Source organism: Pseudomonas sp. RGM2987 (assembly GCF_022952855.1).
Taxonomy (GTDB): Bacteria; Pseudomonadota; Gammaproteobacteria; order Pseudomonadales; family Pseudomonadaceae; genus Aquipseudomonas.
Map to the genome: position 1 here is coordinate 1 of NZ_JALJDX010000210.1, position 57,671 is coordinate 57,671.

General features: G+C 58.6%; 49 protein-coding genes, 1 tRNA gene and 3 pseudogenes. 32 read left to right on the plus strand and 21 right to left on the minus strand.

What is annotated here, in order from left to right:
• Positions 1-86 precede the first annotated feature (86 nt).
• Positions 87-362 (minus strand): peptidylprolyl isomerase, encoded by a 276-nt coding sequence (locus tag RGM2987_RS18885; protein WP_003182808.1) that lies wholly within the window; start codon positions 360-362, stop codon positions 87-89.
• Positions 363-407: 45 nt separating this feature from the next.
• On the minus strand, positions 408-2,945 hold the full coding sequence (locus RGM2987_RS18890; RefSeq protein ID WP_245144182.1) for a PAS domain-containing protein: 2,538 nt from the start codon (positions 2,943-2,945) through the stop codon (positions 408-410).
• Positions 2,946-3,068: 123 nt separating this feature from the next.
• On the opposite strand from RGM2987_RS18890, the gene RGM2987_RS18895 reads away from it, so the two are divergent.
• Positions 3,069-4,184, plus strand: coding sequence for a PilT/PilU family type 4a pilus ATPase (locus RGM2987_RS18895; RefSeq protein ID WP_245144183.1), 1,116 nt, complete (start codon positions 3,069-3,071; stop codon positions 4,182-4,184).
• A gap of 161 nt (positions 4,185-4,345) precedes the next feature.
• Here RGM2987_RS18895 and RGM2987_RS18900 read toward each other — a convergent pair whose 3' ends face one another.
• From RGM2987_RS18900 to RGM2987_RS18945, 10 genes are all read right to left on the minus strand, one after another.
• Entirely contained in the window at positions 4,346-6,301 is a 1,956-nt protein-coding gene (locus tag RGM2987_RS18900) for an acetoacetate--CoA ligase (RefSeq protein ID WP_245144184.1), read from the minus strand.
• A 245-nt stretch (positions 6,302-6,546) separates the two neighbouring features.
• Positions 6,547-7,323 carry a 3-hydroxybutyrate dehydrogenase gene (hbdH, locus tag RGM2987_RS18905; protein WP_245144185.1) on the minus strand — a complete coding sequence of 259 codons (777 nt, stop codon included), beginning with the start codon at positions 7,321-7,323 and terminating at the stop codon, positions 6,547-6,549.
• A 7-nt stretch (positions 7,324-7,330) separates the two neighbouring features.
• Positions 7,331-8,722, minus strand: coding sequence for a GntP family permease (locus tag RGM2987_RS18910; protein ID WP_245144187.1), 1,392 nt, complete (start codon positions 8,720-8,722; stop codon positions 7,331-7,333).
• A gap of 318 nt (positions 8,723-9,040) precedes the next feature.
• The gene (locus tag RGM2987_RS18915) at positions 9,041-10,456 is read right to left on the minus strand and encodes a sigma 54-interacting transcriptional regulator (RefSeq protein ID WP_245144189.1); all 1,416 of its coding nucleotides are present in this window, start codon (positions 10,454-10,456) and stop codon (positions 9,041-9,043) included.
• A 145-nt stretch (positions 10,457-10,601) separates the two neighbouring features.
• The gene (locus tag RGM2987_RS18920; protein ID WP_245144303.1) at positions 10,602-12,182 is read right to left on the minus strand and encodes an ABC transporter ATP-binding protein; all 1,581 of its coding nucleotides are present in this window, start codon (positions 12,180-12,182) and stop codon (positions 10,602-10,604) included.
• A gap of 7 nt (positions 12,183-12,189) precedes the next feature.
• Complete coding sequence (locus RGM2987_RS18925) at positions 12,190-13,212, minus strand: ABC transporter permease (protein ID WP_245144191.1); 1,023 nt, start codon at positions 13,210-13,212, stop codon at positions 12,190-12,192.
• Complete coding sequence (locus tag RGM2987_RS18930) at positions 13,212-14,270, minus strand: microcin C ABC transporter permease YejB (protein WP_245144195.1); 1,059 nt, start codon at positions 14,268-14,270, stop codon at positions 13,212-13,214. The genes RGM2987_RS18925 and RGM2987_RS18930 overlap by 1 nt, the downstream gene beginning before the upstream one ends.
• Positions 14,270-16,138, minus strand: coding sequence for an extracellular solute-binding protein (locus RGM2987_RS18935; RefSeq protein ID WP_245144197.1), 1,869 nt, complete (start codon positions 16,136-16,138; stop codon positions 14,270-14,272). Before RGM2987_RS18935 ends, RGM2987_RS18930 begins: the two co-directional genes overlap by 1 nt.
• A 246-nt stretch (positions 16,139-16,384) precedes the next feature.
• Positions 16,385-16,666 carry a peptidylprolyl isomerase gene (locus tag RGM2987_RS18940; protein WP_245144199.1) on the minus strand — a complete coding sequence of 94 codons (282 nt, stop codon included), beginning with the start codon at positions 16,664-16,666 and terminating at the stop codon, positions 16,385-16,387.
• A gap of 95 nt (positions 16,667-16,761) precedes the next feature.
• Positions 16,762-17,637, minus strand: coding sequence for a triacylglycerol lipase (locus tag RGM2987_RS18945; RefSeq protein WP_245144202.1), 876 nt, complete (start codon positions 17,635-17,637; stop codon positions 16,762-16,764).
• A 299-nt stretch (positions 17,638-17,936) separates the two neighbouring features.
• Here RGM2987_RS18945 and RGM2987_RS18950 point away from each other — a divergent pair, with 299 nt between their 5' ends.
• Complete coding sequence (locus tag RGM2987_RS18950) at positions 17,937-19,007, plus strand: hypothetical protein (RefSeq protein ID WP_245144206.1); 1,071 nt, start codon at positions 17,937-17,939, stop codon at positions 19,005-19,007.
• Positions 19,008-19,248: 241 nt separating this feature from the next.
• Here RGM2987_RS18950 and RGM2987_RS18955 read toward each other — a convergent pair whose 3' ends face one another.
• Positions 19,249-20,319: a 3-deoxy-7-phosphoheptulonate synthase gene (locus tag RGM2987_RS18955; protein ID WP_245144208.1), complete on the minus strand. Its 1,071-nt coding sequence runs from the start codon at positions 20,317-20,319 to the stop codon at positions 19,249-19,251.
• A gap of 671 nt (positions 20,320-20,990) precedes the next feature.
• On the opposite strand from RGM2987_RS18955, the gene RGM2987_RS18960 reads away from it, so the two are divergent.
• The 18 genes and pseudogenes from RGM2987_RS18960 (at position 20,991) to RGM2987_RS19045 (ending at position 39,393) form a co-directional block, all read left to right on the plus strand.
• Complete coding sequence (locus tag RGM2987_RS18960) at positions 20,991-21,425, plus strand: GNAT family N-acetyltransferase (protein ID WP_245144210.1); 435 nt, start codon at positions 20,991-20,993, stop codon at positions 21,423-21,425.
• A gap of 122 nt (positions 21,426-21,547) precedes the next feature.
• On the plus strand, positions 21,548-22,189 hold the full coding sequence (gene uvrY, locus RGM2987_RS18965) for a UvrY/SirA/GacA family response regulator transcription factor (RefSeq protein WP_003182764.1): 642 nt from the start codon (positions 21,548-21,550) through the stop codon (positions 22,187-22,189).
• Between the two features lie 2 nt (positions 22,190-22,191).
• Positions 22,192-24,015 (plus strand): excinuclease ABC subunit UvrC, encoded by a 1,824-nt coding sequence (uvrC, locus tag RGM2987_RS18970; RefSeq protein ID WP_245144212.1) that lies wholly within the window; start codon positions 22,192-22,194, stop codon positions 24,013-24,015.
• 32 nt (positions 24,016-24,047) lie between these two features.
• Complete coding sequence (pgsA, locus tag RGM2987_RS18975) at positions 24,048-24,608, plus strand: CDP-diacylglycerol--glycerol-3-phosphate 3-phosphatidyltransferase (protein WP_245144213.1); 561 nt, start codon at positions 24,048-24,050, stop codon at positions 24,606-24,608.
• A 62-nt stretch (positions 24,609-24,670) separates the two neighbouring features.
• Positions 24,671-24,746: transfer RNA gene (locus RGM2987_RS18980), tRNA-Gly, on the plus strand.
• A 235-nt stretch (positions 24,747-24,981) separates the two neighbouring features.
• Positions 24,982-26,292, plus strand: a pseudogene (locus tag RGM2987_RS18985) (integrase arm-type DNA-binding domain-containing protein); the annotation flags it as partial.
• A 567-nt stretch (positions 26,293-26,859) separates the two neighbouring features.
• Positions 26,860-27,552, plus strand: coding sequence for a Crp/Fnr family transcriptional regulator (locus tag RGM2987_RS18990; protein WP_245144214.1), 693 nt, complete (start codon positions 26,860-26,862; stop codon positions 27,550-27,552).
• 125 nt (positions 27,553-27,677) lie between these two features.
• The gene (locus tag RGM2987_RS18995) at positions 27,678-29,243 is read left to right on the plus strand and encodes a long-chain-fatty-acid--CoA ligase (RefSeq protein WP_245144215.1); all 1,566 of its coding nucleotides are present in this window, start codon (positions 27,678-27,680) and stop codon (positions 29,241-29,243) included.
• 106 nt (positions 29,244-29,349) lie between these two features.
• Positions 29,350-30,138, plus strand: a complete 789-nt coding sequence (locus tag RGM2987_RS19000; RefSeq protein WP_245144216.1) for an enoyl-CoA hydratase/isomerase family protein — start codon at positions 29,350-29,352, stop codon at positions 30,136-30,138.
• Positions 30,139-30,148: 10 nt separating this feature from the next.
• Positions 30,149-31,909 carry an acyl-CoA dehydrogenase family protein gene (locus RGM2987_RS19005; protein ID WP_245144217.1) on the plus strand — a complete coding sequence of 587 codons (1,761 nt, stop codon included), beginning with the start codon at positions 30,149-30,151 and terminating at the stop codon, positions 31,907-31,909.
• 16 nt (positions 31,910-31,925) lie between these two features.
• A complete protein-coding gene (locus RGM2987_RS19010) occupies positions 31,926-32,705 on the plus strand; it encodes an SDR family NAD(P)-dependent oxidoreductase (RefSeq protein ID WP_245144218.1) in 780 nt (259 codons plus the stop codon).
• A gap of 11 nt (positions 32,706-32,716) precedes the next feature.
• A complete protein-coding gene (locus tag RGM2987_RS19015) occupies positions 32,717-33,178 on the plus strand; it encodes a MaoC family dehydratase (protein ID WP_245144219.1) in 462 nt (153 codons plus the stop codon).
• A gap of 16 nt (positions 33,179-33,194) precedes the next feature.
• Positions 33,195-34,121 carry an SDR family NAD(P)-dependent oxidoreductase gene (locus RGM2987_RS19020; protein ID WP_245144220.1) on the plus strand — a complete coding sequence of 309 codons (927 nt, stop codon included), beginning with the start codon at positions 33,195-33,197 and terminating at the stop codon, positions 34,119-34,121.
• 17 nt (positions 34,122-34,138) lie between these two features.
• Complete coding sequence (locus tag RGM2987_RS19025) at positions 34,139-35,323, plus strand: acetyl-CoA C-acyltransferase (protein WP_245144221.1); 1,185 nt, start codon at positions 34,139-34,141, stop codon at positions 35,321-35,323.
• A gap of 201 nt (positions 35,324-35,524) precedes the next feature.
• A complete protein-coding gene (locus RGM2987_RS19030; protein ID WP_245144304.1) occupies positions 35,525-36,844 on the plus strand; it encodes a DUF1329 domain-containing protein in 1,320 nt (439 codons plus the stop codon).
• A gap of 43 nt (positions 36,845-36,887) precedes the next feature.
• Positions 36,888-37,691: a crotonase/enoyl-CoA hydratase family protein gene (locus RGM2987_RS19035; protein ID WP_245144223.1), complete on the plus strand. Its 804-nt coding sequence runs from the start codon at positions 36,888-36,890 to the stop codon at positions 37,689-37,691.
• A gap of 17 nt (positions 37,692-37,708) precedes the next feature.
• A complete protein-coding gene (locus RGM2987_RS19040; protein WP_245144226.1) occupies positions 37,709-38,278 on the plus strand; it encodes a TetR/AcrR family transcriptional regulator in 570 nt (189 codons plus the stop codon).
• Positions 38,279-38,352: 74 nt separating this feature from the next.
• Complete coding sequence (locus tag RGM2987_RS19045; protein WP_245144229.1) at positions 38,353-39,393, plus strand: MBL fold metallo-hydrolase; 1,041 nt, start codon at positions 38,353-38,355, stop codon at positions 39,391-39,393.
• Positions 39,394-40,198: 805 nt separating this feature from the next.
• Here the strand turns inward: RGM2987_RS19045 and RGM2987_RS19050 are convergent.
• A complete protein-coding gene (locus RGM2987_RS19050; RefSeq protein ID WP_245144231.1) occupies positions 40,199-41,008 on the minus strand; it encodes an isocitrate lyase/phosphoenolpyruvate mutase family protein in 810 nt (269 codons plus the stop codon).
• Positions 41,009-41,257: 249 nt separating this feature from the next.
• Here RGM2987_RS19050 and RGM2987_RS19055 point away from each other — a divergent pair.
• Positions 41,258-41,517, plus strand: a pseudogene (locus RGM2987_RS19055) (OprD family outer membrane porin); the annotation flags it as partial.
• Positions 41,518-41,587: 70 nt separating this feature from the next.
• On the opposite strand, the gene RGM2987_RS19060 reads toward RGM2987_RS19055, so the two are convergent.
• Positions 41,588-42,301 carry an autoinducer binding domain-containing protein gene (locus RGM2987_RS19060; protein ID WP_245144233.1) on the minus strand — a complete coding sequence of 238 codons (714 nt, stop codon included), beginning with the start codon at positions 42,299-42,301 and terminating at the stop codon, positions 41,588-41,590.
• A gap of 385 nt (positions 42,302-42,686) precedes the next feature.
• Between RGM2987_RS19060 and RGM2987_RS19065 the strand changes: the two genes are divergently transcribed.
• From RGM2987_RS19065 to RGM2987_RS19115, 11 genes are read left to right on the plus strand one after another with little or no spacing between them, the layout of a single operon-like run.
• Positions 42,687-43,271 carry an acyl-homoserine-lactone synthase gene (locus RGM2987_RS19065; RefSeq protein WP_245144235.1) on the plus strand — a complete coding sequence of 195 codons (585 nt, stop codon included), beginning with the start codon at positions 42,687-42,689 and terminating at the stop codon, positions 43,269-43,271.
• Between the two features lie 49 nt (positions 43,272-43,320).
• Positions 43,321-44,349, plus strand: coding sequence for a GNAT family N-acetyltransferase (locus RGM2987_RS19070; protein ID WP_245144238.1), 1,029 nt, complete (start codon positions 43,321-43,323; stop codon positions 44,347-44,349).
• Positions 44,350-44,356: 7 nt separating this feature from the next.
• Complete coding sequence (locus RGM2987_RS19075; protein WP_245144240.1) at positions 44,357-45,511, plus strand: pyridoxal phosphate-dependent aminotransferase family protein; 1,155 nt, start codon at positions 44,357-44,359, stop codon at positions 45,509-45,511.
• Between the two features lie 16 nt (positions 45,512-45,527).
• Complete coding sequence (locus tag RGM2987_RS19080; protein ID WP_245144241.1) at positions 45,528-46,265, plus strand: hypothetical protein; 738 nt, start codon at positions 45,528-45,530, stop codon at positions 46,263-46,265.
• On the plus strand, positions 46,262-46,843 hold the full coding sequence (locus RGM2987_RS19085) for a histidine phosphatase family protein (protein WP_245144242.1): 582 nt from the start codon (positions 46,262-46,264) through the stop codon (positions 46,841-46,843). The genes RGM2987_RS19080 and RGM2987_RS19085 overlap by 4 nt, the downstream gene beginning before the upstream one ends.
• 7 nt (positions 46,844-46,850) lie before the next feature.
• A complete protein-coding gene (locus tag RGM2987_RS19090) occupies positions 46,851-47,756 on the plus strand; it encodes an NAD-dependent epimerase/dehydratase family protein (RefSeq protein ID WP_245144243.1) in 906 nt (301 codons plus the stop codon).
• Entirely contained in the window at positions 47,737-48,351 is a 615-nt protein-coding gene (locus RGM2987_RS19095) for an isoprenylcysteine carboxylmethyltransferase family protein (RefSeq protein WP_245144244.1), read from the plus strand. The genes RGM2987_RS19090 and RGM2987_RS19095 overlap by 20 nt, the downstream gene beginning before the upstream one ends.
• Positions 48,352-48,373: 22 nt before the next feature.
• Positions 48,374-48,625 (plus strand): acyl carrier protein, encoded by a 252-nt coding sequence (locus tag RGM2987_RS19100; RefSeq protein ID WP_245144245.1) that lies wholly within the window; start codon positions 48,374-48,376, stop codon positions 48,623-48,625.
• Positions 48,622-49,833 carry a beta-ketoacyl-[acyl-carrier-protein] synthase family protein gene (locus tag RGM2987_RS19105; RefSeq protein ID WP_245144246.1) on the plus strand — a complete coding sequence of 404 codons (1,212 nt, stop codon included), beginning with the start codon at positions 48,622-48,624 and terminating at the stop codon, positions 49,831-49,833. The genes RGM2987_RS19100 and RGM2987_RS19105 overlap by 4 nt, the downstream gene beginning before the upstream one ends.
• Positions 49,830-50,861, plus strand: coding sequence for a beta-ketoacyl synthase N-terminal-like domain-containing protein (locus RGM2987_RS19110; protein WP_245144247.1), 1,032 nt, complete (start codon positions 49,830-49,832; stop codon positions 50,859-50,861). Before RGM2987_RS19105 ends, RGM2987_RS19110 begins: the two co-directional genes overlap by 4 nt.
• A gap of 27 nt (positions 50,862-50,888) precedes the next feature.
• Positions 50,889-51,563 carry a lysophospholipid acyltransferase family protein gene (locus tag RGM2987_RS19115; protein ID WP_245144250.1) on the plus strand — a complete coding sequence of 225 codons (675 nt, stop codon included), beginning with the start codon at positions 50,889-50,891 and terminating at the stop codon, positions 51,561-51,563.
• 159 nt (positions 51,564-51,722) lie between these two features.
• Here the strand turns inward: RGM2987_RS19115 and RGM2987_RS19120 are convergent.
• From RGM2987_RS19120 to RGM2987_RS19145, 6 genes and pseudogenes are all read right to left on the minus strand, one after another.
• Positions 51,723-52,778, minus strand: a pseudogene (locus tag RGM2987_RS19120) (acetyl-CoA carboxylase biotin carboxylase subunit); the annotation flags it as partial.
• An 85-nt stretch (positions 52,779-52,863) separates the two neighbouring features.
• Entirely contained in the window at positions 52,864-54,210 is a 1,347-nt protein-coding gene (locus tag RGM2987_RS19125; RefSeq protein WP_245144251.1) for an MFS transporter, read from the minus strand.
• Between the two features lie 240 nt (positions 54,211-54,450).
• Positions 54,451-55,221: a 5-oxoprolinase subunit PxpA gene (locus RGM2987_RS19130; RefSeq protein ID WP_245144252.1), complete on the minus strand. Its 771-nt coding sequence runs from the start codon at positions 55,219-55,221 to the stop codon at positions 54,451-54,453.
• Positions 55,214-56,155: a biotin-dependent carboxyltransferase family protein gene (locus RGM2987_RS19135; protein ID WP_245144253.1), complete on the minus strand. Its 942-nt coding sequence runs from the start codon at positions 56,153-56,155 to the stop codon at positions 55,214-55,216. The genes RGM2987_RS19130 and RGM2987_RS19135 overlap by 8 nt, the downstream gene beginning before the upstream one ends.
• The gene (locus tag RGM2987_RS19140) at positions 56,152-56,793 is read right to left on the minus strand and encodes an allophanate hydrolase subunit 1 (RefSeq protein WP_245144254.1); all 642 of its coding nucleotides are present in this window, start codon (positions 56,791-56,793) and stop codon (positions 56,152-56,154) included. The genes RGM2987_RS19135 and RGM2987_RS19140 overlap by 4 nt, the downstream gene beginning before the upstream one ends.
• Positions 56,794-57,085: 292 nt before the next feature.
• A complete protein-coding gene (locus RGM2987_RS19145; RefSeq protein WP_245144255.1) occupies positions 57,086-57,511 on the minus strand; it encodes a VOC family protein in 426 nt (141 codons plus the stop codon).
• Positions 57,512-57,671 lie beyond the last annotated feature (160 nt).

The window sequence follows — 57,671 nt, forward strand, 5'->3', positions numbered from 1 at the left end:
CGAAAGCGGTGGGTCAGGGGCATTGATGTTGGCTGACCCACCGCTTTCGCGAGCAAGCCCGCTCCCACAGGGGCGGTGTTCCACCGCTAATCGCGGTAAAACACCTGCACCAGGTGATACCCGAACTTGCTCTTGATCGGCCCATGCACCACCCGTAGCGGTTTCTTGAAGATCACCGCATCGATCACCCCGACCATCTGTCCCGGGCGTACTTCGCCCAGGTCGCCGCCGCGCTTGCCGGAGGGGCAGGTGGAGTACTTTTTCGCCAGCACGTCGAAGGCTTCGCCCTTGGCGATGCGCTGCTTGAGCTGTTCGGCTTCTTCGGCGGTTTTCACCAGGATATGGCGGGCTTGGGCTTTCATCGCAGCGGTGACCTGAACGTAACGGGGCGGCGATTATGCCTCAAGTCAGGAAGCATGGTTGATCATCGTCCGGATCTTGGTCGCCAACAGGTCCAGGGTGAAGGGCTTGGCGACCATGTCCATGCCCTGTTCGAGAAAACCCTGGCGCTCGGCGGCTTTCTGCGCATACCCGGTCATGAACAGCACCTTCAGATCGGGCCGGTGCTGGCGGGCGATCTCGGCCAGTTGTCGGCCATTCATGCCGGGCAAGCCGACATCGGTCACCAACAGATCAATGCGGCGGTCGGTCTCCAGCAATTCGAGGGCCTGCTTCGCGTCCTGGGCTTCCAGGGCCGTGTAGCCCAGCGCTTCCAGCAGGTCGAGTACCAGCATGCGCACCGCAGGTTCGTCTTCCACCAGCAACACGGTTTCCCCGGCGATGGCCGCCGGCACTTCGGCTGGCTCCGCCGTCACGGGCTGTTCGGCGGGCGTGACGTGAAGCCGCGGTAGGTACAACTGCACCCGCGTGCCCTGGCCTGGCACGCTGTCCAGGCTCAGGTGCCCGCCGGACTGCTGGGCAAACCCATAGATCATCGACAAGCCCAGGCCGGTGCCCTGGCCGATGGGCTTGGTGGTAAAGAACGGATCGAAGGCCTTCGCCAGCACGGCGGGGGTCATGCCGCTGCCGTTGTCGCTGACGGCGATCATCACGTAGTCGCCGGCCTTGACCGGTTCCAGGGTGGTGATGTCGCTGCCGTCGAGGTAGACATTGGCCGTCTCGATGGTCAGTTCGCCGCCGTCGGGCATGGCGTCCCGGGCGTTGATCACCAGGTTGAGCAGGGCGTTTTCCAACTGGCTGGCATCGGTGCTGACCGGCCACAGTTCGTCGGCCAGTTGCAAGCGCAGCAGGATGTGATCGCCGGTGGTGCGGCTCAGCAGGTCTTCGAGTGACTGCACCAGTTCATTGGCATCCAGCGGCTTGCGGTCCAGGGATTGGCGCCGGGAAAAAGCCAGCAGGCGATGGGTCAGGGCCGCGGCGCGGTTGGCCGAGGACACCGCTGCTTCGGTAAAGCGACCGATCTCGGCGGCGCGGCCATTGGCGATGTAGCGCTGGATCAGGTCGAGGCTGCCCAGGATGCCGGTGAGCATGTTGTTGAAGTCGTGGGCGATGCCGCCGGTGAGCTGGCCCACCGCTTCCATTTTCTGCGCATGGCGCAGGGCTTCTTCGGCGCGCTCGCGCTCGAACATCTCGCTCTGCAAACGCTGGTTGGCCTCAGCCAGTTGCTGGGTGCGGGCGATGACCCGTTCTTCCAGCGTTTCGTTGAGATTGCGCAGGGCTTCCTCGGTTTTTTTGCGCTCGGTTTCATCGATCACAAAGATATAGAAACCATTCACCGCGCCGTCTGCGCCGTGGCGCGGCAGGTAGTTGGTCAGTGCATGGCGCGGGCGGCCGTCGCGGTGCGCCGTTTGCACAGCGAAACTGCAAGGCTTGCCCGCCAGCGCAGCGGCGATCTGTTCGGCCCGCTCGGCGTAGGCTTGCTCCCCAAGCACTTCGCGGATGGTCTTGCCATAGAGTTCCTGCGGGGTCAGGCCGTACCAGTCCAGGTAGGCGCTGTTGTTCAGCCGGAACCGCTCCTCGCGGTCGACGTAGCTGATGAGGATCGGCATGGCGTTGATGATCAGTTGCAGCTCGGTCTGGCTCTGGCGCAGCGCCTGTTCGGTGCGCTTGCGTTCGCTCAGGTCCAGGGCGGCGCCGAGGAAGCGCTTGGGCCGCCCGTGGCGGTCCTTGTAGCAACGGCCGCGCACGTACACCCAGCGCAGTTCGCCGTCGGGCTGCAGCAGGCGGTATTCCTCGGCATATTCGGTGCCGTGGGTGATGCAATGCTTGATGCTGCGGGCGACGGCGGCCCGGTCCTCGGGATGCACGCCCTCCAGGTAGGCGCTGATAGGCAACTGGCGCGACAGGCTCGGATCGACGCCATGCAGCAGGGCGAAGTGTGCGTCGGCAACGAAACGGTCCTCGCTGATGTCCCAATCCCAGGTGCCCAGTGCGTCGGCGGCGGCCAGGGCCAGTTGCAGGCGTTCTTCGCTTTCCTGCTGGGCCTTGAGACTGGCCTCGGAGCGCCGTTCGAACTCCAGGGCCAGGCGACGTCGTTCGCTGGTTTCGATGGCCGTGACCAGGATGCCGGCGACGTTGGCATTCTCGTCGCGCACCGGACTGTAGGTCAGGTCCAGCCAGACATCGCAGAGGCGACCGGCAAAGGGTACGCGCCAGCGTTGATCGCGACAGGTATGGGTCTGGCCCTGCAACACGCGCCGGTAGATCGCTTCGGTCACGCCCTTGAGTTCGGGCCACGCGGTGTGGGTGGGTTGGCCGAAGGCATGGGGATGCTTGTCGCCGGCCAGTCGGGAAAAGGCGTCGTTGTAAAGGTGGACCAGCTGCGGACCCCACAGCAAGGTCATCGGCATCGGCGAATGGAGCACCATGTCCACTGCAGTGCGCAGGCTCTGGGGCCAGGTTTGGGGAGCGCCCAGCGGGCTCGAGGTCCAGTCCAGTCGGGCGAGTAGGCGTTGTGTGTCGCTGCCGGCGGGTGTTGCGTTCATCACGGAATCCCTGGATGTCGTGGCGTGTCGACTATCCTCTGAAGAAGGAAAGCGCGGGTTGGTCTGTAAAGTCGCATGTTCGGGTCAGCTTGTTTCATTGGTGTCTCGCGGAAGTTTCAATCCATGGAAATCGATCCATTGTTACGAATCCTGGCCAGCCAGGATGGCTCCGACCTCTACCTGTCCACCGGTGCGCCGCCGTGCGCGAAATTCGAGGGTGTGCTCAAGCCGCTGGGCACCCAGGCGTTCAAGGTCGGCGACATTGCCGGGCTCGCCGAGTCATTGATGGACGCCGAACAGCGCCTTGAGTTCGATCGGGAACTGGAAATGAACCTGGCGATCTCCCTGTCCGGCGTCGGGCGGTTCCGGGTCAATATCTTCAAGCAGCGCAACGACGTGTCCATGGTGATCCGCAACGTCAAGCTCGACATCCCGCGCTTCGAAGACCTGAAGCTGCCCCCGGTGTTGCTCGAAACCGTCATGCACAAACAGGGCTTGATCCTGTTCGTCGGCGCGACGGGTTCCGGCAAGTCTACCTCGCTGGCGGCGTTGATCGACTACCGCAATCGCAACAGCAGCGGCCACATCATCACCATCGAAGACCCGGTGGAGTATATCCACCGTCACAAGAAATCGATCATCAACCAGCGTGAGGTCGGTGTCGACACCCGCAGCTTCCATGCCGCCCTGAAGAACACCTTGCGCCAGGCTCCGGACGTGGTGCTGATCGGCGAAATCCGCGACCGTGAAACCATGGAGCATGCCCTGGCCTTTGCCGACACCGGGCACCTGGTGATCTCCACCCTGCATGCCCACAATGCCAACCAGGCCCTGGACCGGGTGATCAATTTCTTCCCGGAAGAGCGCCGGGGGCAACTGCTCCATGACCTGGGCAATAACCTCAAGGCGTTCGTTTCCCAGCGATTGGTACGCACCCAAACCGGCGGACGCCGGGCGGCGGTGGAGGTGTTGCTGGGTTCACCAACGGTGGGCGACCTGATCCGCCGCAACGAACTCGGCGAGCTCAAGGGCATCATGGAAAAGTCCGAAGAAATGGGCATGCAAAGCTTCGATCAGGCGCTGTTCAACCTGGTGGTCGAAGGCGCCATTGATGAGGAAGAGGCGCTGAAAAATGCCGATTCGGCGAACAACCTTCGCTTGCGCTTGAAGCTGCATGCCGAATCGGGACCAACGGCCCCGCCGGGTGGGGCGGCGGGGGATTGGGGGTTGGTGGAGTGATGGTCGGCAGTTGAACCTGTGGCGAGGGGATTTATCCCCGTTGGACCGCGCAGCGGTCCCCATTTGGGCATCGATACAAGATGCATCGGGTTGCCCCCTATGGGGCTGCTACGCACCCCAGCGGGGATAAATCCCCTCGCCACAAAAGCGCTCTACTGTCCTCAGGTGGCCAGCTCCGGTCGATCCCGGAACTGCTCCAATGCCTCGGGGTTCGCCAGCGCATCGGTGTTCTTCACCACCTCGCCATGCACCACATTGCGCACTGCCAGTTCCACCACCTTACCGCTGATGGTCCGCGGGATGTCGCTGACCGCCAGGATCTTGGCCGGTACGTGACGGGGCGTGGTGTTGGCGCGGATGACCTGGCGGATCTGCTGCTCCAACGTTTCATCCAGCGTCACGCCATCGCGCGGGCGCACGAACAGCACCACCCGTACATCGCCTTGCCACTGTTGGCCGATGGCGACGCTGTCCAGCACCTGTTCGACCTTTTCCACCTGACGATAGATTTCTGCCGTGCCGATGCGCACGCCACCGGGGTTGAGCACCGCGTCGGAGCGGCCGTGGATCATCAGGCCGCCGTGGGGCAGTTCCTCGGCGTAGTCGCCTTGGGCCCAGACGCCGGGGAACTGGCTGAAGTAGGAGGCGCGGAGTTTTTCCTGTCGGGGATCGTTCCACAAACCGATGGGCATCGCCGGGAAATGCCGGACGCACACCAGTTCGCCTTTCTCGCCGATTACCGCTTTGCCAGCCTCGTTCCAGACCTGCACCGCCATGCCCAGGCTCTTGCCTTGCATCTCGCCACGCCGCACCCCCGACAGCGGGTTGCCGTTGACGAAACACGACACGATGTCAGTGCCGCCGGACATCGAGGCCAGGCACACGTCGGGCTTGAAGTCGCGGTATATGTAATCGTAGCTGTGGGGCGCCAATGCCGACCCGGTGGACAGTAGTGTCCTGAGGCTGCCCAGATCGTGGCTTTGCCGAGGCTTTAGACCCTGGCTTTCCAGGGCCGCGAGGAATTTGGGGCTGGTGCCGAACACTGTGATGCGCAGCTCATCGATCAAGTCCAGCAGGCGCTCGGGGCCGGGGTGGAACGGCGAGCCGTCGTAAAGCACCACGGCGCTGCCGACGGCCAGGGCTGACACCAGCCAGTTCCACATCATCCAGCCGCAGGTGGTGTAGTAGAACAGTCGGTCCTCGCTGCCGAGATCGACGTGCAGGCCATGTTCCTTCACGTGTTGCAACAGCACGCCGCCGGTGCCGTGGACAATGCATTTCGGCACTCCGGTGGTGCCGCTGGAATAGAGGACGTACAGCGGATGATCGAACGGCACGCTGGTGAACTCCGGCGCGCCACCAGGTTGGTAAAAACCCTCCCACAACGCGACGCCGGCCGGGGTCTTGAAGTCGTCCACGCCGGCATCGGGCCGCGCATAAGGCAGCACGATCAACTGCTGCAACGACGGCAGGCGCTCGAGGATTTCATTGACCTTGGCCCGCTGGTCGATGACCTTGCCGGCGTAGCGGTAACCGGCGCAGGTGATCAGCACCTTGGGCTCGATCTGGCCAAAGCGGTCGATGACGCCCTGGGTGCCGAAATCCGGCGACGAACACGACCAGATCGCCCCAAGGCTGGTGGTGGCGAGCATGCCCACCAGGGTCTGCCAGGTGTTGGGCATGCAGGCGGCCACCCGGTCGCCCTGGATGACACCGGCGGCCCGCAGGCTTCGTTGCAGGCCGGCGACGTGGGCGGCGAGTTCGGCCCAGGTCAGTTGTTCCTGGCCGCCGTTTTCATCGATGGCCACCACCGCTACGGCGTCATCGCGACGGCGCAGCAGTTGCTCGGCGAAGTTCAGGGTAGCCCCGGGGAACCACTGGGCGTTGGGCATCTGTGGACCTTCCACCAACACCTCGGTGGGCGCCTGGCGAAAGCGGATCTCGAAGAACTCGACGATGGCCTGCCAGAAGGCTTCACGCTGGTCGATGCTCCAGGCGTGCAGGGCGGGGTAGTCGTTCAGTTGCAGTGAGTGCCGCGCGTTGACGAACCGGCGGAAGGCGTCCATGCGCGACTGGGCGATGCGTTCGGGGGTGGGTTGCCAGAGGAGATCGGACATGGGGTGCCTCTTGTTCTTTTATCAAGCTTATAAACATTGCAGCACAAGGCGACCTTTGTGGCGAGAACACCCTTATGGGGAGGGACGCTTCTGTGGCGAGGGAGCTTGCTCCCGCTGGGTGGCGTAGCCGCCCCAAAAAGCTTAGGGCCGCTTCGCGCCCCAGCGGGAGCAAGCTCCCTCGCCACAGAAGCTCCCTTGTTACAGAAGCTCCCTTGTTACAGAGGCACTCGCGCTACGGCATGACGTTACTGAGCCAACCACCCACCGTCGATATTCCACGCCGCGCCGCGCACCTGGCTGCCGGCTTCGCTGCACAGGAACAGCACCAACTCGCCCAATTGCGGCGGGGTGACGAACTCCAGCGACGGCTGCTTCTCGGCCAGCAAGTCATGCTGCGCCTGTTGCGGGTCGACGCCGCTGGCGATGCGGTCGTCGATCTGTTTCTGTACCAGCGGCGTGAGCACCCAGCCGGGGCAGATGGCGTTGCAGGTCACGTTGCTGGTGGCGGTTTCCAGGCCGACCACTTTGGTCAGGCCGATCACCCCATGCTTGGCCGCGACATACGCTGCCTTGCCCACCGAACCGACCTGGCCGTGCACCGAGGCGATGTTGATGATTCGTCCCCAGCCCTTGGCGCGCATGCCCGGCAAGCTCAGGCGGGTGGCATGGAACACCGAAGACAGGTTGATGGCGATGATCGAATCCCAGCGTTCCACCGGAAAGTCTTCCACGGGCGCCACGTGCTGGATGCCGGCGTTGTTGACCAGGATGTCGACGCCGCCGAATTCGCGCTCGGCGTAGGCGAGCATCTCGGCGATTTGCACCGGGTCGCTGACGTCGGCCGGATGATGGCCGACCTTGCCGCCAAACTGCTTCACTTCGGCAATCACTGCCGTGGCGTCGCCGAAGCCGTTGAGGATCAGGTTGGCGCCGGCCTTGGCCAGGCTCAGGGCGATGCCCAGGCCGATGCCGCTGGTGGAGCCGGTGACCAGGGCGGTCTTGCCCGAAAGAGTTGTCGTCATTGCAACCTCACACAATGCCAGTGGCGTAGAACACACCGATCACTACGAAAACCGCCAGGGTCTTGATCAGCGTGATGCAGAAGATGTCTTTATAGGCTTCGCGGTGGGTCAGCCCGGTCACGGCCAGCAGGGTGATCACCGCGCCGTTGTGGGGCAGGGTGTCCATGCCGCCGCTGGCCATCGCGGCTACCCGGTGCAGCACTTCCAGCGGGATGTTGGCGGCGTGGGCGGCGCTGATGAAGCTTTCGGACATCGCCGCCAGGGCGATGCTCATGCCGCCCGACGCGGAGCCGGTGATGCCCGCCAGCAGCGTGACGGTTACCGCTTCGTTGACCAGTGGGTTGGGAATGCTCTTGAGCCAGTCGGCCAGCACCAGGAAGCCGGGCAAGGAGGCAATGACCGCGCCGAAACCGTATTCCGAAGCGGTGTTCATTGCCGCGAGCAACGCACCGCCCACCGCACTTTTGCTGCCCTCGGCCAGTTTGCTGCGGATCGCCCGGAAGCCGAACACCAGCACCATGATGATGCCAACCAGCAACGCCGCCTGCACCGCCCAGATCGCGGTGAGCTTGGCGACGTCGCTGGTCACCGGCGCGGCCATGCCCGGCAGCGCCAGGCTGTGGCTCTTGCCGTACCACTGGGGAATCCATTGGGTGAACAACAGGTTCATGACGCCCACCGCCAGCAGTGGCGAAACGGCAATCCACGGGTTCGGCAACTGGAGGTCCTCGGCGGTTTCCGGTTCGTTGCGCAGTTCAGTGCCGTAGCCTTCGCCCAGGCGCTGGGCCTTGTTGCGTTGACGTTGCAGGAACAGCATGCCGATGCTGAACACAAAGAGCGTGCCGATCACCCCCAGCCATGGCGCGGCCCAGGCCGTGGTGTTGAAGAACGTGCTGGGGATGATGTTCTGGATCTGCGGCGTGCCGGGCAGGGCGTCCATGGTGAACGAGAACGCGCCGAGGGCGATGGTCGCCGGGATCAGCCGCTTGGGGATATTGCTCTGGCGGAACATCTCGGCGGCAAACGGGTACACCGCGAACACCACCACGAACAGCGACACGCCGCCGTAGGTCAGCACGGCGCAGACCAGCACGATCACCAGCATCGCCTGGCGGGTGCCGAGCAAACGGATCGCCGCCGCGACGATGGAGCGCGAGAATCCCGACAGCTCGATCAGCTTGCCGAACACCGCGCCGAGCAGGAAGACCGGGAAGTACAGTTTGATGAAGCCGACCATTTTCTCCATGAACACCCCGGTGAACGCAGGTGCAACGGCCGAAGGATCGGTCAGCAGGACGGCGCCGAGGGCGGCGATGGGGGCAAAGAGAATGACGCTATAGCCACGGTAGGCGGCGACCATCAGCAGCGCGAGGGCTGCCAAGGCAATGATCACACTCATGGTGTGTCTCCTGGGATTGTTATTGTTGTGGTGAAGCGGTGGGAGACTGGTTAGCCAGTTTTGTGCCAGGTGTGTAACTTGTTGAAATACAGGGATTTTCAAGCTTTTCTTGAATGACGATGAGATTGTTTGTCTCAGTAGTAAGACTTTTGGTGTCGGTGCTGGCCCTTTCGCGAGCAAGCCCGCTCCCACAAGGGAGAGGTGATGTTGACTTGGAGAGCTGAGGCGTAACGCGGTCCTGTGGGAGCGGGCTTGCTCGCGAAGAGTGCGAAGCACTCAAAAAAGAGAGTAATCCAAAAATAGAGATATAAAGTCTCTTTAATGAGACTCGGCAATCCCCAACGCCACCATCTTCTTATACAAAGTCGACCGCCCCAGCCCTAGCCGCTCAGCCGCTTCAACCACCTTGCCCCCACATTGCGCGAGGGTGGCTTCGATCAACTGCCGGTCGAATCGCGCCCGGGCCTGGGCGAAGGTTTCCTGCGGCAGTGGATCCAGCGTCGGGCTGGCCGCGCGGCTCACGGCTGTGAAGGTCCCGATGGCCGCGCGGATGTCGGCGGCGGTCAGCAGAGGGCTGTCGCTGAGCAGCGCCGCCCGTTCCAGCACGTTGCGCAGTTCGCGGATGTTGCCCGGCCAGGCATGTTGTCCCAGCAGGTTGAGCGCGTCGTCGTTCAGCTCATGCTGGCTGCGCAGTTCTTCGAGAATCGCTTCGCTCAAGGCGGGCAGGTCGTCCAGGCGCTCGCGCAGCGGCGGCACCTGGATCGGCAGTACGTTGAGGCGGTAATACAGGTCGGCGCGGAACTCGCCACGCTTGATCGCGGCTTCCAGGTCAGTGGAGGTGGCGGCGATCACCCGCACATCACTGTGTAGCACCTCGTTGGAGCCCACCGGTTCGTATTCCTTTTCCTGGAGCACCCGCAGCAGTTTGCTTTGCAGCGGCAACGGCATGTCGCCGATCTCATCCAGGAACAGCGTGCCGCCCTGGGCGATCTGCAACTTGCCGGGACGGCCCTTGCGATCGGCGCCAGTAAAGGCGCCGGGGGCGGTGCCGAAAAACTCGGCTTCCAGCAGCGATTCAGGAATGGCTGCGCTGTTGATGCTGACGAACGCCTTGTTCGCCCTTGGCGAGGCGCTGTGGATCGACTGGGCCAACAACTCCTTGCCCGTGCCGGTTTCCCCGAGCAACAGCACCGGCGAATCGGTGCTGGCGCTACGCCGGGCCCGGCGCTTGACCTCCAGGCTCGCGCTGCTGGTGCCAATGAAGTGCGCGAAGTTGTACTTGGTCTGGCGTGCCCGCAGCAGCGAACGGGTGGAGGCCAGTTCTTCCTGCATGCTCTGGTAGCGCTTGAGCATCGGCGACAGGCGGTGCAGTTCACCGAACAAGGCAAACCCGATGGCGCCGATCACCGCGCCGGCGCTGTCATGGATCGGCAGGCGCATCACCACCAGCGGTTCCTTGGGCATGTCCTGCATGTCCAGCAGGATCGGTTGTCCGGTACGCACCACTTCGCGCAACAGGCTGCCAGGAATCACGCTCTCGCAGGCCCGTCCAATCGCCTCCTGCGCCGAGCCAAGGCCGAAGCGTCGCGCATAGCGTTCGTTCATCCAGACGATGTTTGCGTCACGGTCGACAATCACCGTGCCTTCGCTGGACTGCTCGATGATCTCGAACAACGAACGGATCGCCAGCGTGCGTACGCGCTTGTAGTCCTTGAGGTTTTCGGTGGGGGTCATGGTCATTCCAGGAACTGTGGTTTCTATTCGGGCCTCTTCGCGAGCAAGCCCGCTCCCACACTGGATCTAAGCAGCACTGGAGACCCTCTGTGGGAGCGGGCTTGCTCGCGAAGGCCGCGACGCGGTCCAACTGCACAGCACCGCATTATGCCCACCCCGGATGCGCCGCTGCCAACAGCTCCTTGGTGTAGGGGTGCCGGGGCGAATCGAACACTTCATGGCTGGCGCCGCATTCGACCACCTTGCCGTCCTTGATCACGATCATGTCGTGGGCCAGGGCGCGCACCACCGCCAGGTCGTGGCTGATGAACAGGTAGGTCAGGCCGTGTTTTTCCTGAAGCTGGCGGAGCAGGGCGACCACCTGTTTCTGCACGGTGCGGTCCAGGGCCGAGGTCGGTTCGTCCAAGAGGATCAGTGCCGGCTTGAGCACCAGCGCCCGGGCGATGGCGATGCGTTGGCGCTGGCCGCCGGAGAATTCGTGGGGGTAGCGGTGACGGCTCTGGGGATCGAGGCCGACTTCCCTGAGGGCCTGGATCACCTGGGCTTCGCACTCCTGGGGGTTGGACTGGCTGTGAACCTCCAGGCCTTCGCTGATGATCTGCTGCACCGACATCCGGGGGCTGAGGCTGCCGAACGGGTCCTGGAACACCACCTGCATCTGCTTGCGCCACGGACGCAGTTGCTTGTGCGACAAATGATCCAGCGCCTGGCCCTGGAAACGAATGCTGCCTTCGGATTCGATCAGCCGCAGGATGGCCTGGCCGAGGGTCGATTTGCCGGAGCCGGATTCACCGACGATGCCCAGGGTCTTGCCGCGCTGGATGTTCAGGCTGATGCCGTCCACGGCGCGCAGGTATTCCTTGCGCCGGAACAGCCCGCCGCCCAGCGGGAAACTCACTCGTAGGTCCTGCACTTGCAGCACATCTTCGCGCTCGTCCCGGGGCAGGGCTTCGCCTTCCGGTTCGGCGTGCAGCAGCTCGCAGCTGTAGGGATGTTTCGGCGCGCTGAACAGGGTTTCGCAGGGCGCCTGCTCGACAATCTCGCCGGCCTTCATCACGCACACCCGTTGGGCGATGCTGCGCACCAGGTTGAGGTCGTGGCTGATCAGCAGCAAGGACATGCCGAGCCGTTGCTGCAACGATTTGAGCAGCAGCAGGATCTTGCGCTGCACCGTCACATCCAGCGCGGTGGTGGGTTCGTCGGCGATCAGCAGCTCCGGCTCGCAGGCCAGGGCCATGGCGATCATCACGCGTTGGCGCTGGCCGCCGGACAGTTGATGGGGATAAGCCTTGAGCCGCTCGGAGGGTTTCTGGATGCCGACCAGAGCGAGCAATTCCAGGATGCGTTGGCGTGCCGCCTTGCCGCCGAGGCCCCTGTGCAGCATCAGGGTTTCGCCGATCTGCTTTTCAATGCTGTGCAGCGGGTTCAGTGAAGTCATCGGCTCCTGGAAAATCATCGCGATCCGGTTGCCGCGCAGTTCGCGCAGCGCCTTGGCCTCGGCCCCCACCAGTTCCTGGCCGCGATAGCGGATGCTGCCGGTGGTGCGGGTGCCGGTTTCGGGCAGCAGTTGCAGGATCGAATGGGCCGTCACCGACTTGCCGGAACCCGACTCGCCCACCAGGGCCAGGCATTCGCCGGGACGAATGTCCAGGCACAGGTTGCGCACCACGGTGTGGTCGTTGAAAGCCACGCTCAGGTCGCGGATTTCCACCAGGTTTTCGTGCATCCCGGGATCAGGATCGTGGATCGAATGCATCGCGCAGTGCCTCCCCAATGAACACCAGCAGCGAAAGGATCAATGCCAGGGTGAAAAATGCCGTCAGCCCAAGCCACGGTGCTTGCAGGTTCTGTTTGCCCTGGCCGATCAACTCGCCCAGCGAAGCGCTGCCGGCCGGCATGCCGAAGCCGAGGAAGTCCAGGGCGGTGAGGGTGGAAATCGCCCCGGTGAGGATGAACGGCAGATAGCTCAGGGTCGCATTCATCGCGTTGGGCAGGATATGTCGCACGATCACCTTGCGGTCGGACAGGCCCAGGGCGCGAGCGGCTTTCACGTATTCGAGGTTGCGCCCGCGCAGGAACTCGGCGCGGACCACGTCCACCAAGGCCAGCCAGGAGAACAGCGCCATGATCCCCAGCAACCACCAGAAATTCGGTTCCACGAAGCCGGACAGGATGATCAGCAGGTAGAGTACCGGCAGCCCGGACCAGACCTCCAGCAAGCGTTGCCCCAGCAGATCCACCCAGCCGCCGTAGTAACCCTGCAACGCACCGGCGGCGATGCCGATCAGCGCGCTGATGGCGGTCAGGGCCAGGGCGAACAGGATCGACACCCTGGCGCCGAAGATTACCCGGGCCAGTACATCCCGGGCCTGGTCGTCGGTGCCCAGCCAGTTCACCGCTGAGGGCGGGCTCGGTGCCGGTTGATTGAGATCGTAGTTGGGCGTGTCGTCGCTGAACGGGATCGGCGGAAACAGCAGCCAGCCGCCGTCCTTGTGGATCAGGTTCTGCACGTAGTTGCTGCGGTAGTCAGCCTGGAATGGCAGTTGCCCGCCGAACGCCTGCTCGGTGTAGCGCTTGAACACCGGGAAATACAATGAGCCTTGATAGCTCACCAGCAGCGGCTTGTCGTTGGCGATCAGTTCGCCGCCCAGCGTCAGGATGAACAGGCCGACGAACAGCCACAGCGACCACCAGCCTCGGCGGTTCTTCTTGAAACGCTCCAAGCGCCGACGGCCCAAGGGTGAGAGTTGGAACATCAGGCATTCCTCGCGGCGAAGTCGATGCGCGGGTCCACCAGGGTGTAGCAGAGGTCGCCGATGAGTTTAATGAGCAGGCCGAACAGCGTGAAGATGAACAGCGAGCCGAACACCACCGGATAGTCCCGGGACACGGCGGCTTCGTAGCTCATGCGTCCCAGGCCATCAAGGGAGAAGATCACCTCGATCAGCAGCGAGCCGGCAAAGAATACGCTGATGAACGCCTGGGGAATGCCCGATACCACCAGCAACATCGCGTTGCGGAACACATGGCCATACAGCACCCGGCGTTCGCTCATGCCTTTGGCTCGCGCCGTGACCACGTACTGGCGGGTGATTTCGTTGAGGAACGAGTTCTTGGTCAGGATCGTCAGGGTGGCGAAACCGCCGACCACCAGCGCGGTGACCGGCAGCACCAGGTGCCAGAAATAATCGGCGATCTTGCCCAGGGTCGACAGCGACTCGAAGTCATCGGATACCAGCCCGCGCACCGGAAACCAGTTCAGCGACGTGCCGCCGGCGAACACCACGATCAGGAACATCGCGAACAGAAACGCCGGCATGGCATAGCCGATGATGATCGCCGTGCTGCTCCACACATCGAACGCCGAGCCGTGCCGTACCGCCTTGCGGATTCCCAGGGGGATCGACACCAGGTAGGTGATCAGCGTCGCCCAGAGCCCGAGGGAAATGGTCACCGGCATTTTTTCCAGGATCAGGTCGGTGACCGTGGCACCACGGAAAAAGCTCTTGCCGAAGTCCAGCCGCGCGTAGCTGCTGAGCATCAGCCACAGGCGTTCATGGGTCGGTTTATCGAAACCGTACTGTTTCTCGATGTCCTTGATCAGCTGCGGGTCGAGGCCGCGACTGGCGCGCGAGCTGCCGGTCATGGGGTTGCCCGAACTGCCGACGGTGGCGCCGCCGATGCCTTGCAGGTGGGCGATGGCTTGTTCTACCGGTCCGCCCGGTGCGGCCTGCACGATGGCAAAGTTCACCAGCAGAATGATGACCAGCGTCGGAATGATCAGCAGCAGGCGCCGCGCGATATACGCCCACATCAGTGCGGCCCTCCGGGTGAGCCGCGCTTGATGCGCTCGGCGGTCATCTGCTCGTTGGTCAGCGGCGTGGTGCTGATTTCCCACCAGCTTTCGATGGCTTCGTCATTGCTGGCCTGGACTTTCGGAATGCCGAAGCGATTCCACCAGACGGTCGAGCTGCCTGGTGGGTAGTAGTTGGGGATCCAGTAATAATTCCATTGCAGCACCCGGTCCAGCGCGTGGGCATGACGCAGCATGTCGCTTTTTGTGGTGGCCTTGACCAGTCCGTCGATCAGGGCGTCTACCGCAGGGTTCTTGAGGGCCATGTAGTTGTTGGAGCCTGGATCGTTGGCGGCCGCCGAGCCGTAGTAATTGTAGAGTTCCATGCCGGGCGAGGTGCTGACCGGGTAGCCGGTGATGATCATGTCGTAGTCGCGACTCATCAGGCGGTTGACGTATTGGGAGGCATCGATGCGTCGGATGCTCATGTCGATGCCGATCTGCTTCAAGGTCCGCTTGTATGGCAGCAACAGGCGGTCGATACCGTTCTGGCTGTTGAGGAAGGTGAAGCTCAGCGGCTCGCCCTCGGCATTCACCAGACGGTCGCCGTCAGGTTTCCAGCCAGCCTGTTCCAGCAGCGCCAGGGCTTGCAATTGTTTGTCGCGGATCACGCCGCTGCCATCGGTCTTCGGCGCCTCGAAGACCTGGGTGAAGACTTCATCGGGGATTTGCCCGCGCAACGGTTCGAGGATCGCCAGCTCACTCGCATCCGGCAGTTGTCGCGCCGCGAGGTCGGTGTTGGAGAAGAAGCTCTGCTGACGCACGTACAGGTTGCGCATCATCTGGCGATTGCTCCATTCGAAATCCCAGAGCATGGCCAGGGCCTGGCGGACCCGACGGTCCTGGAACTGTGGCCGTTGCAGGTTGAACACGAAGCCCTGGGCGATCTGCGGTGCTTCTGTAGCCAGGTGGGCTTTCTGCAAGCGGCCGTCGCGCAGGGCCGGGCTGTCATAACCGATGGAATAGCCGGTGGCAGAGAACTCGCGGTTGTAATCATAGGCGCCGCCACGTAGCACCTGCCGGGCGACGTCGGTGTCGCCGAAGTACTCGATGCTGAAATGGTCGAAATTGTAGAGCCCGCGGCTGACCGGCAGATCCTTGCCCCACCAGTCGGCATTGCGCTCGAAGGTGATGCTGCGCCCGGAATCGACCTTGCTGACCCGGTATGGGCCACTGCCCAGCGGGGCTTCATAGCCACCGCCGTTGGCGAAGTCGCGGGTCTTCCACCAATGCTCGGGGAAGACCGGCAGGGTCGCGATATCCAGGGGCAGGGTGCGGCTTTCATTGTTCTTGAAGTCGAAACGCACGACGCGCTCGGACTCGACCACGGCGCCCTGAACGGCGGCGAACTGGGTGCGATAGCGCAGGCTGCCCTGGGTGGTCAGCAATTCGAAACTGTAGCGCACATCCTCGGCGGTGATCGGCTTGCCATCGGCGAAGCGGGCCTTGGGGTTCAGGTAAAAGCGCAGGGACAGGCCATCGTCGGCGCGCTCCATCTTCTGCGCCACCAAGCCATAGACGGTATAAGGTTCATCCAGCGAGCGCTGGGCCAGGGGTGAGTAGAGCAGTCCATCGATCTGGCTGACGCCGATGCCTTTGTCGATGTACGGCAGGATGTGGTCGAAGTGGCCGATCTCGACGGCGGAGCGACGCATGGTACCGCCCTTGGGGGCCTGGGGATTGGCATAGGCGAAGTGACTGAAGCCTTCGGCGTACTTGGCCGGTTCGCCATAGACGGTCAGGGCATGTTGCGGTGCGGCATCCACGCTGGCGGCGCCCGTCAGCAGGACCGCGGCAGTGAAAAACGGTGAAAGAAACGCCAGTCGCATTGTCAGCCTTAACGCCGGGTGATCGATGAGCACGATTTGTACGCGAGCGGCGCGCTGATCGCCAGTCCTGTGCATGAAAGCTAATGTGGCGAGGGAGCTTGCTCCCGCTTGGCCGGGCTGGCGCTCCAATGCGAAGAAGCGACTGGAAAATCGGCCTGCTTCGCAGTCCAGCGGGAGCAAGCTCCCTCGCCACAGGGGATCAGGCCAGCCCTGAGTGAGCGGCGCGTCCCGTATCTATAAGCAGGATCAGTCCTGGCGGCTGGTCACTTCCAGCAGGTGGTAGCCGAACTGAGTCTTGACCGGGCCTTGGACGGTATTGATCGGCGCGCTGAACACCACGGTGTCGAACTCCTTGACCATCTGGCCCGGGCCGAACGAGCCCAGGTCACCGCCCTGGCGGCTGGACGGGCAGGAAGAGTTGACCTTGGCGATTTCGGCGAAGTCGGCGCCGCCTTCGATCTGGGCCTTGAGTTCGTTGCACTTGTCTTCGGTGGAAACCAGGATGTGGCGGGCAGTGGCTTTGGCCATGAGGGAAGTTCCTTCGGATGTTTTGAAAGGTGTTGAGCCTACCGGATTCGTTAACCGATTGTTGTCAAAATTGCGTCAAAACCTTGAGCCGGCGATCAAAGGCCGGCCTTGCGCAGACGCTCGGCGTGGCGCAGGTAAAGCATTATCGGGTCTGTGCCCCGGGCCGTTTTGCCGAATGGCCGGTGGAGGGTGTCCAGGTGGTCCATGGGGTAATCGGAGCGAATGACCTTGCCCAGGTGCGAGCTGAAGCGCCCGACCATGCCATCGTTCTGTCCGGCTTCGGTGATGAAGTATTGGGAAAAGGCGCGGCAGAAAACCTGTAAGGGGTTGGTTGCATCGAGTCCTACCGGCAGCGCCGGCAACGTGCCGCTCCAGGAGTAATAGCGCACGCCATTGACCCGCTCGGGGCCGTTTCCGCCCCAGTTCATTGGCAGGCCCTGGGGGTATTTGTCGTTGAAGGCGCCGACGCCTTCGGTGGTCAGTGCTGCCAGCGTGGCGACGGCGGTCGCTGGCAACTGCGCCTGACCGCCGAGCAAGGTGATGAAGTCGGCGAACAGCGTCGCGACCTTGCTCGCTACATGTCCCGGCAGCCGTCCCGGGGTCAGGGCCCTGTGCAGGAAGTCGGCCAGTTCAGAGCCGTGGTTGGGGCCGCTGACCGAGGTCACCGAGGCCACCTTGTCGGGGGCAGTCGCGGCGCTATAACGGGCGGCCAGCGCGCCTTGTCCGTGGCCGATCAGGTTGACCCTGCCCGCGCCGGTGCCGCTCAGGACTCGATCGATCTGCGCCAGTAACTGTTCGCCTCGGATTTCGTTGCAGTGGGTCGCCGACAAATGCGGGATGAAGACCCGGGCGCCGGCGCTACGCAAGGCCTGCTTGATGCCATGGAAAAGTTCGAAGCCGCCGATCCTGTCAAACCCGAACAACCCATGGACCAGCAGGATGGGAAATTGAGTGGTTGCATTCCGTTGCATGTTCGTACCTTTTTCGAAGAGGTTTACGTTGAGTTCGCGACCTCACTCTAATGCACACCTTGGTTCGGCGGTGTAGGAAGAAACCGCAGTGATCCGCCGAAAGCGGAATAAAAAAGGAAGGATTTTTCTGGCAGAGCAGCGAAGGAGGCCGGGGAATCTGGACGCTTCCGGTCGCATTGGACGCTTGCCGCTACAACTGTGGGCGCCGGATACCACACTCACCGTCGCGTTGTCTGACTGAAGGGCCAGGTGCGTCCGGGTTTTAATGAGTCTCGTTTTTCCAAGGACTGGAGCCAGACATGAGTACTGACAGAATTGCCCAACGAGCCCGACTCACATCAAGCACACGGTTGGCGGCGCCATCACTGGCGGCGGCTAGGGAGGGAGTGATCAACCCAGCGTGGCGCAAGGTCGTCATTACCATCGAGCCTTACCCAATGATGACTTGCGGCGATGAGGTGCTGCTTATGTGGCATGGCCTCAATTCGGATGCCGAGCCTTACCAGCATGAGATGCGTGGGTTTGTCAGCGAGCGGCAGATTGGACGTCCTGTGGTTTTCGTGGTGCGCGAGCCGCATATCGCCGAACTGGACAGCGGTTCGGTGGAAATATCCTATCGCGTGACGGGGCGCCAATTGCCGGCTTCCTTGGAGTCGGAAGCGTTGTTGCTGGACGTCGGCGACGTGCCCTTACAGCAACTGGCAGTGGTGGCTGACGATGCGGTGGGCGGCTGCCTCGATCCCGGTCGGGTGCCAGAGGGCACGCGGGTGACCGTCCGGCCTTATTCCAGAATGGCCGTGGGCGACCGGCTGATCCTGATTGCCAGCAAACAGGGCAAGGCTCTGTGGCGGGACGTATTGGACATAGAGGCTCATACGGTTGGCCGGGAGGTGTCGTTCTGGCTGGAGCATTCGCAAATCGCGCCCCATCTACGGCATGACTTGAGCCTGTCGTACATCGTCCGGCATGGACATTCCGTGCGTCGGGCTGAGTCTTTGCCGCTGCACATCGGCCCCCTGGTACGTCCCGCGCTGAAAGCGCCGCGCATCCTGGAAGTGGAGAATGGCGTGCTGGATATCGACGAGCACCCCAATGGGGTAACCATTGTCATCGAGGGCGCAGGCCTTGAGGCAGGCGAGTGGGTCTGGTTGCAATGCAATGGGAACAACATTCATATCGAGGAGCGTGAGGTTACCAAGGCCATGGCCGGCCAGCGGGTCACTTTCGTCGTGCCGGTGAGCTATTGGCAGGATCAGCGTGGTCGTTCGGTGCGGCTGTTTTATCAGATCGAACGCCTGGATGACGTCAGCCAGCATTCCGAATGGGTGACGGTGGAGGTTCGGTCCGCTGCCCGCTTGGACTCCGAGTAGTTTGGGCGGCCTCATCGCGAGCGGGCTCGCTCCCACAATGGATCTATGTCGTTTGCAGGATTGCAGGCACGCCGCTGAACCTGTGGGAGCCGAGCTTGCTCGCGATTTCGAGCCTGCACCGATCCAATGTGGCGAGGGAGCTTGCTCCCGCTGGGACGGTCCGACGCCTCGGGCGAAACAGCCCCTTTTTTGTGAGTGCTTCGCACTCAAGCGGGAGCAAGCTCCCTCGCCACGTTGTCCCTCAGCCAGCCGATTGTAATTGGCGATGGGCCTGGCGCAACAGTTCCTCGGTGGACGCCCAACCCAGGCATCCGTCGGTCACTGACACGCCATAGCGCATCGATGAGCCCAGCGGCTGGCAGCCTTCGAATAGGTGGCTTTCCAGCATCATGCCGATCAGCGAACGATTGCCTTGCAGCCGTTGCTGGAGCACGTCATTGAACACCTGGGGCTGACGCAGCGGGTCCTTGCCGCTGTTGGCGTGGCTGCAATCGACCATGATCCGCGTCGGTATCTTGAGGCGGGTCAGGTCGGCGTGGATCTGCGCCACGCTCTGGCTGTCGTAGTTCGGCCCGCGATGGCCACCGCGCAACACCAGATGAGTATCGGGGTTGCCCTGGGTCTGGATGATCGCCGGATGGCCCTGGCTATCGACCCCGAAATGCCGATGGGGATGAGCCGCCGAACGCATCGCATCGCAGGCAATGCCGACCCCGCCGTCCGTGCCGTTCTTGAAGCCCACCGGCATGCCCAGGCCGCTGGCCATTTCCCGATGGATCTGCGATTCGGTGGTGCGGGCACCGATGGCGACCCAACTGAGCAGGTCATCGAAGTAGCCGGCGGCCATCGGTTGCAGCAGCTCGGTGGCGACGGGCAGGCCCAGTTGCAGCATTTCGCGCATCAGTTCCCGGGACAGGGTCAGGCCGGCGGCCATGTCATCGCTGCCGTCCAGGCCTGGGTCGTAGGCCAGGCCTTTCCAACCCACGGTGGTGCGGGGTTTTTCCACGTAGGCGCGCATCACCAGCAGCATGCTGTCGCTCACTTCATGAGCCAGGCGAGCCAGGTTGGCGGCGTATTCCAGGGCGGACTTCGGGTCATGGATCGAGCAGGGGCCGACGATGACCAGCAGGCGGGAATCTTCGCCGTCGAGGATCGCCCGAATGGCCTGGCGGTGGGTATCGACCTGTTGGCTGAGGGCGATGCTGAGCGGCAACTGATGCTTGAGCTGCAATGAGCTGGGCAGACGCAGGGTCAGGGCTTCATTGGCCGGGTTGAGCGAGGACAGCGGCAAAGCGGAGACGGACGAATTCATGATCTGGCTTCCTGGACGGGCGGCGGGTGCTTTCCCGCGCCGGTCCTAGTGGGGTGTTCGACAATTGGCCGGATTGGCCCGCAATTGAGGCTTGCCACCGGTAGGTGACCGATCGGAGGCGGCAGGCTGTCCCGAGCGGTGGCTGGTAAATCGCCAGGCGGAAAAACTGTCGTAACGGTAATAAGTGGCGTAGTTCATGGCTCAATCCTCAAGTTGTCTGGTGTTGCAAATGTGTAGCCGGAAAAAACAAAACCCCCGGTCGGGAGGCCGACCGGGGGTTTGGAAAAACTCTGGAAGGCGACCCGTTTGAAGTGGGCGCCGGTTGGGTATCAGGCGCGCCAGTGGCTAAACCAATACCCAAAATAAAAGCTGACCGGAGTTTGAACACTGTTCGCCCGGGTAGCCGCAACCGAGCGCGGGGCGCTGGCGGTATGACGCGGTGATAGTGCGTTGAACATGGTCTGTCTCCGATGAATGGCCCCGAGCTTACTAGAGGGCGGGGCGCCGCTTCAATCAGAAAATTCTATCGTTGCCATGCAATTGTCCGCGATGGCTTGAGTCCGGCGGACTTTGTGACACACTTTTGCTTTGTGATGCCTTCAGAGAAGCTCGATGCACGCCCATACCTATGCTGCTGCCCAGTCTATTTATGCCCTTTTGAGGACGTGGTCATGAGCTTCGAATGGCGTGCCGCAACCGCCGAGGACATTGGCTTCGCTCGGCAACTGACTTGCCGCAACATGCTTGCCTATTACCTGCAGCATGATCTGCTCTGGCAGGACGAGGCGTTCGACCTGGCCTGGATCATCCGTCAGAACTGGATAATCTGCCGTGGCGACCAGTCGCTGGGTTTCGTCAGTCTCAGTCGCGATGCAAGGGCGTTGTATATCCGCGAATTACAGATCGACGAGGCGTTTCGTGGGCAGGGTGCCGGAACCTGGGCGATCGGACAGGTTTGGCAGATGGTGGCGCTGGAGCGTAGGCCGGCGTTGCGCCTGACGGTTTTCAGGAATAATCCGGCCAGGGTGCTCTACGAGCGCATGGGGCTGCGGGTTGTGGGCGAGGACGAGTGTTTCCTGAGGATGGAGCGAGACGCCAGTGCTTGACGCTTTGGACGCAGTGCCTATAAAGATTCGTTGTAACTTTTATATGCCCCTTTGCGCTAGGTCTGCCGGACGCTTTTTGCTAAGGTGTGGGGCAACCCAAATAAGACCAATGAGGTGTCTGCTTGATTAGGGTGTTGGTGGTCGATGACCATGATCTCGTCCGTACGGGCATTACACGAATGCTGGCCGACATCGATGGTCTGCAGGTGGTTGGCCAGGCCGAATCCGGGGAGGAGGCGCTGATCAAGGCGCGTGAACTCAAGCCCGACGTGGTGCTGATGGACGTCAAGATGCCCGGCATCGGCGGCCTTGAGGCCACGCGCAAGTTGCTGCGCAGTCACCCGGATATCAAGGTGGTCGCGGTGACCGTCTGCGAAGAAGATCCGTTCCCCACCCGATTGTTGCAGGCGGGCGCGGCGGGTTACCTAACCAAGGGCGCCGGTTTGAACGAGATGGTACAGGCCATTCGTCTGGTTTTCGCCGGGCAGCGCTACATCAGCCCGCAGATCGCCCAGCAACTGGCAATCAAGTCGTTCCAGCCAACCAACGATTCTCCGTTCGATGCATTGTCGGAACGGGAAATCCAGATTGCCCTGATGATTGTCGGCTGCCAGAAAGTACAGATCATCTCCGACAAGCTGTGCCTGTCGCCCAAGACCGTGAACACTTACCGTTACCGTATCTTCGAGAAACTTTCGATCAGCAGCGACGTTGAGTTGACACTGCTGGCGGTGCGTCATGGCATGGTCGATGCCAGCGCCTGATAATGACCGAACTGTTTGATCCCAGTGCTTTTTTGTCCACATGCAGCGGCCGCCCAGGCGTCTACCGCATGTTCGACAGCGACGCGCGCCTGCTTTATGTCGGCAAGGCCAAGAATCTCAAGAACCGCCTGGCGAGCTATTTCCGCAAAACCGGTCTCGCCCCGAAGACCGCTGCCCTTGTAGGGCGCATCGCGCAAATCGAAACCACCATCACCGCCAATGAAACCGAAGCGCTGCTGCTCGAGCAGACGCTGATCAAGGAATGGCGTCCGCCGTACAACATCCTGTTGCGCGACGACAAATCCTACCCGTACGTGTTCCTGTCCGACGGGGCGTTTCCGCGCTTGAGCATCCATCGTGGCGCAAAAAAGGCAAAGGGCCGGTATTTCGGGCCTTATCCCAGCGCCGGGGCGATTCGTGAAAGCCTGAGCCTACTGCAGAAGACGTTCTTCGTTCGCCAATGCGAGGACAGCTACTACAAGAATCGCACCCGACCGTGCCTGCAATATCAGATCAAGCGCTGCAAGGCGCCGTGCGTGGGGCTCGTCGAGCCCGAGGTCTACGCCGAGGATGTGCGCCACTCGGTGATGTTCCTCGAAGGCCGCAGCAATGCGTTGACCGATGAGTTGTCGGCGGCCATGGAAGAGGCGGCGATCAACCTTGAATTCGAAAAAGCCGCCGAGCTGCGCGACCAGATCGGCCTGCTGCGTCGGGTCCAGGATCAGCAAAGCATGGAAGGCGGCAGTGGCGATGTTGATGTGGTCGCCTCATTCATCAACCCGGGCGGCGCCTGCGTGCACTTGATCAGCGTGCGGGGCGGGCGGGTGCTGGGCAGCAAGAACTTCTTCCCCCAGGTGGGTATCGAGGAAGACGTCGCGCAAGTCATGTCGGCGTTTCTTGGCCAGTATTACGTCAGCAGTCCGGAGCGCGACTTGCCGAGCGAGTTGATCGTCAACGTGGTCCACGAAGACTTCCCAGTCCTGATCGAGGCCATTCACACATTACGCGGTCGCGAGTTGACCATCAGCCACCGCGTTCGCGGCACCCGCGCCCGCTGGCAGCAACTGGCGGTGACCAACGCCGAGCAGGCCCTCGGCGCGCGCTTGGCCAACCGCCAGCACGTGGCGGCGCGGTTCGATGCCCTGGCCGACGTCCTCAACCTCGACGAGCCACCGCAGCGGTTGGAATGCTACGACATCAGCCATTCCAGCGGCGAGGCCACCGTGGCGTCTTGCGTGGTGTTCGGCCCGGAAGGCCCGATCAAGTCAGACTACCGCCGTTACAACATCGAGGGCGTGACCCCGGGCGACGACTATGCGGCGATGCACCAGGCGCTGATGCGTCGCTTCGGCAAGCTGAAGGACGGGGAGGGCAAGTTGCCGGACATCCTGCTGGTGGACGGTGGGAAGGGCCAGCTGTCCATGGCCCGTGATGTGCTCAACGAGCTGATGGTCCCTGACCTGATTCTGCTGGGCGTGGCCAAAGGCGCAACCCGCAAGGCCGGGTTCGAGACCCTGTACCTGAACGACGCCGCCCATGAATTCACCCTGAAGGGCGATTCGCCGGCGCTGCACTTGATCCAGCAGATCCGCGACGAAGCCCACCGTTTCGCAATCACCGGCCACCGCGCCCGCCGTGGCAAGACCCGTCGTACGTCTACCCTGGAAGGAGTCGCCGGGGTCGGGCCGACGCGGCGCCGCGACCTGCTAAAACATTTTGGTGGATTGCAGGAGCTGTCTCGTGCCAGCATCGAAGAGATAGCCAAAGCACCCGGTATCAGTAAAAAGCTCGCTGAGTCGATTTATGCAAACCTGCACAGCGAGTAGAATGCCCGTTAACTTCGCAGCCAGTTGTGCCGATGAATATTCCAAACCTGATTACCGTTCTACGCGTCCTGCTCATCCCGATCTTCATAGTGCTGTTCTATTTGCCGTACCACTGGAGCTACATGGCCTCGGCCTCGGTCTTCGCTTTCGCTGCCGCGACCGATTGGCTGGACGGCTACCTGGCCCGACGCCTGGAGCAGAGCACGCCGTTTGGCGCATTCCTCGATCCGGTGGCCGACAAGCTGATGGTCGCGGTGGCCCTGGTGCTGCTGGTGCAGGAACACGGCAACCTCTGGCTGACCCTGCCGGCGGCGGTGATCATCGGCCGTGAAATCGTCGTCTCGGCACTGCGCGAGTGGATGGCCGAACTGGGCGCCCGCGCCCAGGTCGCAGTGTCGAACCTTGGCAAATGGAAAACCGCCGCCCAGATGCTCGCGCTGGTGATCTTGCTGGCGAACCCGTCGGACTTCAGCTTCTGGGTCCTGCTGGGCTACGCGCTGTTGCTGGTCTCCGCCGGCCTGACGCTCTGGTCGATGGTCCAATACCTGCGCGCCGCCTGGCCGCACCTGCGGACCGACGTGGACCCGAAATAAAACTTTTTGAATCAAAGGCTTGACGGCGTAATCTGAATCTATAGAATGCGCCACACCAAGACGCGGGAATAGCTCAGTTGGTAGAGCACGACCTTGCCAAGGTCGGGGTCGCGAGTTCGAGTCTCGTTTCCCGCTCCAGATATAGCGCTACAGAGTTCCAATGAATTCTGTAAGTGATTGAAATAAGGGCCGAAAGGCTCTTTTTTCGTTCTGGCGGAAACCACTGAAATCCAGCGGTATCCGGTGCTTTTAAGTCCCGATTTAAGTCCCGACTGGGAAATTTGAATTTAGACGAGCACCGAATCGGTTTTTCGCTGGAGCAGCTCGGTTAGCGAGAGAAGCATCTGGCCCTGACTCTGTTCAGGAGCTCGCTATGGCACTCTCGGATACGACCGTTCGGCAAGCCCGAATCACTGGCAATGACTACACGATAGGCGACACGGATGGGCTTGCGCTCAACGTGACCGCCCGCGGCGGGAAAATCTGGCGTTTCCGATACTACTGGGCGGGCGTGCAGAAGCGCATGTCTCTGGGTAGCTATCCGCAAATCAGCCTTAAAGAAGCCCGTGCCCGACGTGATGAGGCTCGCGCCTTAGTTGCCCAAGGCATCAATCCATATGAGCATCGTAAACGGCAGCGTCGTGCTGTTCGTTTTGCGGCAGAGCATACCTTTGAGGCCGTGTTCAATCAGTGGGTGGAGTTCCGCAGGCTGAGCCTGAAGGAAGGTCGCCAGAGCACACTCTCGCAGATCTTGCGAATCTTCAACAAAGACGTTTTGCCCACGCTGGGTGGACGCTCCATCTACGATATCAATCGTCACGATCTGTTGGATTTACTCAGCAGAATTGAACAGCGCAAGGCCTTCACGACCGCCGAAAAATGCCGGACCTGGTTCAACCAATTGTTCCGCTATGCGCTAGTGAAGATCGAGGGGCTGGAGCACAACCCAGCGTCAGACCTTGACGTAGTTGCCCTCCCCAAACCTCCGGTTACGCACAATCCATTTCTCCGAATGGACGAGCTCCCGGCATTGATGGCTGCTCTTCGAAACTACGGTGGCGCCAACCAAACTCGGCTGGCCTTCGGTTGTTGCTGCTGACCGGCGTCCGCACGGGCGAGTTGCGGTTGGCTACACCTGACCAGTTCGATCTGGAAAAGCGGTTGCGGGTCATACCGGCGGAGGTGGTGAAACAGCTCCAGCTAGCCATGCGAAAGCCAGGTAAGCAGATTCAAAATGTACCGCCCTACATTGTCCCGCTGTCGGTTCAGGCGCTTGAGATCGTGCGTCACTTGCTGGACCAGGTTGTCCCCGCACAGTGCTACTTGTTTGCGCATCGAAGCGACCTGAGCAAGCGTATCAGTGAGAACACGCTGAATGGCGCGTTACGTCGGATGGGGTATGCCGATCAACTCACCGGTCATGGGATGAGGGCACGATCTCGACGGCGCTGAACGAGATCGGATATCCCAAGGTGTGGGTGGATGCCCAGCTTTCTCATGCCGACCCGGACAAGGTGAGTGCGGCCTACAATCACGGGAAAACGTGGAGCAGCGCCGGACCATGATGCAGGATTGGGCGAACCGTCTGGATCTGTGGGGGCAGGGCCAGCTGAAAGCGGCAAGTTCTCCGCTTACCATTCGTCTAGAGGGTGCAGCTTCGTTACCTTCGTTGGAAAACGCGAACACAAACGCCGTTCTGTACGGCAGTGGCTTCCCAGCGACGACGGTCCCAGCCTCCAAAACATCCGCCGACGGGTACTGGGGCGATCTGACGGTCCTTTCTTCAATGCATCGAGCCTTCGAAGGTGTCTCGGGCATCTGTTTCGGTATATCGGTGTCTGCTAGCTTTCTGGAAGCCACCGTCAATACAGCAGCAGTGGCGCGGCACCATGGTATCGAGGCTTTCGTGAACATGTCTTAGGTCAAAAAAATCGCACAGCGCCAATAGTCCGGGCGCATGCGGCAGCCAAAGCGTCCATGGTCATGCCGTGATATTTCGGTTTAGCTGCCTGTCACGAGACATTTTCGGTGGTCGCACGAGTGAGCCTCAGCCATGCGACGGATTATGTGATGGTCGTTTTACTACTTACCTACGGCGGGTTTAGAGTCCACGTCATACCAATCGTTTGGTATTAACTGTGTACAGTCCGAGCTTAGCTCGCAACGTAAGCGTCGGATAACGTTCTATACATCTCAAGTGCCTGCTTGGTTGTTGTGAACATCAATCGATTAGCCGAGGAGAACAATAAAAATGAGTGGCTTCAACTGGGTTGAGGATCTTAGCGCTAGCGTACGTAAGGCACTGATAGACAAAGCGCGCATCAAAGTCTTCGCTGATGGCTGCACCATCTATGCGCAAGGTGACGTTGTGACCGATGTTTTTCAGATCATCACCGGTGAAATCAGGCAATGCATCCTTACCCCGGATGGCCAAGAAGTCCTCATGTATATCTACCGCTCAGGGGATTTGGTCGGGGACAGTTCAGTGGTTGAGGATGACCCCTATTCGGTGACCATACTGGCGAGAGGGGAGGTTACCGCGAGAGCTTGGTCAATCAAGGATTTCGCGGCCCTGCGCACAGCACATCCAGAAATTGAGGCTGCGATCTCTGCCCAGAGCAGCCGGCGTTTGCGCAGTACCCTAAAGCTCCTCGAGGAACTGCTCACGCAGCCTCTAGCCGCTCGCGTTGCATCCCGTGTTTTTTGGCTCTCAAAAATGATTGGGGCATCGCCTGATGGTGCTGATTTGTCTCTGTCACAAGCCGATTTAGGCTTGATGGTGGGGAGCGCTAGGCAAAACGTTAATCGAGTAGTGCAGGAACTGCGCAAGCTAAAACTCATCGAAACCGAGTACGGCAGGGTGGTCGTAAGGGATCCCGAGGGCCTGAAGCGTTACATCAGTGAGCACCAACGCCACAGTCGAGATGATCTCTCTGATCAGTAATTGGCTCTGCGAGCAAATATCCAAAACATTGTCTTCTGGAAGACGTTGTTGATTTTAGATATCACCTAGCATCGGTCTCGAAAGCGCCACCCAAAAATAATCAGGGCGCTTCTGGAGACTTTTCGATGGCTGAGTTGACTCTGGCCAATGTTGCTCGCGCAACGGCCAAGACGCGTCCCGATCAAACCGCCTTGGTATTCGGCGACCGGAAGACGAGTGTTCACGAGCTAGATTATCGCGCTAACCAGGTTGCCAATGGATTGATGTCCTTGGGTGTGACCGATCAAGAGCGCATCGCCATTTTGGATAACAGTAGCGACCAGTTCTACGAGATTTGGCTGGGTTCGGCCCGTGCCAATCTTGTGCTGACTCCGCTGAACAGCCGCCTTTCTGCACCTGAGGTTCTTCAGGTGCTTTCCGATTGCCTTCCTCGCGTGCTGTTCGTAGGACCCTCATTTGAGGGACTTATCGAGGAAATTAAAACCCAGTTGACCTTCGTTGAGCATTTTTTCGTAACCGGCAGCGCCTACGCGCGATGGCGGGATGAACATTCGGCGATTGCGGTTGAGTCTAAAATGCTGCCGTCCGACGACTGCCTTCAGATCTACACCAGTGGTACGACCGGCACTCCTAAGGGAGTTCGTTTAACCAGCGATAATCTCTTTCTCGCGCCTCTATCGTCTCTCACTACAGGTGAACGCAGTCCCTGCGGCGACATTAGCTCAGATGATGTTGTTCTCCTCTGTTTGCCGCACGCTCATGTCGCAGGTGCAATGCTGGGCATCTACGGATTGGCTATGGGCTCGCGTGTCATTGTGACCAGCGAGTTTGTGCCAGCTGAGATAGCAGCGACCATTGATAAAGAGCACGTCACATTGACGCTGATGGTGCCTGTCATGATTCGTGGATTGCTCGCGGCAATGGAAAAAACAGGGCTGGCGTGCAAGAGCCTCAAAACCATTCTGTATGGCGCTGCGCCGATGGCAACCAGTCTGCTACGGCACGCCATGGAAGCACTGCCGAACAGTGGATTTGGTCAGCTTTATGGCCTCACCGAAACCTCTGGGCCGATCACCTATTTATCGCCTGAAGACCATCACTCCATCGTTTCCGGCAACGCCGATTTGGCGCTTTCATGCGGCGCTGCTACTGCATCGGTTGAGCTTCGCGTTGTAGATCCATATGGATTGCCTCTACCACCAGGCGAAATCGGAGAGATCACCTGCCGGTCTTCACAGGTGATGAAAGGCTATTGGAAGCGACCAACGGAAACGTTGGCCGCTATTCAGGATGGCTGGTTCTATACCGGGGACATGGGCTATTTAGACGCGAGCGGCTATCTGTTCATCTACGACCGTAAGCGCGACATGATCATTACTGGCGGTGAGAACGTATATCCCGCCGAGGTCGAAAACATTCTCTATAGCCACCCTGCGATCCAGGACGTTGCGATTATTGGCGTGCCCGATGAGCAGTGGGGAGAGGCAGTCAAAGCGGTAGCGGTGCTCAAGCCTGATGCCGTCCTTACATCCGATGAACTCATTGCATACGTCAAGGGCAAGGTGGCTAGTTTCAAGGTACCGAAGACCGTCGATTTCGCAAGCGATTTACCCCGCAACGCGACCGGTAAAGTACTTCGACGCCTGATTCGCGAACCGTATTGGAACGCTCAGGGCCGAGGCGTGGCATGAGTCGGTTGTAAGCCACCTTTCTGATGAACTCACCACAGTAAAAAAACCTCGCAAATGCGGGGAGCGCAATCGGCTTGCCGATAAAAACTCAAGTAGGAGATGAAACATGACCGTTAAATTTGAAATGGATGGCCCGCTGGCAATCGCAACCTTCTGCGACGGCCCGATGAATCTTCTCACTTTCAATTCGTTTCGCGGCTTGATGGATGCAGTGGAACAGGCAATTGAAAACAAAGCGCGTGCCTTTTTGACTTTGGCTGAAGGCGACCACTTCTGCGCCGGCGCTCACATCATCGAAAACTTCGTGGGCCAGGACGCAAACTTTGCTCGGCGCATGTTGAGCCGCTCTATTCCAGAGATGCAGCGTTTCGAGAATCTACCGTTTCCAACAGTTGTAGCCGTGCGCGGTATGTGTCTGGGCGGCGGCTGCGAGATGGCTCAAATCCACGACATCATCTTTGCCGGAGAGGGCGCAAACTTCGGCCAGGTGGAGGCTCGTATTGGTACCACTACATTGCTCGGCGGGGCACAACGACTGGTCGCCCGAGTAGGACTTGCACGCGCGAAAGAGATGGTTTTCTCAGCCGGTATTTACGATGCTAAAACCATGCTCGATTGGGGCTTGATCAACCGAATCATCCCTGATGCTGAAGTCGAAGCTAAAGCGCGCGCTTACGCGATGAAGTTAGCCAATGGCCCAACTGTTGCCTATGCAGCCTCCAAGCACCTTATCAATACCGCAGTCGGCTTTGGTCAGTCAGCAGCTGATCAGCGTGTAATCGAGTCAGGGCCGGCCACCTTTGCGACCCGCGACATGATGGATGCAGTCAACACGTTTGCCACTGAAGGTGCCGACTCTCTGCTTAAAGGCACCCTGAAATTCACCGGCGAGTGAGGTTAGTCCAATGACTACCTACAAAGCCCCGGTAGGGGAATATCAGTTCCTTGCCAGCCACGTGCTGGCCAAGGAGTTCGATTTCATCGCCAATGACGACGCTTCGACCGAAACGCTGGGAGTGCTCTTAGAAAGTCTCGGCAGCTTCGTGAATGACCGCTTACTTCCCATTGCATCTTCGGCTGATAGCTCTGGCTGCCGTGTCACCGCTGAGGGTGTTAAGGCGCCTGAGGGGTACAAGGACGCCTATCGAGCTTTCGTTGCCGATGGATGGGGAGGGATGCACACGGCGAAGGAGGACGGAGGCCAAGGTTTACCGCTGACATTCGGCTTTGCATGCGACGAAGTGTTAAGTAGCGGTGCGATGGCTTTCTCGCTCTACACAGCGATTCGTCTTGGCGTTTACGCCGTTCTTAAGCAGCTAGGCTCCGACTATTTGAAGGAGACATACCTCAGCAAGATCGGCAGCGGCGAATGGAATGGCACGATGTGCCTGACCGAACCGCAGTGCGGTACTGACCTCTCGCTGATTCGCACCGCGGCAACTGACGCGGGAGATGGTACGTATCGCGTTTCGGGAACAAAGATCTTCATTACCGGTGGCGATCACGACCTCACCAGCAACATTGTGCATCTCGTACTGGCGCGGGTTCAGGGAGGGCCTGCTGGTTTAGCTGGCTTGGGGCTCTTCATCGTTCCAAAGCGCAAACCCAGTGCTGATGGCCAGTGGGTTGAAGCTAACGGCGTGGTTTGTTCTCGCGTGGAAGAAAAGCTCGGCATCCATGCTTCGGCTACCAGCGAGTTACTGTTCGAAAACGCCCAAGCCTGGATTGTAGGTAAACCAGGTGAGGGCCTCTTCGGCATGTTCAACATGATGAAGCTGGCTCGCCTGGGTACGCCATTTCAGGCAATTGGAGTTGCTGAAATGGCTACCCAAAAGGCTGTCAGCTATGCCTGTGAGCGGGTGCAAGGGCGAGATCTCGTGGGGGGCACCAAAGGTGCTATCCGCATTACTGATCATCCAAACATTCGTCGTGAAATAGTTCGGATGCGCACGCTGACTGCATCTGCTCGGATGCTGGCTGTTACTGCAGCGCTGGTGAATGAGCAGACGTATTCAGAAGACGGTGTGCAGGTCATGACTGCGAATGTGCTTTTGCCCGTTCTGATGTCGGTGTCCAAAGCCGTGTGCAGTGAGATTGGTGTCGAGGTGGCTACCGCCTCGATGCAGACACACGGCGGGCACGGCTACATACGCGATACCGGCGTTGAAGCTTTACTGCGAGATGTCCAGATCTTGCCTATTTACGAAGGCACCAACGACGTTCAGGCGCTTGATCTGGTGTTACGCCGTTTGGACGATGGCCGCACTCAATCCGTAGATGCAGTCCTGTATTGGTTGCGCGAACAAATCACCGCGCTTCCAGATATTCAGGAATCGGATACCTATACCGAGCTGACCCGAAACACTCTCGACCAACTGGAGGAGGCAATCACTCTGCTCAAAGCAGACATGCAGTCTTCGCGCTTCGCGGCCCTGCAGTGTGCGCGCGAATTCCTCTGGATTATTGGTCATGCGGTCATGTCGACCATGTGGCTGCGGGTGCTCGGCGCGTTGAAATCCCCAGATCTACCTGTAGATCCCGCCGCGAAACGCGCAGAAGCAGAGTTTTATTTCGCATATCTGCTACCGGAAGTCGCATTGCGTATCGCTCGTTTAAAGGCCTCTGCCGAGATCGAGCGGGCGTTGACGGCCTATCCAGTTAACTAATAAACGAGAACCCAACATGACTTCTACGAACGAGCTTTTCAATATCAGCGGCAAGGTTGCGTTGGTCACTGGCGGAACCCGTGGCATCGGATTCATGATCGCCAAAGGCTTGGTGCAGGCCGGCGTTAAAACCTATGTCGTGTCACGTAAAGCTGAAGCTTGCGCGGCAGCTGAGGAGGAACTGAAACAATATGGCGAGGCCGTCGGCATCGCCGCTGACCTGGCCGACCAGGAGCAACTGAGCAAGCTGGCTGGAGAGATCCTTCGCCGTGAACCGAAGCTGCACATTCTAGTGAACAACGCTGGAGCCAGTTGGGGCGCGAACTTCGGCGAGTTCCCAGAGAGCGGCTGGGACAAAGTGATGGATTTGAACTTGAAGTCCATCTTTTTCCTCACCCAGGCACTTGGCACCGCGCTTCAGGCCGCTGGTACCGATGTCGACCCAGCTCGCGTCATCAACATCGGCTCAGTCGATGGGATGACCAGTCCAGATTTTGGTAACTACTCGTACTCGGCCAGCAAAGCGGCCGTTCATCACTTGACCCGGCATCTCGCCAAGCATCTGTCGACGGCAAACATCAACGTCAATGCGATTGCCCCTGGGCCGTTCGAGACAAAGATGACGGAGCACATGCTCAAGGTAAAAGGCGATGAAATCATCAAAGTCATTCCTCGCCGTCGCACCGGTTCGGAGTCAGATGCCGCTGGCACAACCATCTTCCTGTCATCGGCCGCTTCGGCCTACATCACTGGCGCGATCATCCCTCTCGATGGCGGCTTCTCCACTACTCGTTGATGAGCATCGATATGCACAACAAAACCGTAACCGCTGATGAGCTGCGTGGGCTTGTCGGCAAAGATCTCGAACCCTCTCCCTGGCTCAGCTTGGACCAGGAAAGAATCAGCGCATTTGCGGAAGTCACTGAGGATCGTCAGTTCATTCACGTTGACATTGAGAAGGCCAAGAATTCCCCATTTGGCGGCACCATTGCTCACGGCCTTCTGACGCTCTCCATGCTGCCTTCGATGATTGAAAAGACCCTGCCAGCGTTGGAAGGAATGAAGGCCAGCATCAACTACGGCTACAACAAGATTCGCTTTTTGTCCCCTGTGCGCAGCGGCAAGAAAGTACGAGCCAAATTCGTCATTGCAGAATTCGGCGAAACAGGCCCTGGCCGCTACCAGATCATCACCAATATCACTGTTGAGATCGAGGGTGAGGACAAGCCTGCGCTGATAGCTGAGTGGATCAGCATCGTTCTGGTTTGAATTCGAGGAAAATGAAATGACGATTCGATTTGACGGCCGTGTAGCAATTGTTACTGGGGCTGGTAATGGGCTAGGGCGTTCACACGCTCTGGGCTTAGCGGCACGGGGGGCCAAAGTTGTAATCAACGACCTTGGTGGCTCCTGTGACGGTAGTGGGGCGAACTCTGCTGCTGCGCAAGCCGTGGTTGAAGAGATTCGTGCTGCTGGTGGTGAGGCCTTCGCCAATGGTGCCAACGTCGCCAACAACGAAGAAGTTGAAGAGATGGTGACGCAGGCGGTTGAGAAGTGGGGGCGCGTTGATGTCCTCATTAACAACGCGGGTATTCTGCGTGACTCCACGTTTGCAAAAGGCTCGTTGGATGACTTCTGGAAAGTCGTCGACGTACACCTTCGCGGAACGGTGAACTGCACCAAAGCCGTGTGGGACCTCATGCGTGCGCAGAACTACGGCCGCATTGTGCTCACGTCCTCTGCGTCGGGTTTGTATGGCAATTTCGGCCAGTCCAACTATGGCGCCGCGAAAGCAGCCATGCTGGGGCTGATGAACGTGCTGCACCTGGAAGGTGTGAAGAATGACATCCGCGTAAACGTGTTGGCGCCGACGGCAGCAACTCGAATGACCGAAGGCCTTATTCCGCTTTCAGTGATGCCGCTTCTGGCACCCGAAACCATCACCCCCGGTTTGCTTTATCTCGCCAGCGAATCTGCTCCTTCCAAGGTGACTCTGGGTGCGGGCGCAGGGGTCTTCGCGTGCAGCAATCTCTATGAGACTGAGGGTTTGTTCTTGCACGAGCAGGAGCGAACTCCAGAGGTCATAGCCCAGCGATTCAACGAGATCGCCGCGATCGAAGGGCAGATAGCTCTCGAAGGTGCTACCGCCCAAACCATGCGATTCGTTCGCAAAGCAGCAGACGCCCTTGGCGTCGTGCTTCCAACGGCCTAAGCCAAGAGAATTTCATCATGCGTGAAGCAGTCATCGTCTCCACTGCCCGTACACCCATTGGCCGCGCCTTTCGGGGCGCGCTCAATGACACCAAGTCACCCACTCTCATGGCTCATGCAATTCGTCATGCTGTCGAACGCTCCGGCCTTGAAGGTGAGGTGTTTGAGGACGCGGTAATCGGCACTGTTCTCGCTGCTGGTACTGCGGGTGGCAACGTTGCGCGCCTCGCTGTTTTCGCTGCTGGATTGCCCGTTACTGTTCCTGCGCAAACGATGGACCGCCAGTGTTCATCCGGTCTGATGGCCATTGCTACCGCAGCTAAACAAATCACCTTTGACGGTATGGAGGCTGCCATTGCTGGTGGTCAGGACAACATTTCAGCGGTTCAAAACAACTACTTCGGGTGGGTTGCGCAGGAGGCTGACCCGAATGTAGTCGCAATGGTTCAGAGCGCCTATATGCCGATGCTTCACACGGCCGAATTTGTGGCGAAGAAATACGGCATCTCGCGCGAGGTGCAGGATCGCTACTCCCTGGAGTCGCAGTTGCGCACAGCCCGCGCTCAGGAGCTTGGGCTATTCGGCGACGAGATAGCACCGTTTCAGGCATGCATGAAATTGCAGGACAAGGAAACTGGCGAAATCAGTTTCCGCGACATCCTTCTCAGCAAGGACGAGGGCAATCGCCCTGACACGACCTATGAAGGTCTCTCTCAGCTCAAACCCGTTGTCGAAGGCGGCCTGATTACCGGCGGCAATGCCAGCCAGCTATCTGATGGGGCCTCGGCTTGTGTGTTGACCGAGGCTCGCTTTGCCGAGCGCCGTGGTTTGGAGCCACTGGGTATCTATCGCGGCATGACGGTTGCTGGATGCGCACCAGAGGAGATGGGCATAGGTCCTGTATACGCGATTCCAAAGCTGCTTAAACGGCACGGTTTGAAGGTGTCGGATATCGGTTTGTGGGAGCTGAATGAAGCGTTCGCCTGCCAAGTGTTGTATTGCCGCGACAAGCTCGGGATTGACCCGCAGATCTATAACGTCAACGGGGGCAGCATTTCGATTGGTCACCCATACGGTATGACAGGCTCCCGTTTGGTAGGCCATGCGCTGATTGAAGGAAAGCGCCGCGGAGCGAAATTCGTGGTCGTCGCGATGTGCATCGGTGGCGGTATGGGGGCTGCGGCGCTATTCGAGGTGGTGTGAGGGCAGTTTTCCTGTGGCGCGAGCTGTTTAATCGAACACAGGATTTTTGGGGCTGACCAGGTGCCACGCCTCTAAGTCGGCCCATTTTTTTAACCATGCTTTGAACAATAAAAATAAAAGAGAGGTGTGTCAGACATGAATGTACTGATAGAAAAATCACAGGTGTTGAGTGGGGCATTTCGCGCTTCGCTGGCAGGGGCAATGCTCATGTCCACTTTATTTTGCCCGCTGGCTTTTTCTGCTGTAACGGCAGAAAAAGCGAGTGAGCTTGGAGCTGCACTCACGCCAGTCGGAGCCGAGAAATCAGGCGATGCAGGGCTCGGTATTCCACAGTGGCAGGGCGGTCTTTCAACCAATGCGGGTGCGGTAGATGACAAAGGCTTTCTCGCGGATCCTTTCTCTAACGAGAAGCCCTTACTTGTGATTACTGCGGCCACCGCCGCGCAATACAAGGACCATATCACGCCTGGGCAACTGGCGCTTTTCAAGCGTTATCCAGAAACCTACAAGATGCCGGTTTACCCGACGCACCGCACGGCCAACTTTCCTGCTGAATGGCTGGAGATGACGCGCGCCAATGCGACTAAGGTCAAGCTGGTCGAGGGTGGGAATGGCTTAGAGAACTATGCTGGAGGCGTGCCGTTTCCAATCCCTGAAACTGGGCAGGAAGTGATTTGGAACCATTTGACGGCTTACAGAGGTCATGGCTTCAGCCGATTCGTCGTGCAGGCCACACCGCAACAAAACGGCGGGTTTGTACCGGTTCAATTTGAAGACCAGGTGCTGCCGTTTTATGGAATGAGCAAGCCGAATGGTGAGCTTCAGTATTACAAGCAAGTCGTGACAGCGCCGGCACGGTTAGCAGGCAACGTGCTATTGGTTCATGACTACTTGAACCAGGTTGATAACCCTCGACAAGCCTGGATATACAACGCTGGCCAACGTCGTGTCAGGCGTGCGCCGCAAGTGGCATACGACGGCCCAGGTACTGCCTCCGACGGTCTGCGTACTGCCGATAATCTAGACATGTTTAATGGCGCGTTGGATCGATACGACTGGAAGCTTGAGGGGAAGAAATCGCTTTTTATTGCGACCAACAGCTACCGGCTTGACTCTCCAAAGCTCAAGTACGAAGACATTATCCGGCCAGGCCATATCAACCAGGATTTGGCGCGTTACGAATTGCACCGGGTGTGGCACGTGACGGCGACGTTGAAACCGGGTGCGCGGCATATCTATGCCAAGCGCGACTTATACATCGATGAAGACAGTTGGTTGATCGCAACCGTTGATCACTATGACGGACGGGATGCTCTGTGGCGCGTTGCCGAGGGGCATGCGCAGTTCTATTACCACCAGCAGTTGCCGTCTTACACATTGGACGCGCTTTACGATCTGGCTTCGGGTCGTTATCTGGTAATGGGCATGAAGAATGAAGAAAAGCATGCCTGGAATTTCGATATCAAGCAGAAAGAGAGCGACTACACCACCGCTGGACTGCGGCAGTCAGGGGTCCGGTGAATGGCGATTCACCATTTTGTAGAAGGTTATGAGGAGCGATTCTGTGACTTGGAAATTTGTCGAGTTGAGCTATCAAGGCGTCATTGCGACCGTTACGCTTAACCGCCCCGATAAGCACAACTCTATAAATGCCCAGATGCTTGGTGAGTTGATTGCTTGCGCGGAGTATCTGAAAAATGATCCAGACATTCGCTCAGTGATAGTAACCGGAAATGGCCCTTCATTTTCGTCTGGGATGGACCTCAAAGACATCATGACGGGTGGATGGTGGAAGAAGTTGAGGGCGTTTCTACCTCTTTGGAAACCGACCATGAATCGATACCAAAAAGTATCATTGGTATGGCGTTCTTTGAGTGTTCCGGTTGTTGCGGCGATACACGGAAATTGCTTTGGAGCAGGTCTCCAAATTGCGCTCGGCGCTGACATTCGCATTGCAGCGCCGACCTCGCAGTTGTCGATCATGGAGTCCAACTGGGGATTGGTGCCCGACATGGGCGGTACGGTACTTCTAAGAGAGGTCTTACCCAAGGATATAGCCATGGAACTGACATTCTCAGGACGAACGATAAGTGCATTAGACGCCAAGGTTCTTGGGCTTGTTACGCATGTTGCTGATGATCCACTCGGGGCCGCTATTAATCTTTGCCATGAGTTTCAGCAGCAGTCGCCGGATGCGTTGGCAGCAGGAAAGAAACTGCTGATCGGAGCATGGAGCGTGAGCGAAGCATCAGCGCTTCGACTAGAGCGGTTGTGGCAGAGGCGTGTGATCGGCAAGCGAAACCAGAGCATTGCTGTGTCCCGGCGGCTGAAAAAATCGAAGCAAAGCTACATCACTCGAACCTGGTGAATACTAGGAGTGGCAGAATGGCTAAGCACACAAGCAAAAAATCAGACATTACGCGTGAGCATATCGTGGAGGCGGCATCCGATTTGTTTCGCCAATACGGCGTACACGAAGTGAGTCTGAACAAGATCATGGCCGAAATAGACATGACACCGGGAGGTTTTTATAAGTACTTCCGATCAAAGGAGATGCTCGCGGCCGAAGCGTGCGCAAGATCATTTCGTCAGACGCAAGATGCCTGCGAGGAGCAAATCGCGCGAGCGCAACGTGCCGCTAGAAATCCTTATCGTTACCTAATTAGTCAATATCTTTCGTTGTCTGAAAAAGGCAATTGCTCTATAGGTGCGTTCAGTCGGGACGCATCTGATGCATCTCACGATAAATCGTTTTCTCAGGTTTATCGTGTGGGAGTTCAATCCATATTGTCCATGTTTGTGGGGGCGGCCCAAGAGCAGGAAGCAGAAAGATGCCGTGAACAAGCCCTGGTTCACTTCGCCGCGATGTTGGGGGTAGGGCTCCTATCTCGATCAGTTGCATCCGAGAGTTGGGTGGCGGAAATTAAGTCTGCATTGCTAAATCAGTTGAGCTGAGATATTTGCCATCGTGACTTCTGAAGGGTCGAGCTAATTCGACACCATTGTCAAAGTACTGAGTAGAGGAACATATGAGCACGGTCGATTTGGAGTATCCGTTTCAGAAGCCAGAGCGCGGCTCGGTTACCGAAGTGATACCAGGAGTTCTGTGGATCCGTATGCCTCTTCCGTTCAGATTAGATCACGTAAATCTTTGGCTAATCCGGGACGATAATGGCTGGGTTGTGGTTGACACAGGAATGTTTAACGACGTTGCTGAAGCTACTTGGGAGATGATCCTACACGACGTACTTAAAGGTGAGCAGATTACTACGGTGATCGTCACTCATATGCACGCTGACCACATCGGTATGGCAGGTTGGCTGGTTAAACGCTTCAATTGTCAGTTGCGGATGACCGGAGGCGAGTATCGCGGTTGCCAGGACCTGCTAATGCTTGAAGAAACTATGCTAGCGGAGAAAGTTGGGTTCTACCACCGAGCCGGCTGGAATCAAGAAGCGCTAAGTAACCTACAAAATAACTATGGTGCGTTCAAGAGTATGGTGCATCCCTTGCCCTCCACGTTTAGGCAACTTGCGGATGGCGAACAGATCCTCATTGGGGGCAACGATTGGCAGGTGATTGTCGGGCAAGGTCATACAGTTGAACACGCCTGCCTGTATTGCCAACAGCTTAAGCTTTTTATCTCAGGCGACCAAGTGCTGCCCCGTATTACCTCTAACGTGTCCGTTCCATCACATAATCCTGAGTCGAACCCCATGGGAGGATGGATGATGACTCTGTACAAAATCAAGCGAATGGTCTTCGACAATGTCCTCGTTCTTCCTGCGCACAATGAATGCTTTAACGGTCTTCATGCACGTTTAGAAAATCTGTTGAATATTCAATACCATCTTTTTTCAGACTTGTTGCTTTTTCTCAGACTGCCACGTCGATCTATTGACGTGTTTCAATGCCTATTCGGCCGAGAAATTACTATGTCGGATGGTATTCTGTTGACGATGGCGACTGGAGAAAGCCTTGCCAATCTAAATTATCTGATTGTTTCGGGGCGAGTTATGAAAAGTCAGGATAGTTTTGGTGTCGACTGGTATCAGGCTACCCGCCTCTAGCCAAAGGGATGAAGCCTGTAAAGAAAAAGGGCGGGTCAGACTGTTGGCGCCGATGCCGGATTGACCCGGTTGCCGAAATTTACGGAGCCAATCTGACTCTGCGTGAATCATTGTCTTTACTCGACTTTTGCAGTTTTGGAGATGGGGCAGCCTTGCGTCGGCACCTGGGTCAATCCGAGGTCAGCATCAACAGACACACGTTCATTGAGCTCTGCTCACGCTAGCTACGGCCAAAATCGGAGCAGTAGCGCGTGCAACAACCGAGGCCTGCAAACTACAACCGCAACGGAGGCAGAGCCTTGCCAACGAAAATTGTGATCATGCTAGTCAGGGACAAATCCTCTGAGTTGACTCACGCGACTCGCGGACACCATTTACCTTTGACCTGGATTTTGAAAGGTATGTTTGCGGCCGACGTGATGAGCACTCGTATGGTTGGCTATGAGTGGAAGCCAGTGGCACGGGATGCTCCCCTTTTCCTGGGCTTGAAATGCATCAGGGATAAGTCCAGAATTGAGCCTTTTCGTGCTTCGGCAAGAAATGAAACCCCTTATATTTCAATGAGTCGGACACCAGATAGGAGTCTCGTTTCCCGCTCCAAGATTCAGAAAAAAGCCACTCAGATGAGTGGCTTTTTTTTGCCTGTGAGTTGCGCTAGAAATGTGGAGCGCAGAGGCATGGGGAACTCGTCGCCGTGTTCGAGTGGTAACTTGGTATTCGGTGCTCCAGCCATAGGTTCAGCATTCTCTGTACGGCCTGGAATTACACCCTTCCTGACTTTGATGGTCTTGTCCGAGGGACAGCACTACTCGGTCTTCGCCGCCATCAAAGCGTTCACTTCGCCGTATGTATGGGCTTTCAAGGTTTGAGTGTCCAGTTGGCCATTATCCAGGAAGCTGCGGACCAATCCTCCCATGGCGCCGTGCAGGAACTCGGCGATGCAGGAGCCCGCACTGAGTCGTCTGACGCCCAGACGCTTCAATTCGTCAAGAGAGGGCAGTCCGTCCCGGGACAGCAGGTTGACTGGCAGTTTGGTGTCCCGGCAGATGGCGGCAATTTCGTGCGAATCGATCACGCCAGCGGCAAACAGGCCATCCGCCCCTGCGCTGGCATACAGTGCGCTGCGCTTGAGGAGTTCCTCCAGGCGTTGTTCGGCGGGGAGCAGGTTTTTCAGGTAGACGTCGGTCCGTACGTTGATGAACAGCTTGACGCCCGCCCGGTTCGCCACCTTTCTCGCGACGTCGATCTTGCGGACAAGCAGCTCTGGAGCGCCCAGGCCGTCTTCGATGTTGATCCCAACAGCCCCGGCGACGATGACGGCATCAATCACCTGACCGACCCGGTCCAGATCATCTGAATAGCCACCTTCGATATCCACGGTGAGCGGTACGCTGAGCACGCGCACCATCGACTTGACGGTGGTGCTCAGCAGGTCGAGAGGCAGCTGGTTACCATCCTGATAACCATGGGACCAGGCCATGGCCGCGCTGCTGGTCGCGACGGCCTTGCCGCCCAGACGTTCGACGATGCGCGCACCGCCCGCGTCGGCCACGTTGGCCAAGACCAGTAGCCCATTCTGATGCAGGCTGTGAAAAGCGTTATCCAGTGTGGTCATGATCATTCAACTCCTTTGAACGTTATGTTTTTTAATGGCAAGGGCGGCGTCAGGCCGGGCTATTGTAATGATTCAATCGGGTGGTTTGTTACTGGCGGTTTGCAGTGTTTCTGCGAGGCAGTCTTAAAGGGCAGCGCTGCTTTTAGGTATAGGCGGACAGCGGGATCAAGAGAGGTCCAACAAATGCAAACTCAGCTGTTCAGCGAATTTGTTAGCCGCCGTAGATAAGGTCCGCCCGTTCCTTGCAAGCGCTACGACTACAACTTCGCGGCAATCGGCGTGCCCGGCTTGGCCTTCATGACCCGCTACATTTCGGGCGACAATGTCCAGCGCAGCGCACCAGGCGAAGGCAAGGAATGGGAGCGCAACACCGACATTGCCTATGTGGTGCAGGACGGCACGTTGAGGGGCTGGGTTTCAAATGGCGCAACGCGACGGTGCGTTCGAATTTTGGCAACGACCTGGATGAGAATCGGTTGATCGTCAGCTACACGATGGCGCTTTGGTAACCGAGGCTTGCACTGGCCACGCCTTCCCATGAGGGCGTGGTCATCATTCGAGTTTCAGAACATTTGCGTCTCAGGATAACAAGCCAGATAACGACGCCTTGACCGCCGCTTCAGTCTTGTTCGACGCCCGCAACTTGCGCATTGCATTCACCAGATGGAACTTCACCGTGCGTATGTCGATGTTCAGGATGATCCCGATTTCGACATAGGTTTTTCCCGATGCCGTCCACCTGAGGATTTCCTTCTCCCGGGCGGTCAGTGGCTTGTAAGTATCGACCATGGTTTTTGCGGAGAAAAACTGCGCCATGGCCTCATGTACCAGATGAGTCAACCAAATCAGCTTGGTCTCTTTACTTTCCATTTCCTGTATTGAAATGCGTTCGCTTGAGCGGGAGACGGAGAGCAGACCGATCGAGTTATGTTCGCGCCGCGAAGAAAGGCACCAGCCATGGTTGAGGTTGTAATGCCGCGCTTCTTCCCAGAACCCGCGCCCTGGATTTTGCTGCTGCGCAGACCAGCGCAATGGAGTCGAACGGGTCAGTCCATGTTCAACGGTGGGGTCCTGGGAGAAATAATCGCCAGCAATGTACTTTTTTTCCCAGGCGTCCGGGTAATTTGAAAGCAGAAAATATTGCGCTGGCGCTAACGGCGAACTTAATCTCAACCCATAAGAGCAAAACTCGAAGCCTAAGTCTGTTGTAACTTTAACGAGCTCGTTAAATAGCTCGTTTTCGCAAGTGCAGCCAGCCACAAGCGCTATAAGGTCTTCACGCCAATCAAACACCAATATTACCTTCCATGGTCAGCGCTCTTTCGTGACAAGAGCGGGGCTCATCATACAGGATTAAAACGCTGTCGGGAGATGCAGTGGCCTTCCTATGGCAGTCCTTCAGCAGATAAGGCCAGCGCCTGGCGCTTCCAAACATTCGGCATCGCCGATGCGTCTAGACAGAGCAATAGAAGCCAGGGCTAATGGCGCACTTTTTAGTACTAAGGTGCTAGAAAGCTGGCAAGAGACGGTATGATTCTTTTGTCGTAGATACAATTCGGTGTTTTCAAGAAGGACCTTGTGGCGACTCGCTGATTTGCCTGGCCTGCCCATTCGGGCAGCTACTCAAAAAGAGCCCGGTTTGTTGTACTGGCGGAATAATTCTCGTCAGGTGGTAGTTATGCTGACCGCGGTAACAGGGACTGTTAGCGATCTTTTGCCAGGAATGGAAACTGCGCTGGCTAAATATAGATATCAGGTATTCGTCAAAGAGTTAGGCTGGCCTTTGCCTTGTGAAAAAGGAATTGAACTAGACGCCTTTGATCGTTCTGACACAGTGTATGTCCTGGCCTGTGATGATAATCAGGAGATCTTCGGTTGTGCTCGTTTGATTCCCACGCATCGGCCTTATCTGCTGGGGGATGTTTTCCCGTATTTGATGGGAAGCAATCCGCTGCCGTCGTCGCCGCAGATATGGGAACTTTCCCGGTTCGCCATCAGCAAGCCGAAAGGGCAAGTACTGACGGCTGAGCAAGCTTGGCGAAATACAGTGAAACTGGTCAAGGAAGTCATCGACGTCGCACGTTCGAAAGGCGCGTTTCGGCTGATTGCCTTTACAGCCGTGGGCAACGAGCGTTTGCTGAAGCGGATGGGCGTCAACACCCGAAGGATTTCGGCGCCACAGCTTATCGACAATAAAAGTGTTGTGCCTTTCTGGATCGAAATCGACGACGAAACCACCAGCGCTTTGTCTCTGGCCGCCTAGTCATCATAGCGAATCATAGTTGGAATAATCGATGAGTAGAGTATCGGGCTTGGCGGCGTGCGACTGGGATGCCCTGGTACGCCTGGATGAACGTATTTCGGCCGTGGGGCGCTCCTGGCAACAACTTGAGCAGCGGGTCACCACGGCCTGCACCTACTCTGCGACCGAGCACAATGTGCCGGTGGCGTGGAGGGATGAAGAGGGCGAGGTCGTCGCGTTCTGCATCGTGCATTTCGATCGGCAGGATACGGTCAACGGCGTGGGCAACGCGTATTTCTCCACGCTGATGGCCTTGCCGGTTGCGAGCGTGCTGAAACAGCTGTTGTGCAGCTGTGTCGAGTACATAAACAACACGAGGCTGTTGCCCGGACAGGTGACGGAGCTGGTGGGCCCTCTCCACAGTTCGTTCCTGGTTGAGCGCGGTTTGCGCACATTCGAGTCGGACTTCAATGTGTTTTCGTTGCCGTCCAACAGCCCTGAGCTAACCGACGCCTTGATCGAGGCCGGTTGCGAAAAGGCAAAGGACCTGATTGAAATTGTGTTCCAGCCCCCAGCCGAGGGCTACCAGCAGCACGACCTGGAAGAAAAACTGACCCGGCGCTTGACGGGTATTCAGTTCCATCGTTATGGCCAGGACGAGTTGGTCGCCAAGAGTCAAGCGCTGGCTGACTGCTACAACCGCGTCTGGCAACGGAACTGGGGTTTCAGTCCTTCCTCCGCCGGGCAGTTTGAAGTGGCGGCTCGCAACATCAAGGACATATCGGCACTGATTGCCGAACAGGACGGCGAAATCCTTGGCTTCACCATGTTTGCTCCGGCGATGAACGAGCAGGGTGTGTATGGCCGCGCGTTCTTTACCGGGGTGGCCCCGGAATATCAGAAAAAAGGCCTGTCGGTTGCGCTGACATTGAAATTGTCCGCCATCGCCTTACACCAGGTGGGCCGCAGCAAAATCAGTGTGTCTTGGATGCTCGAGGATAACGTCATGGTGCTTCGAACGATGCGCCACCTCACCCGCGATGGCATTTGCACCGAAAGGGCCTATCGCGTCTTCAGATACACCGCATCGGTTGAGTGAGAGTTTTATGCGTATTGATGATGTCGCGTTCAAATCGAAAGAGTTGGGTTTCTACACGTACTTCCCTCAAGTGCGCTCGGCGTGCGGCCGGGACATGACGCTGCTGGATGGCCGGACGATGCTGAATTTTGCATCGTGCGACTATCTGGGCCTTTCCAATCACCCGCGCATGAAAGAGTCGGCCATTTCCGCCATCCAGAAGTACGGCTCGAACATTGGCGGACCAATGATTTTCAGTGGTTTCACCGAGTACCACGAGCGTTTGCAGCAGCGCTACAGCGAGCTGTATACCGGGCGCACCGCGTTGATGTTCACCACCTCTTACCAGGCGAACTTCGGCGTTATTCCGTTGGCGGCTGAACGCGCCGACCTGATCCTGCTTGACAAGCTGTCCCACGTTTCCATCTGGGACGGGGTGAAGTTATCGGGCAGCCCCTTCAGGGCCTACAGTCATGCCAACGTTGAAATGTTGGAGCAATTGGTCCTGCTGAACCTGGACAAGAAAATCCTCATCGTGACCGACGGGGTGTTCTCGGCGGACGGCGATGTCGCCGATCTCGAGAAAATCACCCGCTTGAAGCAGCTCCATCCGGCGCTGGAAATCTACATCGATGACGCGCACGGCGTTGGCATGCTGGGCAACAGCGGCCAAGGTGCCTGCGAAGCGGCCGGGGTGCTGTCGGACATCGACTACATTGTCGGCACCATGAGCAAGGCGTTCGGCTCATCGGGCGGCTTCGTGGTGTTCAAAGACGAGGTGTTCGCGGAAAAAGTCAGGTTCCGATGCCCGACCTACAATGCTTCGCGCTCGGTTTCGCCAGGCGTTGCCTCGGCGTCCTGCACCGCGTTGGAGATCAATGCCACGGAAGGAAGCATGCGCCGGGCCGGGCTCGCTGAACTCACTCACTACACCCATGAGCAAATCGATGCGCTCGGTGTCGACAAGCTTTATTCGAAAACAGCGGTGATTCCGGTGGTGTTCAAGGACCCGATGGAAGCTGCACGGGTCAACGCCGGGTTGGTTGAGAAAGGGATCATGGGGTCGTTGTTCGTGCCGCCGTTCGTGCCGAAACACCAGTCCAGGATCAGGTTGTGCCTGACTTACAACCACACCCAGAGCGATGTGGACTATTGCATCGATGCGCTGCGCCAGATCATTTGAGCGGACGAAAAACGAAATGATTCAAGTGGGTTCGGCGCTGTTAAGTATCGTTCTTTTCTACTTCATCCTGTGCAAGGGTTTGGGACTGCTGGTCATTAACCGAGGGGTGCGTGTCAATTACACAAGGAAGGTCGGGCACTTTGCGATGTTCATGCTGCCCAGTCTGTTTTTTGCGTTGTTCAATATCCAGGACACCCATGAACGGCTGCTGCTCTCGGCGTTGTCCACCGCCATCCTGTTCTTTGCCATGTGTGGCTGGTCACGCCGTCGGTCGCTGACCGCGCAACACATGTTCGCCAGTATTGACCGGCCAGAAGACGCACCGAACACGCTGTCCTGGTTGGTGAGCCAGACGGTCGCGGGCTTGTTGGTGTTGTGGGTGACGCAATATATCTGGCTGGCCATCGGCGTCCCGCTGGAACTGCTCTATATCACGATCCTGGCGACGACGTTTGGTGACGGCCTGGCGGAGCCTGTCGGTATCAGGTTTGGAAAACATGAATACACGACCAAAGGTTTTTTTGTCGACAAGACATTCAAAAGGACCCTGGAAGGCTCGGCCACCGTGTTTGTGATGTCGATGCTGTTTTGCGTGTTGTTCAAGGATTACTTCGCAGGGCATCAATTCGTATTGCTGTGCGCCGTCTTTCCTCTCGCACTGACCCTGACCGAAGCGAAGTCCCCTCACACGTGGGATACGCCGTTCTTGTTCATGGTCGGCAATGCCATTGTCACCGGGGTCTATTTACTGTGATTTATTTGATACGCCACGCCACCCCCCTGATCGACTACGGACGCTGCGGTGCTGTCTCGGCCAAAGTGCTGCTGGATGAGTACAACCAGACTTCGTCGATCGACGAGGCCGAAATTGCCGATTTCCTGAGCCGTGCGCAGTTGTCCGGGCCGCTGATGACGCCAGGGCTGAACATCATTTCATCGCCGATCAATCGAGCCTATGCCACAGCCTGCCGGCTGTTCGATGCCGGACGTATCCGGCAAGACAACCGATTGAAGGAGTTCGACCTGCGGCTGGGTCGCGTGCCTTTGTTGAAGATGGGTTTGAGGCAATGGTTCGCCTTGCATCGCGTGCTTTGGCTGATGGGTATTTCGTTGGGGGCCGCATCCCGAAGATCGGAACACCTGCGTGCCGTGGGGGTGGCCGATGAGCTTTATACCGCGTGCACGACGACCGGGGAGACCACGGTCGTGGTCTCCCACGGCATGTTCTTGAGGACCGTGCGCAAGACGCTGCAAAGACAGGGCATGCAGTTCCGTACGGTGTATCGCTCGGGGTGTTTTACGGTTGAGGCTTTAGCGCCAGGGAAAGGATGACTGATAGGTGAAGAAGGTACTGCTTTTAGGCGCCAGCGGTTTCATCGGGCAGGGTGCCTACGAAATCCTCAGGCAGGAACAAGACCTGCGGGTTACCCGCCACTCACGTTCGCCAAAGGCGGGTTTTGCGGTGTGCGAGGTCGGCTCTACGGCGTTTATCGAACTGATCAAAGATCACGATTTCATTGTCAATTGCACGGGCATCGGCCTCAGTCGCCTGGGGACGAGCCGTGCCAATAACGAGACACTGACCCAACAGATAATGGCGTCCATCCGCGTCGGCGCGCTCGATAAGAAAAACCTGTTCCACTTGAGCAGCGTCAAGGCCTATAACCCGGAGAAAAGGCGGGACGCGTACGCGGACGACAAATGGGCTGCCGAGCAGGTTATTCGTGCCAATGACCACAAAGTGCAGGGCGTGATCCTACGGGTGCCGACGGTACTGGGCCGCCGCGATAAAAACCTGCTGCCGATGATTTCGATGTGCAAATTGAAGTTATTGCCATTGGTCACCAGCGAACTTCCAGCCTTGCACGTCATTGGCGTGGAGAGCATTGCCCGATCGATCCTCCAATGGCTCTCACGTCCTCCCGAACGGACTTTGCAGACCTGCTATCTGCTGAGCGACGACACGGTTACCTATAACGATCTGGTCGACGAGGTGTACCGCCGGCTCCAGGGCGCCGAAGGCCGGGCGAGGTTACGCACGGTAAGGGTGCGCACACTATTCCGGATCTACAAGGTGCTGTCTTTCGTCGATGCCTTCAGGCGCCAGCGCAAATTGTTTCCCTGGGCGCGCTTCAATGACTTGTTCGTATACCCCTGGCGGGTCGAAAAGGATGTCAGGGTGATCACGACCCGTTCAACGTTATCGGTATTGGTGGGGGCTTATTTTGAAAACGCTCAGGATTGATGTCGCCGCCAGTTTGCTGGTGCCGGTCGCATGCGCCTCTTGGGTGTTGTATGTCTGCACGGGGTTTGCGTTGTTCCAGTCAGTCGTCATGGCCGCCATCCTGCTCGCCGCAGAGTTTTATTTCCTGCGTGAAACCGACAGCGGCAGCCAATTCGACAAAGGACTGAAAAGTGGCTTCATGGTGTCGTGCGCCATCGCGATCGTCATGCTGCTGCAGTTACTGACGCGCAGCGATGCGATGCTGCAATTGGCCGGATCGCTGCTGATCCTGTGCGGCATCGGCCTTCGAGCCCATGGAAAGATCATATTGGGACGGCACTTTTCCCATTCGCTGCGGGTGCTGGATGACCATGAATTGATCCGCGCGGGTGCCTTCCGCTACATCCGCCACCCGGCCTATTTCGGCACGCTGCTCATTGTGACCGGATTCAGTTTGTACGCCAGCGTATACGCGGCGGCGATCATCTTCGCCGTTGCACTTGCATTGATTCTTAAACGGGTCGACGGCGAAGAAAAAATGTTGGTCGGTTTTTTTGGCGAATCCTACGTTCGTTATCAGGCCGGCAGCTTCAAGGTCATTCCTTTCATTATTTGATTGCGTCATTCCAGGAGGTCTCATGACTCACGTTCACGAAGCAAAAATCAAGGAAATCGTTTCCCAGGTCCTGGGGGTCTACGCCGAAGAAATCCAGAACCATAAGAACTTCATCGAAGCCTATGGCGCCGACTCGATGTCGGGAATAGAAATTCTCGCCGGCATCGAAAGTGCGTTCCAAGTGCGGGTCGATGAAGCCTACATCCCCAGGATCACCAGTGTGGATTCGATACTCTCGTTTATCGACAAGACCCTTGAGGCTGAGTGTGCATGAACAGCTCCGGTAAGGGCACAAGGGTAGTGGTGACGGGCTTGGGGCCGGTCAGCCCGATCGGGGTCGGAAAAGAGGCCTTTTTCCATGCCTTGAAAACAGGGGTGAACGGCACTGTGCCGCTGTCGAAAATCGACACGCAGCGCTTCGAAAGAAAGTACGGCTGCGAGGTGAAAGGCACCATCGCTGAATGGGTCGCTGATTTCGATGCGTTCGCCGAATCGGGCACGCCGAGTCATTTTGCCCTGGCCGCCACCGGGTTCGCCCTTGCCGATGCGGGGATCGAGCGGGCAGCGATTGCTGGCATGCGGGTCAATTGTTACTTCGGCACGACTTATGGTGAATCCAACCTGATCGACGACATGGTCACGGCCATGGCGCAGTCCCAGCCAGGCCGGCATGCGTCGCTGGGGCGCACGTTTGCCTCCGAGATCAGTCGAAACGTGGCGAGATCGATAGGTTCCACCGGCGAGGCCGTGACGATTGGCAATGCCTGCTCGGCCAGTAATGCCGCGTTGATCTTCGGCTACGAGGCCATCCAGACGGGTGACTGCGAGCTGGCCATCTGCGGTGGGAGCGATGCTGTGTACAAGGCGACCTTCGCGACCTTCCATCGCCTGGGCAGCATGACCGACAAGGACTGCACGCCGTTCAACGCCGGTCGTAAGGGTGTCCTGACCTCTGAAGGCGGCAGCGCGCTGGTGCTCGAAAGTTACGAACGGGCCATTCGCCGTGGAGCACACATTTATGCAGAAGTGCTGGGCTTCGCGATGAATTGCGATGCGGACCACATGGTGAGGCTCAATCACCACAGCGTTGGCGACTGCATGAAGGCGGCACTTGCAAACGCCTGGGTCCCGCCCGGGACGGTGGGTTATATCTGTGCTCACGGCACCGGTACGGCAGCCAATGACAGTAACGAGTACAAGGCCATCAAGGCGGTCTTTGGCCACTCACCGCCACCGGTCAGTTCGATCAAGTCCATGATGGGGCATAGCATGGGCGCGGCGGCGGGTTTCGGTGCCATCGCCTGCATGCTTGCCCTCAGCGAAGGGTTGCCGCCGACGATCAACGTGAGCGAGCAGGATCCTGAAATACCCATCGACGTGGTTTGCGAGGGTTTCAGGGCCGGAAAAGTCGACGTGGTCATCAACAATGCCTTCGCTTTTGGCGGAAATAATTCAATCCTGGTATTCGGTAATCTCAAATGAGCAATGACGCTATCGTTGCACTGGCCGTAAACGATTGGGTCATGTTGCGGATGCCCGGCGCATTCGAGCAAGGGGGCACGGAGTTGCATCATGGGTTGGCGCCCCGGTGGGACCTGACGGCGGGCGAACTGGTGCCTAGCCGGGAGTTGAAGAACTTCGATCGACAGTCCCTGTTGCTGTTGGCGGCGATGTCGTTGATCGAGGATGCCAACCAGGGGGAATCCCTGGCGCTCGCGGCCGTCATTGGTGGCACGTCCAACGGTTCGATCGATACCGTCATCCAGTTGATCAAGGAGTCGAACGAAAGTCGTTTTGCATTCCAGGTCAATCCGGCACAGATCCCCAATACCGTCATAAACTCCTCGGTGGGGCAGTTGGCGATCAAATACGGCATCAAGGGTGCCAACGTTTCGCTCTGCGCCAAGGAGCTGAGCTTCTACAGCGCGATGGTGCAAGGGCTGAGATTCGCCAGGCGCGGGGACTGCGAGCGGATCTACGCGACAGCCATGGAAACCTTCAGCGGCGAATTCGGTACTCTTTATGCCGACAGCCATGGGCTGGACGCGGCAGAACGAATCGATACCGCCGCGATTTTCAGTTTCCGAACCTGTTCCAATCCGCAAACGCCGGGGCCGGTGGTCAGGTCCTGCGTTACCGGGCGCTTGTTCCCCGCGAGCGGGGCCAGCCTGGGCGACCTGATACTCACGTTCGCGGCAGGTAATGGGGTGGAGCCTCATAGACTCGGTCGGGTCAGCGTGTCGGTAGCGGATTCGTGGCGGGCCGCCCTGGACGATCTCGGCCAGGCATTCGGGGAGGAACTCGCTGTCCTGCAACGGCCAAAAGCATTGAGCCTGTCCCTGGTGGGTGCCTACCAACTCGCCGACTTGGCGCAGTCGGTCAAGGCCGGCGATGTTGGGGTAATGGCGTGTGTCGATGAGGAAGGCTTCTATGGCATCGCATTGGTGGGGTGTAGCGAAGCCCAGGCCGGTGCTGCCAAGGGTCCAAGTGATTCAGGCAAGGTGGGGTGACGTATGATTCTGGTAGTGAGATGGCTGTTGGTCGGGCTGTTCATCGTCCTGAGCTTCCCATTTTTATGTGTGTTCATGTTGGTCAATCCGAAGAAGAACCGGAACCTGCACGTCGCCTGCCGCGCCTATTCGGTGATCAATCGAATATTTTCGGTTCGTGTCGCTGTCAGGGGCTTCAACACGATTGCCGAGGGCAAGCCGTATATCTACGTGGCCAACCATCAATGCAACTATGACGTGATGATCGTTGCCGAGGCGCTCAAGCCAGGCACGGTCATTGTCGGGAAGGAATCGCTCAAGTGGTTGCCACTGGTGGGGCAACTGTATTGGCTGACCGGCAGCCTGTTCATTGACCGAAGCAATCCGCGGGCCTCGATCCAGAGCATGCGCAAGATGGCCAAGAATGTCGCGGCCAACAATACGTCCCTCTGGATTTTCCCTGAAGGCACCCGGAACAACGGCGGGAACATGTTGCCTTTCAAGAGCGGCGCGTTCCGGCTCGCCAAGGACATGGGAGTGGGGATCGTTCCCGTGACGATCTGCTCCGCTGTCAGGGACGTTGCCTACAATTCTTTGCGCGCCACTGACGTCAGCATCGTCGCCCACCCGCCCATCGAGGCGGATGTCGTGGCAAGCATGAATAGCAAGGACTTGGCGAGCCACACGCGCGAGATCATCAGCAACATGGTCCCAATCGTTTGAGCCAGAAGCTCACACGGCATCCTGTCCAGGCGCGGCGAGCGGGGTCCATGGGAGCAGCGTAAGCAGAAGCGTATTGAGGCGTATGTTTTTGCGTATGGTCCTTTGAGTCATGATCGCGCCTTGGGGCTAGCAAAATGGCGGCGTAGCCCCTCAATGAATTTAATGCTGATCTGCCAATTTTTGTTCCAGGTAGTGAATGTTCACACCACCTTCGCAGAAGCCTTCATCACGAACCAGGTCCCGGTGCAGCGGGATGTTGGTCTTGATGCCGTCGACCACGATTTCGTCCAGGGCATTGCACATGCGCGCCATGGCCTCGTCGCGGGTGGCGCCCCAGGTGATCAGCTTGCCGATCAGCGAGTCGTAGTTGGACGGAACCTTGTAGCCGCTGTACAAGTGCGAATCGACGCGAACGCCGTTGCCGCCTGGAGCATGGAAGTGCTTGACCAAGCCAGGACTCGGGATAAAGGTTCTCGGGTCTTCGGCGTTGATGCGGCACTCCAGGGAGTGGCCGTGCATCTTCACGTCGTCCTGGGTGAAGGACAGCGGGTTGCCAGCGGCAATGCTCAGCATCTCCTTGACGATGTCGATACCGGTGACCATCTCCGAAACCAGGTGCTCTACCTGCACACGAGTGTTCATTTCGATGAAGTAGAAGCGAGCATTCTCGTACAGGAACTCGAAGGTACCGGCACCGCGGTAGCCGATGTCGATGCACGCCTTGACGCAGCGAGCCAGGACTTCCTGGCGTGCGTTTTCGGCCAGGCCCGGTGCCGGCGCTTCTTCCAGCACCTTCTGGTGACGACGTTGCAGCGAGCAGTCGCGGTCGCCCAGGTGGATGGCGTGGCCTTGGCCGTCAGACAGTACCTGTACTTCCACGTGACGTGGGTTGGTCAGGTACTTTTCCAGGTAGACCATCGGGTTGCCGAACCAGGCGCCCGCTTCGGAGCGGGTCTGCCTGGCGGCTTCGATCAGGTCTTCTTCCTTGTGCACCACGCGCATGCCGCGACCACCACCGCCACCGGCGGCCTTGATGATCACCGGGTAACCGACTTCGCGACCAATGCGCAGAGCGGTTTCCTCGTCTTCAGGCAGTGGACCGTCGGAGCCAGGAACGGTTGGCACGCCGGCCGCGATCATGGCGTCCTTGGCCGAAACCTTGTCGCCCATCAGGCGAATGGTTTCGGCTTTGGGGCCGATGAAGGCAAACTTCGATCAACTTGACCAGTTCTTTTACTTTTTCAATGTCCATGCTGCTGCAACCTTATGTTTGGGCTAGGGGGCTTAACGTCGCGTCGAACTATCTGAGGAGGTTGCCCTTGGACGTTTCACGCAGCGTGAGAATCGCCAGCAAGGCACACACCGCAGCACCCGCCATGAAATAGCCGGGCACCAGCAGATTGCCGGTCTTGGTGATAATCGAGGTGACCGCGTAGGGCGTGATCCCGCCCCCCAGGATCGCGCCCAGATTGATGCTGATCGCCATGGCCGTGTAACGCACACGTGTCGGAAATTGCTCGGCGTAAGTGGGGTAGCCCACCGATTGCACAATCGGCATGGGCAGGGTGGCGACAAACATCGCCAGTGCGGCGATCCAGAGACTGCCGCTGTCCATCAGGATCATCATGGGTATCACCAGAGTGGCGTAACCCAGGAAGCCGATGCCCAGCGCCTTCCTGCGACCGATACGGTCCGACAAGCCACCCCAGAACGGCATCATTGCCGCCATGCACAGGCTGATCACTGCAATCACCCAGTAGACTTTGGATTTGTCGAAATGCAGGTAGGTCGTGAGGTAGATGTTCATGAACACCATCCCGATGAAGTAACCCGCATTCTGCGCAGACGCGAAGACGATGACCCGCAGCAGTGCCGGCAGGTTTTTGCCGAATACCTCTTTGACCGGCGCTACCGGTGGCTTCTCCTTCGCAAGGAAAGCTTTGAATTCTGGCGTTTCTTCAACGTTGTGTCGCATGTAAAACGAAAACATAACCAGCGGGATGGACAGGAAGAACGGGATGCGCCAGCCCCATGCCTGCAATTGCTCGGCACTGAGCCGCCCGGTGGTGATACCGCAGACAATCGCCCCGGTGGCGCCACCCACGGCAACGCCCAGCGGTGTGAATGAACCGAAGAATCCGCGTCGGCCGTTTGGAGAGGATTCAGCCACAAATGCCGCGGCGCCTACCACTTCGCCACCGGCGAAGAAGCCTTGGGACAACCGCAACAGCACCAGCAGGATAGGGGCTGCAAGGCCGATCTGCGCGGTGGTAGGCAGCACGCCAATCAGCGCAGTTGCGGTGCCCATCCCGATCACGGTGCTGAGCAGCACCCGACGTCGACCGATACGATCGGCAAGGCGCCCGAGCAGTACGCCGCCTATCGGGCGGACGACAAAGGCGATACCGAACACCGCCAGCGTGGCAAGGAGGGCGGCGGCGGGGTTGTCACCGGGAAAAAACAAAGGCGCGATGATGGTCGCCATGTAGCCGTAGATACTGAACTCATAGTATTCAACGGCGGTGCCGGTGGCCGAAGCCATGGCTGCGCGCTTGGCTATGACGGCCGACTGTGTTGTTCCATCGGTAGCGTTTGCATCGACCTCGATGTGCGGCGAGTGCGTATTTTCAGAAAGAACACGAGACATAAATACCTTCCACTCTGGCCAATGGCCAAAAGAGTTAAGTGGCAGAGGGGCCTGCCTTGAAAGTGACGTACTGAAAACCGGCAGCGCACAGTTCATCCGGGCAGTCAGGCGCCCAGACGCATCCGTAGTTGACTATTCAGCTCTCAGACGAGGTTTTAAGCTCGGCAGTTAAAACGAGGAGATTGATTCGCGAGGCATGGTTGTTTCCTTTTTATTATGGGTAAACGTTGTGGGTGTCACTCAAGTACGCGCACGCGCGGGTTTTTGAATGGTGATGCCTTCTTTGAGCAGTGCTTGCTTGATCGCACTGGCAAACGCTGCAGCGCCGGGCTGGTCGCCGTGTATGCAAAGCGTGTGTGCTTTCACCGGTACCCAGGTCCCTTGGGTGGTGCGCACTTCGCCTAAATGCAGCATGTTCATGACTTGATCGATGGCATCGTGGAGGTTTTCGATCATTGCGCCAGGCTGGTTGCGGGGCGTCAGTGTGCCGTCCTCCTGGTAGCTACGATCGGCAAACACTTCCTGTGCCACGGTCAAACCACAGGCTTGGGCGGCGGTGACCAAGGCACTTCCCGACAAGCCGAAAAGAATCAGGCCCGGATCGATATCCTTGACTGCCCGGCAGATTGCGTCGGCAGTGGGACGGTGCACCGCTGCGAAGTTGTAGAGCGCACCGTGCGGTTTGACATGGCGTAGTTCAACCTTGGCCGCTTGGGTGAACCCCAGCAAGGCGCCAACCTGGTACACGATGAGTTCGTACACTTCATCCTCGGACAGCGTCATCATTCGGCGACCGAAACCTTGCAGGTCGTCAAAGCCTGGATGGGCCCCGACGGCTACGCCCAACTTCGCGGCCAACGCGACGGTCGCTCGCATGGAGCGCGAATCCCCGGCGTGAAACCCGCAGGCGATATTGGCTGAGGTGAGGTGTGGAAGAATCGCCGCATCGTCGCCTGCGCGATAAATGCTGAAGCCTTCGCCAAGGTCGCTGTTGAAATCTATTTCAGGCATTGAAGGCCTCCATCGCTTTGAGCGTGCGAGCGCGGGTTAGCAGCAAGGCTTCGGCGGCGCTCAAATCTATGAGTGAGAATCGCAACTTATCGCCCGGCAGCAACTGCGCCAGCCGAGGTAGATCGACGCTGGCCACTTGGGCAATCCGTGGGTAGCCACCGGTTGTTTGGCGGTCGGCCATCAAGATCAGCGGCTTGCCGCTGGGGGGCACCTGGACGGTGCCGAACGCGACACTTTCCGATAACAGCTCCTTGGGCGATGACAGCGTCAGCGGCGTGCCGTCGAGCCGGTAGCCCATCCGGTCCGAGTCGCCGCTCAAGGTGTACTCATGGTTCACGAAGTGCTCTTGGGACTTTGTGCAAAAGTCTTTCCATTCCCGCCCCGCGATTACTCTGATCGGTTCGCAGGCAACCGCTTCATACAGCCCAAAGCGGGAGCGGGGGCCGAGGCGTGGCGGGTTGGCAAACGATGAGCAGATGGGGATCAAATCCCCGGCTTGCAGTGCACGGCCGCGCAGCCCACCGAACCCGCCCCGGGAATAAGTGCTGGTGCTGTTCATCAGCGGTTGCAACAAAAAACCGCCACCTACCGCCAGGTAGCCGCGAGCGCCCTGTCGCCGTTTGCCGAAACTCAAGGTACTGCCTGGAGAAACCACTGCCGCCACTCCGGGCTTGAGCGGGACCGCATCCAGCTCGGCGCCAAGGTCCGCGCCGGCGAGCGCAATCACGGCCTTGGCCTGAAAGTGCAGCGTTGGGCCTTGGAGGGTCATTTCCAAGGTGCTGAAGGTTCGAGGGTTGCCGACCAGGAGGTTGCACAGGGCATGCGCATCCTCGTCCATCACGCCGGTCACGGGTAGGCCCCAATGCTGGAACCCGTGCCGCCCGGTATCCTGGAAGGTTGAGAGCATGCCGGGTTTGATTACCTTGATGGTCACTTCGCGTTCTCCCGAGCCAACAGATCAAACTCATGGCAGGTAATGGGTACAAATCGAATCTGGTCGCCGCCCTGTAAAAGACACGGCGGTTCATCCAAAGGGGAAAACATCGGCAGCGGGGTTCGCCCTATAAGGTTCCAGCCACCGGGGAGATCGGCCGGGTAAATCACACTCTGTCGGTTGGCGATGCCGATGCTGCCCTGTTTGACAAGCGTGCGCGGTGTCGCGCGACGCGGCAGCGACAGGGCGCTGTCGTGCATGCCGATGTAGGGATGGCCTGGGGCGAAACCGACCATCAATACATCCAGCCAGTCGGCCGTGTGAGCGGCGATGACCTCGTTGGCGGTCAGGCCGCAGGCCTGCGCGATGTCTTCAAGGTCCGGGGCATATTGCGGGTCGTAGCACACGGGAATGTCGAAGCGGGTGCCGGTCGTTGCGGCAGCACCGTGCGAATCCTTGAGACGCTCGGTCACCAGCTTGCAGATCGATGTGTAGGGCGACATGTCGGGGAAGTGGGAGGCAATCAATTCAGGCGAGTAATGAACGCCTACTGTCACCATTGCAGACACAACATCCGTGACGCCCGGCAGCAGGCCTTGAGCGCATAGGGCACGTAACTGACTGCCGATTGAGGTCAATGGAAAATACGTTGCCCAATACCAGGATCACGCAGCGATCGCCGCAAGGCTCGAACTGCATTGATCGCACGTATTGTCAGGGCGGGGAGGCGCTACTGACGGCTTATTCAGGGTGCAATTGAGGTCGGACATAGTGTTCTCTATCCTCATGCGGCAGGCTGAGCATCGGCCAGGCGCGCGCAGCAGGACGGGAAAGCACAGGCTTTCTGCACATGTCCGACGCAACACAGCAAGGCTTCACGACTTGAAAGTACGCCGTCGCTCTGATGGCGACGGTCGCTTGAACAACGTATTACTTGGCGAAGAGCTGGCTCATATCCTTGAACGCCTTGAACTCCAGCGCGTTGCCGCACGGGTCGAACAAGAACATCGTGGCCTGCTCGCCGACCTGGCCTTTAAAGCGAATGTAGGGCTCGATCACGAATTGGGTGCCGAAGGATTTCAGACGCTCGGCCAGCGCTTCCCATTGCGCCCATTCCAGGATGATGCCGAAGTGCGGAACCGGTACGTCGTGACCGTCTACCGGGTTGCTGTGCACGCTTTCCTGCGAAGCAGTCTTCGGGTGTTCGTGGATAACCAGCTGGTGGCCGTAGAAATCGAAATCCACCCATTGGTTGCTGGAACGGCCCTCGGCAAGGCCAAACACTTCACCGTAAAAGGTGCGCGTAGCGGCCAGGTCATACACAGGGATTGCGAGGTGGAAAGGAGAGAGGCTCACGGTGATTTCCTATTGATTTGTTTTGATCTGAATCAATTCTTATCCGGAAACCCCGTGGGTAAAAGCGGAAATTCTGTGTCCTGAGCACGAATAATTTTGATGGTTCACGCTGTTATTTAGGCTTTTGCACCATAGTTGTTCGTGTCGCACCACAACGGTT

Excerpts from the sequence above, each read along its gene's own strand:
- RGM2987_RS19015 (WP_245144219.1), top strand. The coding sequence starts at position 32,717 with ATGCACAACAAAACCGTAACCGCTGATGAGCTGCGTGGGCTTGTCGGC.
- RGM2987_RS19105 (WP_245144246.1), top strand. The coding sequence starts at position 48,622 with ATGAACAGCTCCGGTAAGGGCACAAGGGTAGTGGTGACGGGCTTGGGG.
- RGM2987_RS18945 (WP_245144202.1), bottom strand. The coding sequence starts at position 17,637 with ATGCAACGGAATGCAACCACTCAATTTCCCATCCTGCTGGTCCATGGG.
- RGM2987_RS18995 (WP_245144215.1), top strand. The coding sequence starts at position 27,678 with ATGGCTGAGTTGACTCTGGCCAATGTTGCTCGCGCAACGGCCAAGACG.
- RGM2987_RS18895 (WP_245144183.1), top strand. The coding sequence starts at position 3,069 with ATGGAAATCGATCCATTGTTACGAATCCTGGCCAGCCAGGATGGCTCC.
- RGM2987_RS19020 (WP_245144220.1), top strand. The coding sequence starts at position 33,195 with ATGACGATTCGATTTGACGGCCGTGTAGCAATTGTTACTGGGGCTGGT.
- RGM2987_RS18950 (WP_245144206.1), top strand. The coding sequence starts at position 17,937 with ATGAGTACTGACAGAATTGCCCAACGAGCCCGACTCACATCAAGCACA.
- RGM2987_RS19025 (WP_245144221.1), top strand. The coding sequence starts at position 34,139 with ATGCGTGAAGCAGTCATCGTCTCCACTGCCCGTACACCCATTGGCCGC.
- RGM2987_RS19080 (WP_245144241.1), top strand. The coding sequence starts at position 45,528 with ATGATTCAAGTGGGTTCGGCGCTGTTAAGTATCGTTCTTTTCTACTTC.
- RGM2987_RS18960 (WP_245144210.1), top strand. The coding sequence starts at position 20,991 with ATGAGCTTCGAATGGCGTGCCGCAACCGCCGAGGACATTGGCTTCGCT.
- RGM2987_RS18990 (WP_245144214.1), top strand. The coding sequence starts at position 26,860 with ATGAGTGGCTTCAACTGGGTTGAGGATCTTAGCGCTAGCGTACGTAAG.
- RGM2987_RS18940 (WP_245144199.1), bottom strand. The coding sequence starts at position 16,666 with ATGGCCAAAGCCACTGCCCGCCACATCCTGGTTTCCACCGAAGACAAG.
- RGM2987_RS19030 (WP_245144304.1), top strand. The coding sequence starts at position 35,525 with ATGCTCATGTCCACTTTATTTTGCCCGCTGGCTTTTTCTGCTGTAACG.
- RGM2987_RS19010 (WP_245144218.1), top strand. The coding sequence starts at position 31,926 with ATGACTTCTACGAACGAGCTTTTCAATATCAGCGGCAAGGTTGCGTTG.
- hbdH (WP_245144185.1), bottom strand. The coding sequence starts at position 7,323 with ATGACGACAACTCTTTCGGGCAAGACCGCCCTGGTCACCGGCTCCACC.
- RGM2987_RS18925 (WP_245144191.1), bottom strand. The coding sequence starts at position 13,212 with ATGTTCCAACTCTCACCCTTGGGCCGTCGGCGCTTGGAGCGTTTCAAG.
- RGM2987_RS19125 (WP_245144251.1), bottom strand. The coding sequence starts at position 54,210 with ATGTCTCGTGTTCTTTCTGAAAATACGCACTCGCCGCACATCGAGGTC.
- RGM2987_RS19100 (WP_245144245.1), top strand. The coding sequence starts at position 48,374 with ATGACTCACGTTCACGAAGCAAAAATCAAGGAAATCGTTTCCCAGGTC.
- RGM2987_RS19075 (WP_245144240.1), top strand. The coding sequence starts at position 44,357 with ATGCGTATTGATGATGTCGCGTTCAAATCGAAAGAGTTGGGTTTCTAC.
- RGM2987_RS18955 (WP_245144208.1), bottom strand. The coding sequence starts at position 20,319 with ATGAATTCGTCCGTCTCCGCTTTGCCGCTGTCCTCGCTCAACCCGGCC.
- RGM2987_RS19040 (WP_245144226.1), top strand. The coding sequence starts at position 37,709 with ATGGCTAAGCACACAAGCAAAAAATCAGACATTACGCGTGAGCATATC.
- RGM2987_RS19005 (WP_245144217.1), top strand. The coding sequence starts at position 30,149 with ATGACTACCTACAAAGCCCCGGTAGGGGAATATCAGTTCCTTGCCAGC.
- RGM2987_RS18890 (WP_245144182.1), bottom strand. The coding sequence starts at position 2,945 with ATGAACGCAACACCCGCCGGCAGCGACACACAACGCCTACTCGCCCGA.
- RGM2987_RS18885 (WP_003182808.1), bottom strand. The coding sequence starts at position 362 with ATGAAAGCCCAAGCCCGCCATATCCTGGTGAAAACCGCCGAAGAAGCC.
- RGM2987_RS19050 (WP_245144231.1), bottom strand. The coding sequence starts at position 41,008 with ATGACCACACTGGATAACGCTTTTCACAGCCTGCATCAGAATGGGCTA.
- RGM2987_RS19000 (WP_245144216.1), top strand. The coding sequence starts at position 29,350 with ATGACCGTTAAATTTGAAATGGATGGCCCGCTGGCAATCGCAACCTTC.
- RGM2987_RS18935 (WP_245144197.1), bottom strand. The coding sequence starts at position 16,138 with ATGCGACTGGCGTTTCTTTCACCGTTTTTCACTGCCGCGGTCCTGCTG.
- RGM2987_RS19065 (WP_245144235.1), top strand. The coding sequence starts at position 42,687 with ATGCTGACCGCGGTAACAGGGACTGTTAGCGATCTTTTGCCAGGAATG.
- RGM2987_RS18930 (WP_245144195.1), bottom strand. The coding sequence starts at position 14,270 with ATGTGGGCGTATATCGCGCGGCGCCTGCTGCTGATCATTCCGACGCTG.
- RGM2987_RS19110 (WP_245144247.1), top strand. The coding sequence starts at position 49,830 with ATGAGCAATGACGCTATCGTTGCACTGGCCGTAAACGATTGGGTCATG.
- RGM2987_RS18910 (WP_245144187.1), bottom strand. The coding sequence starts at position 8,722 with ATGAGTGTGATCATTGCCTTGGCAGCCCTCGCGCTGCTGATGGTCGCC.
- RGM2987_RS18920 (WP_245144303.1), bottom strand. The coding sequence starts at position 12,182 with ATGCACGAAAACCTGGTGGAAATCCGCGACCTGAGCGTGGCTTTCAAC.
- pgsA (WP_245144213.1), top strand. The coding sequence starts at position 24,048 with ATGAATATTCCAAACCTGATTACCGTTCTACGCGTCCTGCTCATCCCG.
- RGM2987_RS18900 (WP_245144184.1), bottom strand. The coding sequence starts at position 6,301 with ATGTCCGATCTCCTCTGGCAACCCACCCCCGAACGCATCGCCCAGTCG.
- uvrC (WP_245144212.1), top strand. The coding sequence starts at position 22,192 with ATGACCGAACTGTTTGATCCCAGTGCTTTTTTGTCCACATGCAGCGGC.
- RGM2987_RS18915 (WP_245144189.1), bottom strand. The coding sequence starts at position 10,456 with ATGACCCCCACCGAAAACCTCAAGGACTACAAGCGCGTACGCACGCTG.
- RGM2987_RS19130 (WP_245144252.1), bottom strand. The coding sequence starts at position 55,221 with ATGCCTGAAATAGATTTCAACAGCGACCTTGGCGAAGGCTTCAGCATT.
- RGM2987_RS19045 (WP_245144229.1), top strand. The coding sequence starts at position 38,353 with ATGAGCACGGTCGATTTGGAGTATCCGTTTCAGAAGCCAGAGCGCGGC.